The sequence below is a fragment of the Novosphingobium sp. TK71 genome (genome assembly GCF_055361505.1).
Window position 1 is genome coordinate 1,557,501 of the sequence record NZ_JBSZKA010000001.1, and the last position, 57,671, is coordinate 1,615,171.

General features: G+C 64.9%; 44 protein-coding genes, 1 pseudogene and 1 other annotated feature (2 of these 46 cut by a window edge). Of the genes and pseudogenes, 11 read left to right on the top strand and 34 right to left on the bottom strand.

Annotation, left to right across the window (positions count from 1 at the left end; all coding sequences use genetic code 11):
* Window positions 1-295, top strand: partial view of an ABC transporter ATP-binding protein gene (locus ACXJ16_RS22955; protein WP_463922202.1) — the 3' end only. The gene continues 500 nt to the left of window position 1, outside the view; only the last 295 of its 795 coding nucleotides appear in the window; the start codon falls outside the window, past its left edge; it ends in the stop codon at window positions 293-295.
* A 44-nt stretch (window positions 296-339) separates the two neighbouring features.
* Here the strand turns inward: ACXJ16_RS22955 and ACXJ16_RS22960 are convergent, their stop codons facing one another.
* The 7 genes from ACXJ16_RS22960 to ACXJ16_RS22990 all read right to left on the bottom strand — a co-directional run bounded on the left by ACXJ16_RS22960 (window position 340) and on the right by ACXJ16_RS22990 (window position 13,017).
* Window positions 340-1,338 (bottom strand): 4-hydroxyproline epimerase, encoded by a 999-nt coding sequence (locus ACXJ16_RS22960; protein WP_463922205.1) that lies wholly within the window; start codon window positions 1,336-1,338, stop codon window positions 340-342.
* A 10-nt stretch (window positions 1,339-1,348) separates the two neighbouring features.
* Window positions 1,349-2,263, bottom strand: coding sequence for a dihydrodipicolinate synthase family protein (locus tag ACXJ16_RS22965; protein WP_054434986.1), 915 nt, complete (start codon window positions 2,261-2,263; stop codon window positions 1,349-1,351).
* Window positions 2,264-2,454: 191 nt separating this feature from the next.
* Window positions 2,455-5,178: a TonB-dependent receptor gene (locus ACXJ16_RS22970; RefSeq protein WP_463922208.1), complete on the bottom strand. Its 2,724-nt coding sequence runs from the start codon at window positions 5,176-5,178 to the stop codon at window positions 2,455-2,457.
* Window positions 5,179-5,421: 243 nt separating this feature from the next.
* Window positions 5,422-7,005, bottom strand: a complete 1,584-nt coding sequence (locus ACXJ16_RS22975) for a family 43 glycosylhydrolase (RefSeq protein ID WP_463922211.1) — start codon at window positions 7,003-7,005, stop codon at window positions 5,422-5,424.
* Window positions 6,995-9,805, bottom strand: a complete 2,811-nt coding sequence (locus ACXJ16_RS22980) for a DUF885 family protein (RefSeq protein ID WP_463922214.1) — start codon at window positions 9,803-9,805, stop codon at window positions 6,995-6,997. The genes ACXJ16_RS22975 and ACXJ16_RS22980 overlap by 11 nt, the downstream gene beginning before the upstream one ends.
* A gap of 8 nt (window positions 9,806-9,813) precedes the next feature.
* On the bottom strand, window positions 9,814-12,174 hold the full coding sequence (locus ACXJ16_RS22985) for a beta-L-arabinofuranosidase domain-containing protein (protein WP_463922216.1): 2,361 nt from the start codon (window positions 12,172-12,174) through the stop codon (window positions 9,814-9,816).
* Window positions 12,175-12,279: 105 nt separating this feature from the next.
* On the bottom strand, window positions 12,280-13,017 hold the full coding sequence (locus ACXJ16_RS22990) for a FadR/GntR family transcriptional regulator (RefSeq protein WP_463922219.1): 738 nt from the start codon (window positions 13,015-13,017) through the stop codon (window positions 12,280-12,282).
* 158 nt (window positions 13,018-13,175) lie between these two features.
* Between ACXJ16_RS22990 and ACXJ16_RS22995 the strand changes: the two genes are divergently transcribed.
* The 3 genes from ACXJ16_RS22995 to ACXJ16_RS23005 are packed head-to-tail and all read left to right on the top strand — an operon-like array spanning window position 13,176 to window position 20,199.
* Complete coding sequence (locus ACXJ16_RS22995; protein ID WP_463922221.1) at window positions 13,176-15,551, top strand: S9 family peptidase; 2,376 nt, start codon at window positions 13,176-13,178, stop codon at window positions 15,549-15,551.
* An 18-nt stretch (window positions 15,552-15,569) separates the two neighbouring features.
* The gene (locus tag ACXJ16_RS23000; protein WP_463922223.1) at window positions 15,570-18,329 is read left to right on the top strand and encodes a DUF5695 domain-containing protein; all 2,760 of its coding nucleotides are present in this window, start codon (window positions 15,570-15,572) and stop codon (window positions 18,327-18,329) included.
* A 1-nt stretch (window position 18,330) separates the two neighbouring features.
* The gene (locus tag ACXJ16_RS23005) at window positions 18,331-20,199 is read left to right on the top strand and encodes an Svx/AvrXca family virulence/avirulence protein (protein WP_463922225.1); all 1,869 of its coding nucleotides are present in this window, start codon (window positions 18,331-18,333) and stop codon (window positions 20,197-20,199) included.
* 301 nt (window positions 20,200-20,500) lie between these two features.
* Here the strand turns inward: ACXJ16_RS23005 and ACXJ16_RS23010 are convergent, their stop codons facing one another.
* The 23 genes and pseudogenes from ACXJ16_RS23010 to ACXJ16_RS23120 form a co-directional block, all read right to left on the bottom strand.
* Window positions 20,501-22,462, bottom strand: coding sequence for an ATP-binding protein (locus tag ACXJ16_RS23010; protein WP_463922226.1), 1,962 nt, complete (start codon window positions 22,460-22,462; stop codon window positions 20,501-20,503).
* Window positions 22,455-23,093: a chemotaxis protein CheX gene (locus ACXJ16_RS23015; RefSeq protein ID WP_463922228.1), complete on the bottom strand. Its 639-nt coding sequence runs from the start codon at window positions 23,091-23,093 to the stop codon at window positions 22,455-22,457. Before ACXJ16_RS23015 ends, ACXJ16_RS23010 begins: the two co-directional genes overlap by 8 nt.
* Window positions 23,090-23,473, bottom strand: coding sequence for a response regulator (locus ACXJ16_RS23020; RefSeq protein WP_463922230.1), 384 nt, complete (start codon window positions 23,471-23,473; stop codon window positions 23,090-23,092). Before ACXJ16_RS23020 ends, ACXJ16_RS23015 begins: the two co-directional genes overlap by 4 nt.
* Window positions 23,474-23,521: 48 nt before the next feature.
* Window positions 23,522-23,785 (bottom strand): hypothetical protein, encoded by a 264-nt coding sequence (locus ACXJ16_RS23025; RefSeq protein ID WP_463922232.1) that lies wholly within the window; start codon window positions 23,783-23,785, stop codon window positions 23,522-23,524.
* Window positions 23,782-25,716: a chemotaxis protein CheA gene (locus ACXJ16_RS23030; RefSeq protein WP_463922235.1), complete on the bottom strand. Its 1,935-nt coding sequence runs from the start codon at window positions 25,714-25,716 to the stop codon at window positions 23,782-23,784. The genes ACXJ16_RS23025 and ACXJ16_RS23030 overlap by 4 nt, the downstream gene beginning before the upstream one ends.
* Window positions 25,716-26,561, bottom strand: a complete 846-nt coding sequence (locus ACXJ16_RS23035) for a CheR family methyltransferase (protein WP_463922237.1) — start codon at window positions 26,559-26,561, stop codon at window positions 25,716-25,718. The genes ACXJ16_RS23030 and ACXJ16_RS23035 overlap by 1 nt, the downstream gene beginning before the upstream one ends.
* On the bottom strand, window positions 26,558-27,640 hold the full coding sequence (gene cheB / locus ACXJ16_RS23040; RefSeq protein WP_463922238.1) for a chemotaxis-specific protein-glutamate methyltransferase CheB: 1,083 nt from the start codon (window positions 27,638-27,640) through the stop codon (window positions 26,558-26,560). Before cheB ends, ACXJ16_RS23035 begins: the two co-directional genes overlap by 4 nt.
* Entirely contained in the window at window positions 27,637-29,040 is a 1,404-nt protein-coding gene (locus ACXJ16_RS23045) for a chemotaxis protein CheW (protein WP_463922240.1), read from the bottom strand. Before ACXJ16_RS23045 ends, cheB begins: the two co-directional genes overlap by 4 nt.
* A gap of 4 nt (window positions 29,041-29,044) precedes the next feature.
* Complete coding sequence (locus tag ACXJ16_RS23050; RefSeq protein ID WP_463922241.1) at window positions 29,045-30,820, bottom strand: methyl-accepting chemotaxis protein; 1,776 nt, start codon at window positions 30,818-30,820, stop codon at window positions 29,045-29,047.
* Window positions 30,821-31,030: 210 nt separating this feature from the next.
* Window positions 31,031-31,288 carry a hypothetical protein gene (locus tag ACXJ16_RS23055; RefSeq protein ID WP_463922243.1) on the bottom strand — a complete coding sequence of 86 codons (258 nt, stop codon included), beginning with the start codon at window positions 31,286-31,288 and terminating at the stop codon, window positions 31,031-31,033.
* A 45-nt stretch (window positions 31,289-31,333) separates the two neighbouring features.
* On the bottom strand, window positions 31,334-31,897 hold the full coding sequence (locus ACXJ16_RS23060) for an ankyrin repeat domain-containing protein (protein ID WP_463922245.1): 564 nt from the start codon (window positions 31,895-31,897) through the stop codon (window positions 31,334-31,336).
* A gap of 43 nt (window positions 31,898-31,940) precedes the next feature.
* Window positions 31,941-32,228 (bottom strand): hypothetical protein, encoded by a 288-nt coding sequence (locus ACXJ16_RS23065; protein WP_463922246.1) that lies wholly within the window; start codon window positions 32,226-32,228, stop codon window positions 31,941-31,943.
* Window positions 32,229-32,289: 61 nt separating this feature from the next.
* On the bottom strand, window positions 32,290-33,072 hold the full coding sequence (locus ACXJ16_RS23070; protein ID WP_463922249.1) for an SDR family NAD(P)-dependent oxidoreductase: 783 nt from the start codon (window positions 33,070-33,072) through the stop codon (window positions 32,290-32,292).
* Window positions 33,073-33,082: 10 nt separating this feature from the next.
* Complete coding sequence (locus ACXJ16_RS23075) at window positions 33,083-34,282, bottom strand: zinc-dependent alcohol dehydrogenase (protein WP_463922251.1); 1,200 nt, start codon at window positions 34,280-34,282, stop codon at window positions 33,083-33,085.
* On the bottom strand, window positions 34,282-34,866 hold the full coding sequence (locus ACXJ16_RS23080; protein ID WP_463922253.1) for an SRPBCC family protein: 585 nt from the start codon (window positions 34,864-34,866) through the stop codon (window positions 34,282-34,284). Before ACXJ16_RS23080 ends, ACXJ16_RS23075 begins: the two co-directional genes overlap by 1 nt.
* 139 nt (window positions 34,867-35,005) lie before the next feature.
* Entirely contained in the window at window positions 35,006-38,122 is a 3,117-nt protein-coding gene (locus ACXJ16_RS23085; RefSeq protein WP_463922255.1) for a TRCF domain-containing protein, read from the bottom strand.
* 266 nt (window positions 38,123-38,388) lie between these two features.
* The gene (locus tag ACXJ16_RS23090; protein WP_463922256.1) at window positions 38,389-38,568 is read right to left on the bottom strand and encodes a hypothetical protein; all 180 of its coding nucleotides are present in this window, start codon (window positions 38,566-38,568) and stop codon (window positions 38,389-38,391) included.
* 125 nt (window positions 38,569-38,693) lie between these two features.
* Entirely contained in the window at window positions 38,694-38,990 is a 297-nt protein-coding gene (locus ACXJ16_RS23095) for a UvrB/UvrC motif-containing protein (protein ID WP_463922257.1), read from the bottom strand.
* Window positions 38,990-39,835, bottom strand: a complete 846-nt coding sequence (locus ACXJ16_RS23100; protein ID WP_008828975.1) for an oxygenase MpaB family protein — start codon at window positions 39,833-39,835, stop codon at window positions 38,990-38,992. Before ACXJ16_RS23100 ends, ACXJ16_RS23095 begins: the two co-directional genes overlap by 1 nt.
* Before the next feature lie 69 nt (window positions 39,836-39,904).
* Window positions 39,905-40,678, bottom strand: a pseudogene (locus ACXJ16_RS23105) (molybdopterin dinucleotide binding domain-containing protein); the annotation flags it as partial.
* Window positions 40,679-40,702: 24 nt separating this feature from the next.
* Window positions 40,703-41,215, bottom strand: a complete 513-nt coding sequence (locus ACXJ16_RS23110) for a DUF1543 domain-containing protein (RefSeq protein ID WP_463922260.1) — start codon at window positions 41,213-41,215, stop codon at window positions 40,703-40,705.
* A complete protein-coding gene (locus ACXJ16_RS23115; RefSeq protein WP_463922261.1) occupies window positions 41,212-42,894 on the bottom strand; it encodes an FAD/NAD(P)-binding protein in 1,683 nt (560 codons plus the stop codon). Before ACXJ16_RS23115 ends, ACXJ16_RS23110 begins: the two co-directional genes overlap by 4 nt.
* Window positions 42,895-43,284: 390 nt before the next feature.
* Window positions 43,285-44,208, bottom strand: coding sequence for a LysR family transcriptional regulator (locus ACXJ16_RS23120; RefSeq protein ID WP_054434420.1), 924 nt, complete (start codon window positions 44,206-44,208; stop codon window positions 43,285-43,287).
* 96 nt (window positions 44,209-44,304) lie between these two features.
* Window positions 44,305-44,360, top strand: a sequence feature (sul1 is cis-regulatory element that is thought to sense ions involved in sulfur or methionine metabolism; They are found in Alphaproteobacteria).
* 101 nt (window positions 44,361-44,461) lie between these two features.
* Here ACXJ16_RS23120 and ACXJ16_RS23125 point away from each other — a divergent pair.
* Window positions 44,462-45,943, top strand: coding sequence for a SulP family inorganic anion transporter (locus ACXJ16_RS23125; RefSeq protein WP_463922263.1), 1,482 nt, complete (start codon window positions 44,462-44,464; stop codon window positions 45,941-45,943).
* A 240-nt stretch (window positions 45,944-46,183) separates the two neighbouring features.
* Window positions 46,184-46,540 (top strand): hypothetical protein, encoded by a 357-nt coding sequence (locus ACXJ16_RS23130; RefSeq protein WP_463922265.1) that lies wholly within the window; start codon window positions 46,184-46,186, stop codon window positions 46,538-46,540.
* 387 nt (window positions 46,541-46,927) lie between these two features.
* Here ACXJ16_RS23130 and ACXJ16_RS23135 read toward each other — a convergent pair whose 3' ends face one another.
* Window positions 46,928-47,662, bottom strand: coding sequence for an SDR family oxidoreductase (locus ACXJ16_RS23135; protein ID WP_463922267.1), 735 nt, complete (start codon window positions 47,660-47,662; stop codon window positions 46,928-46,930).
* A 790-nt stretch (window positions 47,663-48,452) separates the two neighbouring features.
* Here ACXJ16_RS23135 and ACXJ16_RS23140 point away from each other — a divergent pair.
* The 5 genes from ACXJ16_RS23140 to ACXJ16_RS23160 all read left to right on the top strand — a co-directional run bounded on the left by ACXJ16_RS23140 (window position 48,453) and on the right by ACXJ16_RS23160 (window position 55,474).
* A complete protein-coding gene (locus ACXJ16_RS23140) occupies window positions 48,453-50,882 on the top strand; it encodes a TonB-dependent receptor (RefSeq protein WP_463922269.1) in 2,430 nt (809 codons plus the stop codon).
* A 24-nt stretch (window positions 50,883-50,906) separates the two neighbouring features.
* A complete protein-coding gene (locus ACXJ16_RS23145; RefSeq protein WP_463922270.1) occupies window positions 50,907-52,298 on the top strand; it encodes an MFS transporter in 1,392 nt (463 codons plus the stop codon).
* 52 nt (window positions 52,299-52,350) lie between these two features.
* A complete protein-coding gene (locus tag ACXJ16_RS23150; protein WP_054434423.1) occupies window positions 52,351-53,304 on the top strand; it encodes a TauD/TfdA dioxygenase family protein in 954 nt (317 codons plus the stop codon).
* A gap of 82 nt (window positions 53,305-53,386) precedes the next feature.
* Window positions 53,387-55,084: an arylsulfatase gene (locus tag ACXJ16_RS23155; RefSeq protein WP_185999056.1), complete on the top strand. Its 1,698-nt coding sequence runs from the start codon at window positions 53,387-53,389 to the stop codon at window positions 55,082-55,084.
* A 123-nt stretch (window positions 55,085-55,207) separates the two neighbouring features.
* A complete protein-coding gene (locus ACXJ16_RS23160) occupies window positions 55,208-55,474 on the top strand; it encodes a hypothetical protein (RefSeq protein WP_132470255.1) in 267 nt (88 codons plus the stop codon).
* Between the two features lie 262 nt (window positions 55,475-55,736).
* Here ACXJ16_RS23160 and urtE read toward each other — a convergent pair whose 3' ends face one another.
* The 3 genes in view from urtE to urtC are tightly spaced (each overlapping or abutting the next) and all read right to left on the bottom strand, a layout consistent with a single transcriptional unit that may run on beyond the window.
* Window positions 55,737-56,456, bottom strand: a complete 720-nt coding sequence (gene urtE / locus ACXJ16_RS23165; protein WP_463922272.1) for an urea ABC transporter ATP-binding subunit UrtE — start codon at window positions 56,454-56,456, stop codon at window positions 55,737-55,739.
* Entirely contained in the window at window positions 56,453-57,205 is a 753-nt protein-coding gene (locus ACXJ16_RS23170) for an ABC transporter ATP-binding protein (protein WP_185999058.1), read from the bottom strand. Before ACXJ16_RS23170 ends, urtE begins: the two co-directional genes overlap by 4 nt.
* A protein-coding gene (gene urtC, locus ACXJ16_RS23175; protein ID WP_185999059.1) for an urea ABC transporter permease subunit UrtC crosses the window boundary here: on the bottom strand, window positions 57,202-57,671 show its 3' end. It continues 574 nt past the right edge of the window; only the last 470 of its 1,044 coding nucleotides appear in the window; its start codon lies beyond the right edge, outside the window; its stop codon occupies window positions 57,202-57,204. Before urtC ends, ACXJ16_RS23170 begins: the two co-directional genes overlap by 4 nt.

Consider the following 57,671-nt stretch of genomic DNA (forward strand, 5'->3'; position numbering starts at 1 on the left):
CGCCTCGCTCGACCCCGGCCACCAGATCGACGTGATGGAACTGCTCCTCGGCGAAGCGCGGAACGGCAAGCTGGTCGTCGCCGTTCTTCACGACCTCACGATGGCGGCGCGCTATTGCGACCGGCTGCTGCTTGTCGACAAGGGAGAGCTGGTAGCCGAAGGAACACCGCGGGAGGTGCTCACGGCCGAGCGGCTACGCACCGTCTACGGGATAAGGAGCCAGGTCGACATGACCGGCCCCGCGCCGTTCGTCGTTCCGCTCGAACGCATACGCGAAAGCGGGGACTGGTCCTGAAACTGAAAAGGAGGGGAACGCGGGAAACGCTCCCCTCCTTTTCATCACTTTACCTGGAAACCGGCCCAGAAGGGATCGGCCTGGTCTATCCAGATCGTATTGAAGCCCGTGGCGATCGCCGAGCCCTCGATCGAGGGAATGATCGCAGGCTTGTCGCCAAGCGTGACTTCCTGCTCCACCCGGCCGATGAAACGGCTGCAGATGTAGCTCTCATGCACGAAGCGCTCGCCAACCTTGAGGCGGCCGGCTGCATGGAGATGCGCAAGGCGAGCCGAAGTGCCCGTGCCGCAGGGGCTGCGGTCTATAGCCTTGTCACCGTAGAACACGGCGTTGCGGCCATCGGCGCCTTCGTGCTTTGGCTTGTCGGCCCAGAGCACGTGGCTGACCCCGCGGATCGTGGGATCGAGCGGGTGGACCGGCTCGTACTTCTCGCGCACGGCTTCGCGGATGCGGCCCGAAAGCTCAACGATGCGCGAGGCGCCAAGATCGTCGAGACCGGTGTAGTTCCCCTGCGGCTCGACGATGGCATAGTAGTTGCCGCCGTAGGACACGTCGATGGTGAGCGGGCCGATGCCCTCCACGTCCACTTCGATGCCGCGCTCGGCGACATAGGCAGGGACGTTGGTGATCCGCACCGAAGTGACCTTCTGGCCTTCGGTTTCATAGGCAATCTCGATCACGCCTGCCGGAACCTCGACGCGCAGCTTGCCCGGCGTTGCGGGCTGGATCAGCCCATGTTCAAGGCCGAAAGTCACCATGCCGATAGTGCCATGGCCGCACATCGGCAGGCAGCCCGACGTCTCGATGAAAAGGATGCCGATGTCGTTGGCGGCATCGGTCGGCGGATAGAGGAAGCCGCCCGACATCATGTCGTGCCCGCGCGGTTCGAAGCACAGGCCGGTACGAATCCAGTCGAAGCGAGACAGGAAGTCCTGCCGCCGTTCGGACATGGAGGCGCCCTTCAACAGCGGAGCCCCGCCCGCCACGAGGCGAACGGGGTTACCGGCTGTGTGGCCGTCGATGCAGAAGAAAGTGTGCCGCATCGACGCTCCCTTATGCTGCTGCCGCGACGGTCAGGTCGGGGCGGGTTGCAGCGGCCTTTTCGACCATCGCGATCACCTGAGCGCGGCGTTCGCCCTCAAGGACGTAGCGCGGAGGCAGCACGCGCTCCGAACCGCGACCCATGACCTGCTCTGCCAGCTTGATCGACTGGACCAGATCGTGGTCGGCGTCGAGGTGGAGGAGCGGCATGAACCAGCGATAGATTTCCATGGCCTTGGCGTGATCGCCGCGCTCGAAAGCCTTGACCAGCTCGACCGATTCCTTCGGAAAAGCGTTGGTGAGGCCCGAAACCCAGCCCTGCGCGCCGAGGTAGAGACCTTCGAGAGCCACGTCATCGAGGCCCGCGAACAGCGTGTAGCGATCGCCGAAGATGTTCTTGAAATCGGTGAAGCGGCGGGTGTCCGGCGCCGATTCCTTGACCGCGACGATGTTCTTCACGTCGACCAGAGCGGCAAGGACGTCCTTGTCGATCACGGTGCGGTAAGCCGGAGGGTTGTTATAGAGCATGATCGGCAGGGCGGTCTGCTCGGCAACACCCTTGAAGTGCGCGACGAGTTCGTGCGCCTTGGGCACGTAGACCATCGGCGGCAGCAGCATGAGGCCATCGGCGCCGGCCTTTTCGGCGGCCTGAGCGTAACGCACGGCGCGGCGCGTATCGAATTCGGAAACGCCGGTGACGACGGGAACGCGGCCGTTCACCGCCTCGACGATGGCCGAAAGAACCTGGACCTTCTCGTCATACTCAAGCGAGTTGTTCTCACCCACGGTGCCGAGCGCGATCACACCGGTCACGCCGTCGTTGATGAGATCGTCGACGACGCGCTGGGTGTCGGCGAGGTCGATCGACAGGTCCTCACGGAGCTGCGTGGTGACCGCCGGGAACACGCCCTTCCAACCAATTGCCATGTAAGTTCTTCCTACTCTCTCTGAATTGAAATATCGTATACGATATTACGAAGCATGCGACAATTGCAAAATTCGCACCGTGGCGGATATTTTGCGCACGACCAACGGTTCCCTTTGAGGTCCAAAGAAAAGAGCCGCCCCGGTCGATCCGAGGCGGCTCTCTAGTCATGTCGCGCTTGATGCCCCCGGCATCAGAAGCGGAAGCGGACGCTTCCCTGCACTGTCCGCGCCAGCGTGCGCACGCCGAGCGGGAGAAGGTTTTCAGCACCATGGTATCGATAAACATCATTACCAAGGATATTCGAAGCTTCGAGCGAAAGCGTCATGAAGCTGACAGGCGTGTAATTGATAGCTGCATCAAGTTTGTAGGTATCATCCTGGTAGGGCGAGTATTCCGGATTGGTTGTCCAGATACCAATGCGATAGGATGAGCGATAGTTGTAGGCGATACGGGCACTGAATTTCGGCGTATCATAGAAGAGGGTAGCGTTTGCGGTCCACTTCGAAGTGTTCGGCGAATCAAACGCACCGGGAAAATCTTCCGGATAGGGATATTCGACCCGAGCCTTGAAAATATGGCTGGCATTCAGACTGGCACCGAAATTACTCAGGAGACCAGGCAGGAAATCGAAGAACGATTGTACCGTACCTTCCATGCCGATGAACGTGCCGTCACCGGCATTGCGCTGCTGTTCTACATAGCCGAAGGTCGCCCCGTAGTCGGCTACATTGACACCGTAAGCCTGCATCTCGGCTGCACTCACTTGCTGTCGGCTATAGTACAAGAAGCCAGTCGCTTTCTTGTAGTAGCCTGCCAGTGAAATCTGACCACCGCGCCCAAAGTAATATTCGGCGCTAACGTCATAGGAATGTTCGCGCTGCGCCTTCAGTTCGGGGTTGCCTGCATAGACAACGGGTTGAGCACCGCCAGTATCAACCGAGTAGAACGGGCGCATGTCCGCGAAAGTCGGCCGTTGCACATTGGTCGTATAAGACATGCGCAATTGCATCTTGGGCGTAAAATGAACGAGAGCCGTGAAGCTTGGAAGCAAGTCGGTATAGTTACCGCGACCAGGTGCCGTTTCAATGATCGTACCGTTGGCTCCCGGCCGGTAGCTGTAGCTTTCGGAGGTGCCCCAAGTGTTTGTATAGCGTAGACCGGCAATGCCTTCGATCGGAATGCTACCTACATCGAAGCCATAATTGATCTGGGCGTAGGCGGCGAAATTCTTTTCGTTCGAACGGAACGTCGATCCCCGATCACTCGGTGGATTGACGGTCGAAAAAATATCCGCGTTGGCCGGGTTGGTCTGCTGGATATATTCGCGAATGGCTGCGATGTTGTCCATCACGACGGCACCTGGAATACGATACCATTCGGCCGTAGATCCGCCAATATCTGGACCGACTATCGAGGCCGCATCATAACCCGGGAAAGTGCTGAGCGGCGCACGCGCCCCATTAACAGTGGGATAGCCATCACGGTAACCGTAGTAACGGCTGGTGCGGCGCTGGTTGTATCGCGCACCGATCTGGAGATTGCGCAACAGACCATCAGGCATGATGTCCAACGTCAGGTCAGCCTGGGTAGAGAATTCGTTGTTCTTGGAGCCGCCCTTATTATCCTGGAATCGATCAACCACGTATTTCGACAGATCGGAAAGGTCCACACCGTTGAACGCGATCGAAGGCGCGCCCTTGCCGTAAACGTCAGAGGCGAAATCGATGTCCGCCGAAGTCAATGTACCCGGACGCAAGACCGATTCGACGAAGTAATATCCTTCGTTGGACCAATTGTACTGCGCACCAAAATTCAGGTGCATAATGCCAGAATTATAATGACCCTCAAAATTCGTGGTATACAAATTCGAGTGCAGGCGATTGTATTGGCTGTCGATACCAGCAGCAATTCCGTTCGGATTGCTATACGTCGCAGACTTCACCGTCCGCCCGTCAGGCATTAGGACTATGTTGCTGAGTTCGCCAGCGAAGGGCAGATCCTGAACATAAAGTCGCTCCGCAGAACGACTTTCACGCGATCCGAGGTAGCTGCCTTCGAGCACGAAATCGAGCTTGTCGTTGGCGCGCCATTGCAGCACTCCATTAATCGACGGACGCTTCACGCTACCCTGTTCGATGCCGTAATAGGCGCGATAAGGAATGACGACCTGCGAACCGTCGTCGAGATCCATCTCGAAAGGAGATTCGCTCTCGATGTAGTTCTCGCGGTAATTGGTCTTGGTCCATGAAGCATTGACCAGGAAACCGATCTCACCGATCCCGGTATCAAAGCGGTTGGCGACGAGAAGGCTACCGTAAGGACTGACCTTTTCGGAAATGTCGTCGTAAGAGCCGCGTGCGCTGCCCGCGATCGTCCAGCCCTTTTTCATGTCGAAGGGACGACGCAGCTCGACGTTGACCGTACCGGCAATGCCGCCCTCGACCTGATCGGCGGTGCGCGTCTTGTAAACGTCGACCTGCTTGAGCAGTTCTGCCGGAATATCGGCCAGATTCAGCGAGCGGCCGTCGCCGAGGTTGGTGTTGTTGCCGTTAACCGTGGTCTGCACTTCAGCAAGACCGCGAATGGTCAGACTCTGGCCCTGCCCGCGCGCGCGGTCGATCTGCACGCCGGTCACACGCGCCAAAGCATCGACGACGTTGTTGTCCGGCAGCTTGCCGACGTCTTCCGCAACGACGGAATCGACGATCTGCTTCGAATTCTTCTTCTGCGTTGCAGCCGCCTCGACGCTGCCGCGGACGCCGGTCACGACGATGTCTGCTTTGGGCTCATCGCTCTGGTCGGACAATTGTGCCGCCGCGCCGGTCTGGTCCTGCGCAAAGGCAGGTGCGGCTACCGCAATCGCGATGACGGACGTCAGCGCTGTCGATCGCTTCAGGATTTTGAGTGACATCATTAGCAAACCCCCTGTTTTAATCCCCGGCACCGTGCACCGGCCCCTTTTACTTATATCGTATACGTCCTACGATATAGGAAATGAGTCAAGCCGTTTGTGACGGTTTGGAAACATTTTTGTCTGACTAATTGGCAGTCTGCGACATATCCGGAAAGCAAATGCATCAAGGGGCGCTGGTCGATGACCTGCGCCCCTCTTGGCATTGCATGTCCGCTCGCGCCTGATGGCGCGCAGGTTATGGGTCTATTGGCACGCCTCTGGCGCCGCCATGTCATCACGGATCGCGATCGGCTTACTTGCAGGCGCCAGCACTTCCCACTCCTGGACGGCAAGCGCGGCGTGGGTCTTGCCGTCGGTCGATGCGTCCATCACTGCCCGCAGACAGCGCGTCGTGACCTTGCGGAAAGAGACGTCCTGGAACGTGCCACTCCGGGTGCCGTATGCGCTGGCGCCGGGCACGGGCTTCCATCCGCCCTTCCCCGCCGGGTTCCAGTATTCGAGATGCCACTTCGTCGGCGGCGCGACACCGACGCCCGAACCTGCGGGCTGGTCGTTCCAGAACCAGATGCGCGAGCCGTCGATCGTCACCGGCTTGTCCCAGCGATACTCGATCCACTGGCGCGGCGGATTGTTCGGAGACCAGCTGCCCCACATGTCGGGCGGCAGCGGGGCCTCTTTCACCGCGCCGTTGTTGAGCGCCTTGATCCAGAACTGCACCGGCACCGGATCGTTCGAGGCGGTCGCCCAGGCCGAACGCGCGATGTTGCGGCTCGGTGCCAGCGGCGGTTGCGGGCGGAGCGTGGGCACGACGGTGCGGATGCGCGCCGGGGTGACGCTGTCGTCCCACTCCATCTTGTCCAGCGCGACACTGCGGCGGAAGTGCCCGCCGCCCCTGGCCTCCGCCGTGTGATAGGCAAGATACCACTGCCCCTTGAACTCGACCGCGCCCGGATGGGACGTGGTGGAGGAGACCGGCTTCAACGCCACGCCGCGGTAGGTCCAGGGCCCCATCGGCGAAGGCGCGCTGCCGTAAGCAATGCAGGCGTAGTAGACGGCGGGCGTGCAGTCCGAAGTCGGCCCCGCCTTGTTACCCGCATAGAGCATGTAATAGGTGCCCTTGCGCTTCATGATCCACGGCGCCTCGAAGAAGCCGGTGAGACCGGAAATGGCCTGCTCCGGCCCCTTGGGCGTAATCATGTCACGCGCCAGTTCCATGCCGCGAAGCTGGCCGAAAGTGCCCCAGTAGATATAGACCCGGCCATCGTCATCAATCAGGATCGTCGGGTCGATGTTCTGGATCTTGTTGGCGACAGGCACTCTCTGCGAGATGATCGGCCCAGAAGGGTGGGCATCGCGCCACGGCCCGAGCGGGCTGTCGGCAACCGCCACGCCGATCGCAAAGCGGTCCTCTGCGCTGCTGTTCTTCTCCAGCACCGGGGCGTAGAGGTAATAGCGCTTATCCGGGCCCTGGATGATCTGCCCGGCATAGGCCCGGGCCTCCTCGGCCCAGGCGAAGACGTTCTCCGGCTTGATGATCGCCGGATAATGGGTCCACTTGCCCGAGGCCGGATCGGCGGTCTTGAGCAGTTGCCATTCGGGCATGATGAAGTCGTTGACGTCGCTGGCCGCTTCATCGCGCCCGGCGAGAATCCAGAGCTGTCCATCGGCAACGAAAGGCGCAGGATCGGTGGAGTAATAGTCCCCATCCGCCAGGATCGGATTACCCGGAACCGTCAGTTCCCGCGCGATCGGCGCGGAGGTCTGCTGCGCCGAAACGGCCGACGCGAAAGCGCCGGCCGCAAGCACCCATGCGAGCTTATTCCTCATCGGGATAGGGGCCCTTGCCGCCGTCCTTGATGAGCTGATCGACGCGCTGGTCGATCAGCGGCAGCGGCACGCCGCCCAGTTCCAGCACCGCATCGTGGAAGGCGCGGATGTTGAACTTGGAACCCAGCGCCGTTTCCGCCTTCTTGCGCGCATCGACGAAGGCGAGCTGGCCCATGTAGTAGGACAGCGCCTGTCCCGGCCAGGAGATGTAGCGATCGACTTCGGTCTCGATCTCGTGATCGGACAGCGCGGTGTTGTCGCGCAGGTACTGCTGTGCCTGCTCGCGGCTCCAGCCCATGGCGTGGACACCGGTATCGACGACGAGGCGCGACGCGCGCCAGGCCTGATAGCTGAGCATGCCGAACCGGTCGTAGGGCGTCTCATACATGCCCATGTCCTCGCCCAGTGCCTCGCAGTAGAGCGCCCAGCCCTCTCCGTAGGCAGACAGGTAAGTGTCGCGCCGGAAGGCCGGCAGGTCCTTGTTCTCCATGGCCAGCGGCATCTGCATGGCATGGCCCGGCGCGGATTCGTGCAAGGTCAGCGCGACCTGCGAGTAGAACGGACGGCTCGGCAGATCGTAGGTGTTGACGAGATAGATGCCCGGACCGCCGCGACCGCCGGTGTAGAACGGCGCGATGTCGTCCGGCACCGGCTTGATGGCGAAGCGGCTGCGCGGCATGTGGCCGAAGAACTGGTCCGCCTTGCCGTCGAACTGCTTGGCGATCCAGGCCGCGCGGTAAAGCAACTCGTTCGGGGTCTTGGGATAGAACTGCGGATCGGTGCGCAGGAAGTGCAGGAAGGCCTTGAGGTCTCCCTTGAACTCGACCTGGCTCATCACCTCGGCCATCTGCGAGCGGATGCGGGCCATCTCGCTGAGGCCGATCTCGTGGATCTCCTCCGGCGTCTTGTCGAGCGTGACGAACTCGGCGATCTTCGACTGGTAATAGGCCTTGCCGTCCGGCAGGTCATAGGCCGCCAGCGACTTGCGCGCGCCGGTTTCGTATTCGCTGCGCATGAAGGTCAGCAGCTTGGCATGGGCCGGCACGACACCATCGGTGATGAGCTTGCGGGCTTCGGCGCGCAGCTTCTCCTGCTCGGCGGCGGGGATCGTCGAAGGCAGCTTGCGGAACGGCTCATAGAACGGCGAGGCTTCCGCCGTCTTGGCCTGAACGACCAGTTCGATGCCCTTGTCACGTCCGGCAAGCGTCACTTGCGGGCCGGTGAAGCCGCGCTTGAGGCCCGCGCGCATGTTGTCGATCTGCTGGTCGTAGTAGCGCGGAACCTCGCGCAGCATTTCGAGATAGTTGTCGGCCGCAGCCTTGTCCTTCAGCGGATTGCGCGCCCAGTCGGCCAGGTCGCCCCAGAAGCTGGTGTCGGCGTTGAAGGGCTTTTCGTAGTCGCGGAAGCGCTGCGAGGCGAGGAGCGCATCGATCTGGCCCTTGTAGACCGCGAAGTTCACGCGATTGGCGGGCGAGAGCTGCTTCTGGTCGATGGCAGCAAGCTGGCCTTCCACCTTGGTCCAGCAGGCGAGGCGATCTGCCTGCGCCTTGGGGCCGAGGTCGGGCAGGACGATCTTGCTGTCCTTCGGCGTATCCTCGCAAGGGCCGACCTGCTTCTGGCGCCATTCGTATTCGGCGGTGGTGATCGCCTCGAAAGCCTGATCGGCCGTCTGCTTCTTGGAAACTTGCGCAGCGGGAGCGGCGGCGGCCGAAACCGCAGGCGTGGCGACCAGTGCGGCGCCGGCCAGCATCATGGCGCGGCCAACCGAATTCTTCACGTCATTTCCCCTTTCGAGAACCTCGAGAATATCCTGGTGGAGCTTCGCCGGAATGCGCAGCCCCTCCTTGTCGGAGCGCGCCCGCGCGATCAGGCGGCGCGATCCCGGCAGGCGTGCGCCCTGCCCTTCGATCATGTCGAACATGGCTTCCGCGCGGCGCAGATGCTCTTCCACGCCCGCCCCGAGGAAGCCCGCCGGATCGATGGCGATGATGAACTCGCCGCCGATGGGCGAGCCGCCGCGATCCTGGTCGGCGGCCATCGATTCCGCGCTGGTCATGTCGCCGATCAGCGGCCCTGCCAGCAGTTCGACCATGGCGGCGAGTGCGGAACCCTTGTGTCCGCCGAATGTGCGCATCGCGCCGTCGAGGACGGCCTTGGCATCGCTCGACGGATTGCCATCGGCATCGTAGCCCCAGTCGAGCGGGATTTCCTTGCCTGCGCGGCGGTGCAGTTCGATCTCGCCGCGCGCGACCGCGCTGGTGGCGAAGTCGAACACGAACGGTGCGCGGCCAGGACGCGGCCAGCCGAAGGCGATCGGATTGGTCCCGAACACCGGCTTGGTGCCGCCCGCAGGCGCCACCCAGGAATGGCTTGGCGTGAAGGCGAAGGCGACAAGCCCCTGCTCTGCCAGCGCCTCGACCTCGGGCCAGAGCGCGGCGAAGTGCACCACGTTGTTCAGCGCCATCGCCGCGATGCCGAACTTGCGCGCTTTCTCGACCAGCAGCGGCATGCCGCGCTCGAAGGGAAGCTGGGCGAAGCCGCCTTTGCCGTCCACGCGCACCAGCGCCTGCGCCGGTTCACTCACTTCGGGCACCGCATCGGGCACCACCACCCCGCGCTCCACCGAATTGGCCGCAACGAGGAGGCGGTAGAGCCCGTGCGAGGTACAGCCGTCCCGCTCGCCCGACACCATGGTGTGGGCGACGGCGGCGGCATGGTCGGGCGCGAGGCCCCAGGCTTCGAGCACCGTGCGGGCGAGTTCGTCCGCTTCGGCAATCGTCAGGGCAACGTCTTCACTCAAGGCAATGCTCACTTCCTGGCGGTAAACAGACGCACGCCGAAGACCGGGCCGGCCGAAGTGCGATCATGCGGCACGAAGCGCACCTTCACGCTGCTCTTGCCCTTGGTAAGCGCCTCGGGCAGCGGATAATCGACGTCGAAGAACTTGCCGGGCGCGTCGTTGTCGAGCTTCTGGGTTGCCACCAGCACGTTGTCGACGAGGATGTCGAACACGCGCGAGCGCTCGCTGCCCCAGTAGCTGGCCTGCAGCAGCAGCGGACCGGACTTCACCTTCATCTTGAACTCGAAGTAACCGCCCGAGCGGGCATCGCGCCCGTTGCGGCCGCGATAGGAGACCGGATAGGAGATTTCCGAGGTCAGTTCATGGTCGCGCTCCGGCTGCATTTCGCCAAGGTGCATGACGTCGATCGAACGGGCTGCCAGGTCCTTCTGGCGGGCCTGTTCGGCAAGGAAGGCAGCTTCCTCGCTCTTCCAGCCGCTTTCCGTGAAGCGCTTGAAGTAGACGGCGCTGCGGCGGTCGTACTGGCTGTAGAACGGCGCGAACATGCGGTCGCCCGGACGGATGATGCCGGTGGTCTGATAGCGCGGGCGGTCAGAGACCATCGGCGCGAAGGCGGCCAGCGGGTTGTCGCCGACCATCGCCGGCTCGACGCCGGTGAACTCCATTTCGGCCGGGCCGAGATCGGCGGCCATGACCATCGGTCCACGCACCACGGCCACCACGTCCTGCGAGCCCTGTGCCGTTTCAAGGCGCAGTTCGAGCGGCAGGTTCAGCGCGATCACGTCGCCCTTCTTCCAGCGGCGGTCGATCACCACGTAGCCGCCGACCGGGGTCGAAGGCACCGGCGCGCCGTTGACGGCGACGGTCGCCTTGCCGTTGGACCAGCCGGGAATGCGCAGCGCCACCGCGAACTTGCCCTGTTTCACCGCGTCGAGCGTGATCTTCACGTCCGACTTGAACGGATACTCGGTGGCGATGGTGAAGGCAGCGCCCTTGGCCTTCCACTGCCCGGTCGAGGGGATGTAGAGGTTGACGAAGAACGTATCGCCGCCTTCCCAGAAGATGGAGTCGCCGTGCTTGGAATGACTTTCCATGCCCGAGCCGACGCAGCACCAGAAGGCTTCCTCTCCCGGACCGGAATAGCCGCGCGGGGCGCCGCTCATCATCGGAGTCATGTAAGTGAAGCCCCCGGTTTCCGGGTTCTGCGCCGACATGACGTGATTGAGGTGCGCACGCTCGTAATAGTCGAACAGCGCGCCGTCCGGCTGCCAAGAGTAGAGCTGACGGGTCAGCTTCAGCATGTTGTAGGTGTTGCAATGCTCACAGGTGGATTCCGTGAGGTGCAGCGCGATATTATCAGGCTCGAAGAAGTATTCGCGGTCGGCATTGCCGCCGATCACGTAGCTGTGATGCTGGGTCACGCGCTCCCAGAAGAAGCGGGCGGCACGGCCCGGTTCGTCCTTGCCGGTCAGCTCATGGATGCGCGCCAGGCCGATCAGCTTGGGCACCTGGGTATTGGCGTGGAAGTTGGAGAGCTTGTCCTCCTGCGCCACCAGCGGGTCGAGCACCTTCTTGTCATAGATGCGCTCCGCCACCTTGAGCCAGCGCAGATCGCCGGTCTGGGCGTAGAGATCGGCATAGCTCTCGTTCAGGCCGCCATATTCGCAGCCCAGCAGTTCCTGCATCTGCTTGTCGTCAAGCGCGGCGAAAACCTTCTCGAAGTAACCGCCGAGACCGATGACGACCTGAAGCGCCTTGGCATTGCCCCAGGCGGCATTGATGTCGAGCAGGCCCTGGAAGTACTTGTGCACGGTATAGAGCGGCGACCACGACCCGTTGAGGTCGAACCCGCCCGACTTGATCTCTCCGCGCATGACTTCGGGGAAGATTTCCTGCCCGTCGACGACCTTGCCGTCCTTGGTCTTGCGGCCGAGCGCTCCGATGTAGCCATCCGTGCGCTGCGCCTGACACTCTGCCAGTTCATCGACGATATAGTCGGCACGGCGGCGGCATTCGGGGTTGCCGGTCTGCTGCCAGGCCAGCACCAGCGCGGTCATGTAGTGGCCGAGGGTATGCCCGGCGATCGTATCGGATTCCCAGCCGCCGTAGATCGCGGCCTTCGGCTCCAGCCCTGCGTACTTGCGGAAGTTGTGCAGGAAGCGATCAGGGCTGAGCGACATCAGGTAATCGACATTGACTTCGACGGCCCGTGCATAGTCCGAAGGCGCAAGTCGCACATCGGTCAGCGGCAGCGGCTTCGCCTTGATCGGAAGCTTGGGTGCAATCACGGCTGCGAAGCCCTTGAGGGGGACAGAGCAAATGGCGAGCGCCGCCACGCCAGCCATCCATTCGCGCCGATTGGCCTGCATTCCAATAACTCCTATCGAATATCGTATACGGTATTGATAGAAGTCAGGCCCTCGAAGTCAATCCCCTGTTTGTAAGGCAGCCGCTTGCGGCATGGTCACCCGGCTTCAGCGGCGAAGCGCAACCTGCGTATCGGCATGGGCCAGTTCGATGAGAGTAATCATCGCCTTGCGCGCCTTGGCCGGATTTCGATCTGCGATCTGCGCATAGAGTGCATGATGCTCGGGCATCGGGTCACGCGGACTGTCCTGCTTGCCATGCTTGATCGCAGTGGTCGAAGCAATGGCCGTGGAGATCGAGTTGGAAAGCGCTAGCAGCATCTCGTTGTGCGTCGCCTCCATCAGGAGTTCGTGAAAACGGATATCCGCCGCCCGCCCCTTGGGGCTGGTGAGCGTATAATGCTCCATCGTGTCGAGCGCGTTGGCCATGTCGAGAAGCTGGCCGTCGTCGCGGCGCAGCGCGGCCATTTCCGCGGCCTGGGGTTCCACTACCATGCGCAGTTCGAACAGGTCACGCAGGAATTCGTCACTGGCGCCGCACTGAATCTGCCAGGCGAGCACATCAGGATCGAGAAGATTCCACTTGCGACGCTCGTTCACGCGCGTTCCCGCCTTCGGCCGGCTGCTTACCAGACCCTTGGCGGTGAGCATCCGGAACGCCTCGCGCAGCACCGATCTGGATACTCCGAGTATTTCCGCATGCTCGACCTCGGCCGGGAAGACATGGCCGGTCAGATACTCCCCGCTCACGATCTGAGTCGCCAGCCGCTGCGCCACTGCATGGTGCAAACGGCCGCTCATCAAGGGAAGCGCCTCGGAACCTTCACCCGAAACATTACCGGTCATTGTGCTCTCTTTCGTCATCGCGTCAGGTCTGTATTAAGAATAACGCTCTGGCTAGCCCAGAAAAGCGCAGATCATATATCGTATATTTTTCTTGACGCTTACGCCAGTGGGCGTCATGACGATGAGGTTCTCCCCGAAATAACCGATGGGCCGCAGCCGTGAGCGCTTCGCATTCCTCCGTGTCGAAATCCATCAGCCTGCTCGCCCTTGCCTGGGCCGTAACCGCAGCGGCGATACCGGCAGCCGCCGACGCGCGACAAGCGCCGACCCGCAGCGCGGCAGCGCAGCCCGGCATCGACCAGCGCTATGCCGCGGCCGACAGCTTCATGGGTTCCGCGCTCGGCGACCTGATCGACAATGCCGACGTTGCCCCGCGCTTTGTCGAAGGCGGGCTGTTCTATCGCACGGGCAACCGGCTCGACCAGCGTTACCAGTTCCTCGATCTGGCTTCGCAGCAGACCCGGCAGGTCACCACGACCGCGGCGCTGCTTGCCGCGCTGACCACAGCGAAGGGCGCTCCGGTAACAGCCGACGATGCGCGTATCGCCGAGGTGGACTTCGATCCCGCCCGGAACGAGGTCCGGTTCCACGCTTTCGACGGTGCGCTCTGGAGCATGGATGCCGCCGGCAGGGCAACCGAGGTCGAGAAGGCCGACCACAAGGTGTTCGATCTCCTCTCTCCCGACGGCAAGACGAAGATCGTCGCGCGCAGCTATAACCTCTACGCGGTCGATGTCGCCACGGGCCGCGAAGTGGCCCTCACCGCCGACGGCACGCGCGAGCAGCCCTATGGCCGTTCGATCCCGGAACTCTCGGATATCCTGCGCGAAGGCACCGAGGAGCCGGCCATGCCGGTTTCCGGCCAGTGGTCGCCGGATAGCCGTTACCTGCTGACATGGCGTCTCGACACGCGCGATGTGAAGAAGCTGTCGATCACCCAGCAGAACCCGCCGGGCAGCTTCTATCCGCGCAGCTTCTCCTACATCTACCCGCTCGCCGGCGCCGAGAAGCTGCCGCAGGCGGCGCGCCTGGTGATCGACGTCAGGGATGCGATGAAGAAGGGCAAGGCACGGATCGTGCCGATGCAGGTGCCTTCGGAATCCATCCTCTACCCGTCCCCGCCGGACATGGGCTGGCTGGACGGCAAGGTCCGCATGCTCTGGACCGAGCGCGGTTACAAGCAGCAGGCCGTCTACCTCGCCGATCCTGAGACCGGCGCCGCGAAGGTCATCGCGCATGAGGCGGTGAAGCCGGTCGTCACCGTCACCTCGAGCATGATCTTCCCCTCGCCCGAACTCGTCGGCGAACTCTCGATTTCCGAGCGGACGGGCTGGGCCCAGCTCTATCTCGTCACGCCCGATGCACCCGACGGCGGCAAGGCGCTGACCACCGGCGAATGGGAAGTCCTCACGGTGGACAACGTGGCCGAGAACAAGTCCTCGCTCATCGTCACCGGCGTCGGACGAGAGGCAGCACGCAATCCCTACTGGCGTGCGCTTTACCGCGTCCCCGCCAAAGGCGGCGCGCTCACCGAACTGACCCCGGAACCGCTTGACCACAACGCATCGGTCTCACCCGATGGCAAGTGGATCGTCGACCAGATGTCGAGCCCGACCTCACCCACCCGCGCAGTGCTGCGCGACGGTGCGAGCGGACGCATCGTCAAGGAACTGGCCAGGGCCGATGACAGCCGCCTGCTCGCCCGGGGCTACACCCCGCCCGAACCGTTCAAGGGACTGGCAGCGGACGGCAAGACGCCGATCTACGGCATGATCTACCGCCCCGCGCACTTCGATCCGAAGCGCAGCTATCCGGTGATCGACAACGTCTACACCGGCCCGACCACGACCGACGTTCCCGCGACATGGAGCGAAGCGCGCCGGGTTGCCGGCAACAGCGTGGCGCAGATCGGCGCGATCGTCGTCATGATCGACGGCACCGGCACATCGCGGCGCGGCCAGGCTTTCCGCCTGCCAGCCTTCCAGAACCTCGGCGAAGTCGGGCTGGACGATCACATTGCCCTGATCCGCCAGATGGCCGCGAGGTACCCCTACATGGACGTCACCCGTGTAGGCGTGTTCGGCGGTTCGGCGGGCGGCTACGACACCGCGCGCTTCGTGCTGCGCCGCCCGGACTTCTTCAAGGTCGGCGTCTCGTCCTCGGGCAACCATGATCTCCGTCTCGACAAGACCTGGTGGCCAGAAGTCTCGATGGGCTATGCCGACGAGGCGACCTGGGAGCGCAACTCCAACATGTCGGTGGCGGGGCAGCTCAAGGGTCATTTGCTGCTCGTTCACGGCGACATCGACGACAACGTTCCCGTCACGGAAAGCTATCGGCTTGCCAAGGCACTGATGGATGCCGGGCGCGATGTCGACCTGATCGTGATGCCCAATGCCACGCATAACGTCTACCGGCCCTTCTTCTGGAAGAAGCTGCGCGACTACTTCACCCAGTATCTGCTTGGCGAAACGCCGCCTGCCCTCGGTCCCGTGAAGGCGGCCGCTCCTGCTGCTCAAGCAGCCACCAAGTAATTCCTGCGAGGACCTGAAATGAAGCGTCTCCTGAAGCCCTTGCCGCTCGTCGCCCTGGTGCTCGGCACTCTCCCGGCCATGCTGCCGACGACCGTGGCCTATGCCGAAGAAGGCGAAGTTCAGAAGCCGAAGCCGGTCTATCCGCCGATCGGCAAGACCGAGATGCAGACCCCGGCCTTCGACCTTGCCCTGCGGGCCGACACGCAGACGCTCGCTCACCTCTCGCCCAAGGGCAATACCGCGTTCGACTTCGTACCCGCAGGCCGCGAGCCCGAGCGCGCGGGCGACGGCTACGTGCACATCGGCGACATCCACATCCGCCTGAAGACCGCCGGATCGGACTGGCAGGACTTCTCCTCCGCCCATGCCCGCAAGCAGATCGCCGCGCTCGCGGGCGGCAATGGCGTGCTTGCCGCCGCCGACATCACCGCCTCGATGGGAGCGGGCATTCCCCTGCGCGTCGAGCGCCGCTGGGTGAACGAGGCCGGCGTTCTGGCCATGCGCTTCACGCTCGTCAATACCAGCAGCGCCCCCGTCGAGATCGGCGGCCTCGGCATGCCCATGGTGTTCGACAACATCATCCTCGACCGCGATCTCGACCAGGCCCACGCCGAAGCGAGCTTCGTCGACCCCTATATCGGCCGGGATGCGGGCTATCTCCAGGTCACCCGCCTCAATGGTCAGGGCCCGACCCTGCTCGTCCTGCCGGAAAAGGGCACGCCGCTCGAAGCCTATCGCCCGATCATCGAAGCGCGCGCCGCCAAGGACGGCGACATCTTCACTGACAAGAGCCAGCGCAGCCAGGTCTCGGAAGGGTTCTACGACTGGACCGTCGCCAGCAAGGGCTTCGCCGAGAAGGAATGGGCCAAGGCGGGCCAGCAGTGGAACGAGCCGACCAGCATCACGCTTGCACCGGGCGAGAGCCGCACCATCGGCCTGCGCTTCGTGACCGCGCCCGATATCCGCAAGATCGAGGATACGCTGGTCGCGAACAAGCGCCCGGTGGCCGTGGGCATTCCCGGCTACGTGGTGCCCACCGACCAGACCGCCAGCCTCTTCCTCAAGACCCCGAGCAAGGTCGCGAAGATCGAATCCTTCCCCGCAGGCGCCCTTACCGCCACCTCCGAGAAGAGCGGAACCGGCTGGGCACGCTATCGGGTCAAGGCCTCGGGATGGGGTCAGGCCCGCCTGACGGTGACTTATGCGGACGGCCAGAAGCAGACCGTCAGCTACTACATCACCAAGCCGCTCGATCAGGTCATGGCCGATATCGGCCACTTCACCACGACGAACCAGTGGTTCGAAGGCAAGAATGACCCGTTCCATCGCAGCCCCGCGATCCTCTCCTACGACCGCGAGGACAACAAGATCCTCACGCAGGACGGCCGCGTCTGGGTGGCGGGCATGAGCGACGAAGGCGGCGCCGGTTCGTGGGTTGCGGCGATGATGAAGCAGCTCGACAATCCGAGCCCGGAAGAAGTCGCCAAGCTGGAGCGCCTCGTCAACGAAACCGTGCTCGGCACCCTTCAGGTCAAGGACGGCCCGCAGGCCGGCGCGGTCAAGAAGAGCATCTTCTATTACGATCCGGTCGAGTTCCCGAACTACTACGACCCCAAGATCAACTGGAAGAACTGGACCGCCTGGTCGAAGAAGGATTCGGACGATCTTGGCCGTTCCTACAACTACCCGCACGTCGCCATCGGCCACTGGGTGCTCTACCGCCTCGCGCGCGACAGCCAGGGGCTGGTCAAGCAGCACGACTGGAAGTTCTACCTCGATTGGGCCTACCGCACTTCCGTCGCGATGATGCGCGATGCGCCTTACTATGCGCAGTTCGGCCAGATGGAAGGCGATGTCTTCCTCGACATCCTCAAGGACCTGAAGCGTGAGGGCCTGACCGCCGAAGCCACCGAGATGGAGGGCCTGATGAAGGGCCGCGCCGATCACTGGCGCACGCTCAAGTTCCCGTTCGGCAGCGAGATGGCCTGGGATTCCACCGGCCAGCCCGAAGTCTACGCATGGATGCGCTACTTCGGCTACCAGCCGCAGGCGGACGAGACGCGCGAGGTCATCCTGGCCTATGACCCCACGATCCCGAGCTGGGGCTACAACGGCAATGCCCGCCGCTACTGGGACTTCCTCTACGGCGGCAAGGTCTCGCGTATCGAGCGGCAGATCCACCACTACGGCTCGGCGCTGAACGCGGTGCCGCTGTTCGACGCCTATCGCCAGAACCCCACCGACCTGCACCTGCTGCGCGTGGCCTACGGCGGCATGATGGGCGGGATCACCAATATCGACCAGCAGGGCTTCGGCTCGGCCGCGTTCCACTCCTGGCCCGACATGATGAAGTGGGACGCCATCACCGGCGACTACGGCATGGGCTTCTACGGCCACGCCATCACCTCGGCGACCTACATGGTCGATGACGCGCAGTTCGGGTGGCTGGGCTTCGGCGGCGACCTGACCGCGAAGGGCACCAGGGTCCATGTCGAACCGAAGGACGGCGCCCGCCGCCGGCTCTTCATCGCCCCCGCCGGCCTCTGGGTCACGCTGGAAGCGGGCCGCATCAAGAGCGCCGACTATGACGCCAGGACCGGCAAGGTCGTGCTCACGCTCGATCCCGCGACGGCGGAGACACCCGCAGCACGCCTGCTGTTCGAGACCACGACGGCAGGCGGCAAGCCTTACACCGCCGACACCGGCACCGCCGATCGCGGCGGTTACGCCATCCCGCTGGGCACGGGTTCCACCACCGTCACGCTCAGCCCGCGCTGACATGAGGGCCCTTTTTCAGGCACCGGTGCTGGCAGTCCTGCTTTCAGGAGCCGCCATTCCGTCAGCACCGGCGCTTGCCGCCCCGGCCGCCAGCCCCGCCCCGCGTGAGGCTTGCGTGGCCGGGGCCTGGGCCATCGCGGAAACCGACCCTTCGGACACGGTGAATTCCGCCCTCCCCCTGCAGATGCAGAGCGAGCATTTCGCCCTGCACTGGAAGCCCGGCACCGTGGCCCCGGCGGATGCGCAGGCGGCGGTGAAGCATCTCGAATATGTCTGGGACTACTTCATCGCAACGCTGCACTTCCCCGAGCCGCATTGCGGTTCGGCGGCCAAGTTCAAGGTCAACGCCTATATCGGCACCGACTACGGATTGACCGGCGGAGCGGACTCGCTCGGGCATATGGGCATGTGGATCGGCCCCGGCGCGCTAAGGGACCGTTTCGGCCTTGCCCATGAACTGACCCATGCCCTCCAGACCGCGACCGGGCATCTCATGGACTCGCCCTATACCGGCTGGATGTTCGAGAGCCACGCCAACTGGATGACCGTGCAACTCCCGGAATTCCGCGAGAATACGCATTGTTCCGTGCTGCTGAAACAGTACCCGCACCTTTACTACGGCTCGACCCGCAGCCGCTACTGCAACTGGCAGTTCCTCGAATTCCTCAAGGACACCCGCGGCTTCGACGCCGTGAACGACATCTGGCGCAAGGCCCCCGGCAAGGACGATCCGGCCCACCTGACGGCCGATCCCTTCACCGTTCTGCGTGACAACCAGAACTGGACACAAAGCCAGTTGAACGACACCTACGGCGACTGGGCGCTGCACAACGCCAACTGGGACTACACCAACCCGGACGGCAGCGATCAGGGCGCGGTCTTCCGCCGCAACTACGGTTCCTACGACCAGTCCACCGGCCCCGATATCCTCTCCGCCACCGTGCTGGACCCCATCGACCTCGAGCATCGCCGCTTCGCCGTGCCGGAGATGTGGGCACCCCAGCGCTGGGGCTACAACGTGGTCAAGCTGCATCCCGATGCCGGCCGCGACCATGTGACCGTGACCTTCCGGGGCGTAGTCCAGCAGGCCAGCGCCATCGCCTCGCTGCCCGGTCTTGCCGATGAGCCGGGGACGATCCCGCCGCCCGCATCCGACTGGCGCTGGGGCGTCGTCGCCGTCGGGGCGGATGGCAGGAGCCGCTACACCCCGCTTCAGCGCGGCGACAAGGCCGCAGCCTCGATCGCGGTCCGTCCCGGAGACACCGGCCTATACCTCGTGGTCATGGCCACCCCGTCGCAGATGCAGAAGATCCGCTGGGACCAGCCCTGGTATTCGATCTACCGCTATCCGTGGATGGTCCAGTTCGACGGCGCCATGCCCGACCGCTGGCAGGACGGCGCGCCCGAGCCGATCCCCGGCGGGCACCGCCACGGCAACGGCGGCGGCTGGGTCGGGCCGAAGGCCAGCGTGGCCGCAAGCGCCTATGTCGGCCCTTATGCGCGGGTGATCTCCGGCACCGTTTCCGGCAAGGCGCGGATCGAGGATCACGCCGTCGTGCTCGATAACGCGCAGGTCCTGGACGAGGCGGCGATCTCCGGCCTCACCGTACTGCGCGGCGACACCGTCCTGAAGGGCAAGGCCCGCGCCGCCACGTCCATGCTCGGCATAGGTGAGTACGAGAAAGGCATCGTTCTTTCGGGAACGGCGCAAAACATCGGCGACGTCGAACAGCGCGGCGGCTCCGCATCGACCGGCGTGTTCTACGGCTTCGTCGATGCGGACACCGTCAAGGACCCGGGCCACGGCGCCGAACTGACCGCCCCTGTTCCCGAAGTCACCGCAAAACCGGCCTATCGCTGGATACCCTAGGGGGGCGTGGACAAGTTCCACTGCCAGCCGTTCCGGTCGTCCGATCAAGTGCGGCGCTTTCAGCCCGTTACTGACGCCGGATCGAGCCGGAACGGCAACCTTGCGCCCATCCAAGCCATTCAACTGGGATTTTATGACGCCTCTGAGGTGACATTCTGCTTATGCCTGGCTCGGGCCTTTTCGGCCCATTCTCGAACCGAATGCGTGCGGCCGCTATTGTCGAAAACAGACACTTTGCTTTAGCCGCTTTTCGTCGCTTGATACCTCGACCAGAATAAGAAAAGCGATTGTCTGGCCTGAGTTAACGTAGTGAGAGTGAGCTCAAAGCCTCGATAAGAGCGTCTTCTAGCATAGTCTGGGTAAACGGCTTTCCCAACTTCACGATCCGTTGTTGCGCGCCCGGCGGGATATCGCCGTATCCGCTTGCGAGTACTATCGGCAAATCGCCGCGCAACGCCGTGGCGAGATCGGCAAGCTGCGTGCCAGTCATGTTTGGCATGGCCTGATCAGTGATGAGGACATCAATGTCCGCATGCGTACGCAAAAATTCGAGGGCCATCTTCCCGGAACTGGCTTCAAAGACCTCGTGGCCCAAATCCTCTAGCAAGGCCGAGGTGTTCATCAGGATCAACCCGTCGTCGTCGACCACCAGAATCTTGAGGGGACCTGAAATTGCTCGGGTCTCGCTTGAAGTGGGCTGCGGCGAAGGCACGTCCGCAGCGGACTGCGCGACGGGAAGCCACAGCGTCGCATGCGTCCCGAGACCTGGAGTGCTTCGCAAGGTGAAGCTCCCGCCTAGTTGCTTGGCGAGGCCGTGGATCATCGAGAGCCCGAGTCCGGTTCCTTTGCCCACGCCTTTGGTGGTGAAGAACGGCTCGGTTGCCCTGGCAAGCGTATCTTCGTCCATGCCTTCGCCGGTGTCGATCACCGAGAGCGCGATATAGGAGCCGCCCGCGAGGCCGCCGAAATCGCCGTCTTCGGCAGTGTATTGCATTGCTGTGACACGGATGATGCCGCCGCCGGGCATAGCATCGCGCGCGTTCACCGCGAGGTTCAGGATCGCCATTTCAAGTTGGTTGGCATCTGCCATGACAGGTGGCAGGCTATCCGAAAACTCAAGATCGAGTGACCAGGCAGGGCCGAGCGTCCGTTCCACCAAGTCAACCATGCCGGCGACAAGTTCAGGTACCATAACACGTTCGGAGCTGAGGTCCTGACGGCGCGCGAAAGCCAGCATGCGTTGCGTAAGCGCCGCGCCGCGATGGGCACCCTGCATGGCGTTGTCGATCAGCCGGTCGGTCGCCGCGTCTGGCGGCAAGCGCTTCTGCAAAAGCGTGAGGCTGCTCATGATCGCCATCAGCAGGTTGTTGAAATCGTGCGCGATACCACCGGTGAGCTGGCCCACCGCCTCCATCTTCTGCGCCTGGCGAAGAGCTTCCTCGGCCTTCTGGCGGATGGCGACTTCCTGCTCGACACGGGTTTCCAGCGTATCGTTCAGTTCGCGCAGCGCCGCTTCTTGCTGCTTGGTGGCGGTCACGTCGTAGATGACGCCGATCAGGCGATACCCGGCGCCTTCACGGATGATTTCGCCGCGCCGCGCGATCCAGCGGGTGCTGCCATCGTCCTGGCGAATGATGAGGAATTCCCCATCAAGGGTGGCAGGGACTTGCCCGTCGCGCGGTTCCGGGACCAGCAACGCCGCGCCGTCAGCAAGGACGCCGTTGATCGTCTGGACGGGAAGCACGGTGGCTGGATGCAGGCCCAGCACTCGGCAGAACTCTTCCGATACCGAGACCGTGGCGAACCCGTCGACATATTCAAACGTACCGACACCCCCGGCCGTCTGCGCAATGCGCAATCGCTCCTCGGCCCGTTTGCGCTCGGTCACGTCCACTAGGAGGCCGGTGAAACGTACGGGGTGGTCGTCGGCATTCAGGTGGCATTGCCCGCGCCCGTGCATCCACAAGGTGATGCCCGCTCGGGTGACGACGCGGAACTCCTTGGAGAACAGCTCGGCGCCCGCGAGGATGCCGGCGACGGCGATGCGGATTCGCGCCCGGTCTCCGGGATGGATCGCCTGGAAGAAGGTCCCGGTCGGAAGGCCATCCGCCGTAGCTTCGGGCGAAATTCCGTAGAGTTCGCCGAAGTGATCGTCGATGTAGAGGCGATCCGCGGCGATGTCCCAGTCCCAGGTTCCGCTTGCGCCCGCAGCGGCCAGGATCGGGCCGAGGCTGTCCGCCTGGATCACCGTGCGATCAGACATCGTCGCCGACGACGCGCGCTATGAATTCCTCGAGCAGTTCCTTGAGCGTTTCGAGCGAGGGAATGTCCATGATCATCGCGATGTATCCGCGAATGTCGCGGCTGCGCACGGCGAAGTCGATGTAGAGGAAAAGCACCAGACCGCCGCCTGAACTGGCTGGATCGACCTCGAACAGACTGGCGCTGGTCCCGCGCAGGATCTCGGGGATCGTCATCGTCAGCGAGCGCTGCAGCATATTTGCCATGGTTGCGAGGCACGCGTTCAGGATGACGTTGCCGGTCTCGCACAGCGCTTCGCCCTCCATCTCGAGAACTTCCTGCGCCGTCAGGTCTCCGCCAGTGACGGCGCGCACGAGTTCGAGGCTATTCGTTTCGGGGAAGATCAGCAGCGCACGGCCCGAAAACGGGCCAGCGAAGTCCTGCCGCACGGCGACGAGGTCGCTCACCTCGCGTTCGCTGATGAGGCGCGCCGCGCGCTTCTGGCTGACCACCTCGATCGAAGGGACCGATAGCAGAACCTGGTCGCCGATCATCTTGCGCAGGCTGGACGCGGCTCGGCTGACCCCGATATTGACGATCTCGGTCAGGGCATCGCGTTCGAGTTCGGCGAGAGTGATGCTGTCCAAGGTCACGCGCGCTGCGATCGCAGTCGCAGCGCCGCGCCCGACAGGAACGGTTCAAGCGCATCGGCCGTGACCGGCTTGGCGACGAAGGCGGCACCGACCTCGCGCGCGCGCGCGATGATCTCGTCCTGTATGTTCGCGGTGATGATGGCGACTGGCATTTCGGGGAGAAGAACGCGCAACTCGGCAGCAAGTTCTAGCCCGTCTTTCCCGGCCATGTTGAAATCGATCAGGGCGATATCCGGCGTCTGTTCGGTGATGACTTCCAGCGCCTGAGCGGCGCTGCCGGCCTCCAGCTTGCGCCACTCGGGCTGGAGCTGCGCAAGCGCCTTGCCTGCCACGATACGGGCGAGCTTGCTGTCATCTACGATCAGAACGGTAACGGACATTTAAAAACTCCGGCCGTCGCTGCTCGCGGCCTCCCTATCGAGATCGTGTTAGAAACTTTCGGTGCCGCTGTCGCTACCGGAAATGAGGCCGCCGAAGATATCATGGGAAAGCAGACCGGTCGTCGGACGACCAATCACCGGAGGGCGAAGCGCCAGCAGCACCTGGAGTACCGCCATGTGCAGCTTCACCACCCCGCCGATATCGACCCGGGCGGCCGGATCGTCCCCAAGGGCTACCAGCAGGTCTTCCGCATCGCTTGCGGGGCAGCGCCCCTCCAGCATGATGGTGCGACCCTCGACTCGCACGGTCATGCCGCCAGCTCCGGCAGATCGAGCACAAGCAGCACGCCGCCGTCGCCCAGTACGGCAGACCCGATCACGCCAGGTACGGCAGCGAGAATACCGCGCGGCGGGCGCAGCACAGTGTCGATACGCTCGCCGAAGCCGTCCACCCGCAAGGCGACGGGGCTGCCGTCGATGTGGATAACCACCAGCTTGGCATGGCGCCCCCGGGCGGGCGGGGCATCCAGAAGGGCAGCAAGGTCGAGCACCGGTACGGTCCTTTCGCGCAGTACGCAGGCGAGGCCGCGCCCGACCGGCATCAGCGCAGCCTCATCGATGCGTACCGTTTCGGCGACCTGTTCAAGCGAAACGCCGTAGCGTTCGCCTGCCACTTCGATGACCAGCAATCGGGTCGTCAGCGCGGTGATGGGCAGACGGATGCGAAAGCGTGTGCCCGCACCGGGGCGGCTATCGATCTCGACCGAACCGCGCAGCCGGGCGATTGCGGCTTGCACCGCGTCCATGCCCACCCCGCGGCCGGAAATCTCGGTGACGCTCGATGCCGTGGAGAAGCCTGCGTGGAATATCAGCCGGAGCGCTGCCGCATCGTCCAGTCCATCCGCCGCCTCCTGCGAGAGAAACCCAAGCTCGACGGCCGAAGCGCGAATGCGGGCGGGGTCGATCCCGTCGCCATCGTCGCTCACCGTGGCGGTGATCGCATCACCCTGGCGCTCAAACGCAAGCGTCACCTGCCCTCTCCCGACCTTGTCGGCCGCGCGCCGGGCTTCGGGCAGTTCGATGCCATGGTCGATGGCGTTGCGCACGAGGTGGAGCAGCGGTTCGAAGAGACCGTCGGCGACCTGCTTGTCCACCTCGATCGTTTCCCCCAAGAGCGTGAAATCGACTTCCTTGCCGAGTCCTTGCGCGATTTCGCGCGCGACGCGGGGCAGGCGGCGCAACGTCGTCTCAAGAGGGACGAGGCGGACGCGAGTAAGGTTGCGGCTGAGCTTCCCGGTGGCGCGTTCGATGCTGACTTGCGCAGCCCGCATTCTTGTGGCCAGAGCGCGGTCCATCGGCTCCACCTCGTCGGCCAATGGCGCCAGCCCATTGACAGCGACGATAAGGTCGCTGAGGCCATCCGCCAAGGCATCGACACGCGCGGCATCCACTCGCATGGTTACCTTGTCGCGTACGCCTTCGCTGCTGTCCTGTGGAACCGCAGGCGGCTGGACGGTGGCGATGGCGATCTGGCTGGGCTGAAGCCGGAACGCCGCACGCACTTCGGCTTCGGAGGCGGCACTCAAGCCCTCTATGATCGAGAAGCAGGCGAAGGGCTCCAGGTCTGCAATGGGCGGCCATCCGCCGTCTGCGGGCAGAACCGCGAGCACGACCAGCGCCGGGACGTGCTCGACGACCCCCAGCGGATCTTCGCCCCGGAAGAAACAGTCGGCGTCCGGCGTGTAGCGGAATGCGGTGAGCGGGGCAGTGGCCTGCGCGATCGCCACCGCCTCGCGCGCCGTTAGTGCGACGATCCAGTCTGCGTGCGAGGTCGCTTCGGTCACCACTTCTGCCGCAACGGAATGACCCGCCGCGGCCAGTAGCGCGATCGTGCGGTCGGCCATCTGCCCGGCGTCGGTCGGCAGCGTGCCGCTGCGTTCCACGTCGTCGATCCAGCGGTCGGTCTGGTCGAGGCAGGCGACTAGGCCCCCCACCGCCGCCGCACCGAGCAGGCTTCCCTGCCTGCGAGCGCGATCGAGCACGTCTTCCGCCGCGTGGAGCAGCTTTTCCGCCGGGGCGAGGGCGAAGACGGCGAACGAGCCCTTCAACGTGTGAACGGCGCGAAACGCACTGTCGAGCGCTTCGGCGGCCTGTGGGTCGCGGACAAGCGCCGCCAAATCCTTGGAGGCCTCGGCCACCAGTTCACGGCCCTCGATCAGGAATTGTTCGAGCAGTTCGTCCATCACGCCCGACGATAGACGATTGCGTCGGCAAGGCGAGCCAGCTCGAACCGATCGGTGATGCGTCCCATTGACTCGCTGTGGCCAAGGCAGACGTATCCGCCGGGGTTGAGGCAGTCGTAAAGCGTATTCGCCGCCGTCAGCCGCGCGGCGTCGTCGAAGTAGATGAGCAGATTGCGGCACAGGATGACGTCGAATTTTCCCATACCCACTATACTGGCCGGATCGACGATGTTTGCCGGCGTAAAGCGCACGGACTCGCGAAGGTCCTGGATGATGCGGCGGTGGTGGCCGTGCTCGCCCTCAAAATAGGCATTGCGCACAACGGATGGCAGGCGAGCGAGCGAGCGTTCGGTGAACTGCCCCTCCCGCGCGCGGTCAAGCGCGGCCGTATCGATGTCGGAGCCGACGATCTCGATGTTATAGGCATCGACCAGCGGCCAGTTCTCAAGCAGCCAGATCGCGATCGAATAGGCCTCTTCGCCAGTCGAGCAGGGCATCGACCAAATGCGCACTAGGTCGCCTGGACGGCGGTGGCGGATGATGTCCGGCAGCAGGTCGTTGGAGAGTGCCGCAAGCTGGTGCTCCTCCCGGTAGAAATACGTCTCGTTGATCGTAAAGGCGTTGATGAGCGCCTCTCGCTCTGCGACGTGGCTGCGCACGAAACCGAGATAGGCGGGCACCGTGACCATGCAGCAGCGCTTCATGCGCTCGGCGATGCGGCGTTCGATGTAATAGCGCTTGTTCTCGCCGAAGATCATGCCGGTCCAGCGGTAGAGCAATTCGCCGACGTCGGAAATCTCGGCGGCAGTGAGCGGAACGGGTGTGGGCGGTGGCCGGTCGCTCACGGTACAAGGAATTTCATGAGGTCTCCGGCGATGTCGGGCAGCGGGCTGACCATTGAAGCGCCGCCCCGGTCGACGAGGGCGCCGGGCATGCCCCAGACCACGGCGGTGCTCTTGGCCTCGGCAATCGTCAGGCCGCCGCGCTGCTTCAGTTTCGCCATTGCCGGTGCTCCATCCGTGCCCATTCCGGTCATCAACACCCCAACGAGCTTTTCGGGTGCAATTAGACGCATGGCACTGTCGACCATGCGATCGACGCTGGGATGCCAGAAATGGCCGGGATCGCTGGGGGCCGGCAATGCCACGATGCTGCCAGCCCGGCGAGACAGGATCAGGTCGGCATCGCCCCGTCCGATATAGGCATGGCCGGGCAGAAGCGGTGTGGCCCGATCCACCTCCTGCACGCTGAGCGCGCAAAGCCGGTCGAGACGCTGCGCGAGCGGGCCGGTGAAGCTCGCCGGCATGTGCTGTGCGATCAGTATCGGCCACGGGAAGTCGGCCGGAAGCTCTGCGAGCAAGGCATCGAGGGCAGGGGGACCGCCGGTCGAGCAGCCGACCAGGACGAGCCCGGTGCCGTCGATGGGTGTGAGCGTGTTGCCGGTGGACGAGGCGAGGCTGGTCCTCGGGTGCGTGCGCATCCCGGCGCTCGCTTCGCGCACGCGCTCGCGCAAGCGAGTGGAGCGCGGGATTCGGGCTCGCGAGGCCGAGCGGACCTTGTCCACAAGATCAGCGGCGATCCTATCGATCTCCAGCGAGACTGCCCCCTTGGGTTTGGGCACGAAGTCCACCGCGCCGAGCGCCATGGCCTCCAGGGTCTCTTCCGCGCCCTCTGCGGAAAGCGAGGAGACCATGACCACCGGGCACGGGCGCACGACCATTATGCGGTCGAGGCAAGCAAGCCCGTCCATCTCGGGCATGTGGATGTCGAGGGTGACGACGTCGGGCGCGAAGGCGGTCAACATGCCGAGAGCCTCGACCCCGTTGCGCGCCACCGCGACCTCGAAGTCCCCAGCCGCCGTGAAGATGTCCGTCAACAGGCGCCGCATCAGCGCGGAATCGTCGACAATCAGGAGTTTCGTCACGGCTTGCTGTTCGCCGTCCCCGTCTTACCGAGCGCCAGCAGGAGATCCCGCTCGGCCCGGTCCAGCAATTCCTGCGGGCTGACGATCAGCACTAGGGTATCTTCCCCGTCCAGCGTGGCGACACGATCGAACACGCGCGCGCCGTCGCTGCCAATGTCCGGGGCCGGGCGAAGCGCGTCGGCGGAAGGCTGGACGACCTGCGAAACCGCATCGACGGTGAAGCCGGCAGTCAGGTCGCCGATCCGCACGACGATCACCCGCGCCTTGGCACCGGCGACCGGAACGCCGTTGAAGCGGCGCGCCTGGTCGATCACCGGGATGACTTGGCCACGCACGTTCATCACCCCCTGCACGAAAGCAGGCGCCTTGGGCAGCGGGGTGAGGCGCGGCGGCAGGAATGCGACCTCCTGCACCGCGTCGATCGGCAGGCCGAAGCTCTCCTCGCCGATGCGAAACAACAGGAACCGTTCGTCCTGAACATCGGTGCTGCCCGCCATCTCGCCCTTGCCTCTCATGTCGCCCTGCAGCAGCCTGCCCGTGATGTCCTCGTCCACGAGCTGATCGGGCGCGAGCACGGATACAAGTCGTTTGCCACCGTCCAAGCGACAGATCGCCTGGATGCGCGCCTCGCCCCCGCCGCGATTGAGGACCTGTGGGACGGCGTCTATGTCATATTCTGGCACGTGCTCGATCGAGCGCATGAGATCCACTAACAGCCCCACGCGCTGCGCCCCGAGACGTACCACGACCACGCGCGATCGTCCGGTCATCCCTGCCATCGGCAGCGCCAGCAAGCCGGCCAGCGACAGCAGCGGCAGCACCGCGCCGCGCGACACCACGCTTCCCAGCGTGGCAGCGTCGGCATGGGGCATACGCGCTATCCCGGGCGGCAGGCGCAGCACTTCCTCGATGGATGCCAGCGGCAGGGCGAAGTCCTGTCCGGCCACTGCGAAAGCGACCAGCGCGACGGTTTCGGTGTCCGTGTCTATGGTTTGCGCGGATGCGGCGACGATCGTGCCGGTTGAGCGCCGCGCAAGCCGGTCTGGCACGGCGGCGGCGACCAGGCTGGCGATGTCAATGCGCGTCGCGGAGACGGCATCTTCGCGGTCCATTATCTGCGAAACGCCGGTCACCGCCAGCCCTACCGGGCCGCCGATCTCGGCCACGATGACGCGCTGGACGGACGATTGCGCCTGGCCCAGCAGGCTCGCCACCGACAGCACGGGCACGATGACGCCGCGTATCTGGGCAACGCCCATTAGCGCCGCAGGCGCGTGGGGCATCCGCGCGAGGCGAGGCAGCGGCACAATCTCCTGCACCAGCGACGCGGCCATGGCGAGCGTTTCTCCGCCCAGCCTGAAGGTCAGCGTCCGGGCATCGGTGACGGGCTCATCGGGCAAGGGATCAGGCTTCGGTCGAGACGAGGACAGCCGCGATCGATGCGATGTCCTCAATGGCAGCAGCCAGCGCTTCGGCACCCTGCGCCTGCTGGCGCGCGGCGGCACCCGCCTCGCGGGCCGCCGCGGCGGCCAGGTCGGCCGCCTCGGCGATCTGGTTGGTCCCGCTCTGCACTTCGCGCGCCGAGCGCAGCATGTCGTCGGCCCCGGCGACGATGTCGGCGTTGAGCGCCTGCGCTGCCTCAAGCTCCCTCGCGACGAGACCGAAGCGCTCAAGCATCGCCCGGTTGCGCGCGATTTCCGCCTCGGCGGCACCGACCACTTGGTCGAGGTCGCGGCGGATCATGGTTATCTGATCCTGGATCAGCCGCACCGTATCCTTGGCCTGTCCGGCGCCGTCGGCGGAATCGCGCGAAAGCTTGCGGATGTCGGCGGCCACGGTGGCAAACCCGCGCCCCGCATCCCCGGCGCGCGTGGCCTCCACCGCGCCGCTGACCGCGAGCATGTTGGTCTGCACCGAGATCAGCGTCAGATTGTCGGAGAGCTTCTCGATCCTGCGGCTGGTGTCGTTGAGTGCCGATAGCAGCGCGAGCACCCCGTTGACATCGGCAATGGCCGCCACGACGCCGGTGACGAGTTGGCCGATCCGTGCCTGGCTCTCGTTAACCGAGACGACGATAGCACCGATCCGGCCGCTGGCGGCTTGCGCGCGCGACTGGGCGATCTGCGCCGACTTCTCGATCTGGCCCATCGCGACGTTGGCCTGCACCGTCGCCGAGGCCTGGACCTGGGTGCCCCGGCTGATCTGCTCCAGCGCCACCAGGATCTGGCCCGATGCGCCGGACAATTCCTGCACCGTCGCCGAAAGCTGCTCGGCGGCGGCGGCGACCTGCTCGACGACTACGGCGGAGACCTGCGCGTCCTGCAACTGCTCGGTGAGTTCGCCTAGAGCCTCGGCGGTCTGCTGACTTTCCTCCAGAGACGCGACCTGCTGTTCGATCGCCAGCTGGGCCTCGGCTGCGGCGGCGGATTGTTCCTCCGCCGCACTGGCGACCTGCTCGGCGCCTTTCTCGGCCTCGCGCGTCGCCAGTTCGGCCTCTGCGGTGGTGTGGAGGATTTCCTGAGCGCCAAGGCTTAGCGCGGTGAGGTCCTCGCGGGCGGCCACGAGCCGGGCAACGACTTCGTTCCCTGCTTGCGCCTCGCTGGTCGCCCGCGCGGAAACGAGGCGAACCTTTTCTGCGATGTGCTGGATCTCCTGACCGATGGAGGCGGCCAACTGGCGGATCAAATCGGCGCCGCTTTCCGAACTTTCCGCAAGCATGCGCACTTCGTCGGCGACTACCGAAAAGCCGGCGCCGGTTTCGCCCGCACGCGCCGCCTCGATCGTGGCGTTGAGCGCCAGCAGACTGGTCTGGTCGGAAACATCGGCCACGTTGGCGCCGATCTCGTCGATGCGCCCCGCCGATTCTTCGAGGGCGGCGATGAGTTCGACCGACGCAAGCTGGCGCCGCGCGCTCAATTCGATGGCGGAAACCGAGACTTCGATCTGGGCGCCGATCTCGGCAAAACTGCTCGAAGTTGCTTCGGCTTGGCGACGCGAGTCCTCCGCGCGAAGCCGCGCCTCGCGGAAGTTCGCGCCGAGAGCAGCGATCAGGCCAAGAGATTCCTGGGCGGCCCCGGCAGCTTCCTCTGCACCACTGGATATCTGATCCATCGTGCGCTGAAGTTCCGTTGCGGCAGCGGACGCCTCGCCCATGCCGGCCGCAAGTTCCTGGGTCGCCACATCGATGCGCTTGATCGCGGAAGTCGGCTCGGCCGCTGGCGCCCTTTTGCGACGGGGTTGGGTCGGCGGAGATGCCGGGGATGGCGTCTCGTGCGCCTCGGGCAGTTTGGCGCGGGATTGGAGTGCGGATTTTTTGACCAGCGCCATCTGTTCTCTCGTCTGAAGTTGAACGACGCTTACGTGAGCCGCGCAGCCAGCGCTAGAGGTTCGCTATTCCCGCCCTGCGTTGCGCCTCCCGGAGATCAGGTTCGCAGCCCCGTCAGCGGCAGACCCGTTTTCATCATCCCTGGATTCGGACGGTATGGAGTTCGCGTCTTTGGTCGGGGGCCGATTGGCAAAGGGCTTAGCTTCCGCGCCGGCAAAGCCACGGTCGATTTCGCGATCGGTCTCGGCTTGCGCGTCTACGCCCTCTTGCACGGATGCCTTTTTGTTCGAGTCCGGGCCCGGGCCTATCGAAACATCGCTCATGAATATCGCTCCTGTCGCTAGAGGTTTGGGCCCATGCCCGTAGTGTTATGCTGCAATGTGCCCTTCCCGGCGCTCGGTGAGCCATCGGGCAAGGCTTTCGTTGCCCTGCATTCGCGCGAGGCTGGCCGCGTCATTACCTGCCGCATCCACCGCGTCGATATCGGCGCCCGCGCCTAGAAGGAGTTCGATGACCTCGCGCCGGTCAAACAGGGCGCTCATCATGATCGCGGTCTGTCCTGCGGCGTTGCGCAGGTTCGGGTCCGCACCGGCGGCGAGCAGACGGTCGGCGATGGCCAGATGTCCTTTGAAGGCGACCCCCATCAACGGGCTGCCACTCGCCGTCGTGCCGTTCGGGGCGGCGCCGCGATCCAGCAGCAGGGCGGCGGTTGTCTCGAAACCATGATAGGTCGCGAGGACCAAGGCGGTGTGCCCCTTCGCATCGACCCCCTCGATATCGGCCCCCGCCTCCAGCAAGACTGGTATCATGTCGTCGCGCCCCAACCTGGCAGCGTCGAACAGCAGTTCCTGCACGCGCTCGGGCGAAGGGAGCGGCGGCAGTTGGCGCGGCGTCGATGGTGTTCGATTTTCCGGCTCGTTCAGCGGGCGCATGATCGTCGTTCCTTGAATGGTCCCAAATGGACGCGGAAGCCTCCTAGCCCGCGGAGATTTCTTCGAACACGCGAGTCACGATGGCCGCCCGCGCGTCGTCGTTGACGTCCACCGAGACGGATATCGGCTCGCAAAGCGGCGCGTCGTGGCGCTCCGGCTCCAGATGGGTCGCGGTATCCCCGCCGCTGGGCGTATCGCCCGCGCTGTTTTGATCGCCGGACGACGATACGAACACGTCGGTTCGCTCGAAGCCGTATTCCTGTACCAGTCGCTCGATTGCCAGTTCGGCGTCGCGGCGACTGTTGAATGTGCGCTCTATCGTGGTGTTCATGTCGCTATCCTTTGGTTCGCAGTGCCTGAGGTCAGCGCCTCTTTATCGAGGCACGCCATGGTCATTCGGCGGAGCCGGGCTGCGCCATCTTGCGATGCTGCTCGGCCAGGATCGTCGCAGGAGTGACATGCGCCACCGCCGCCTGGATCTTGTTCTTCCATCCCGAGACGATGTGGGCATCGCCGTTCATCACCGCGTTCCACCCGTCGCGGGCGACGTCGGCCGGATCGCTCTTGGCTTCTGACGCGCCCACGCTGGTGTCGAGCATGTCGGCGCGATCGAAGAACTCGGTCTCGACTGGTCCGGGCATGAGTGTCGTGACAGTCACGCCCTTTGCCTCCTTGATCTCGTTGCGCAGCGCGTCGGCGAAGCTGTCCACGAAAGCCTTGGTGCCGTTGTAGACCGCCTGAAAGCTGCCCGGAATGAAGCCTGCGATGGACCCGGTAATCAGTACTTTGCCATCGTCGCGTGCCACCATTCCCTTGAGCACCTGTTGCAACAGATAAAGGGTGCCGGTGATGTTGGTATCGACCACCCGGCGCCAGTCAGCGACATCCTGCTCGAGGAAACCGTGGCCCAGCCCCCGGCCCGCATTAGCGCAGAGAAGATCAATGCGGCGGCCGGCAGTGGCGGCCAGCAAGGTATCGACGCCTTCCAGGGTCGACAGGTCGGCTTGCACCGCGTCTACTGAAACGCCGTGCAGCCGAAAGTCCTGCGCGGCCGCCTGGATCAGTCCTTCATCTGCGACGACGAGCAGGTCGTAGCCGTTTTCGGCGGCGATGCTCGCCAGTTCGAAGCCGATGCCGGTGGAGGCGCCGGTGACGATCGCGAATTTGTCAGCCATGATGCGTGTCCTATTCTGCCGCGACGGCGGTTTCGGTGAAGCCTGGCTTGAGCACGACCTTGGTGACTTCGTCCTGGTTGTCGTGGAACATCTTGTAGCCCTTGGGCGCGTCCTCCAGGCTCATGCGGTGCGAGATCAGGAAGGTCGTGTCGATCTTGCCCTCGACGATCGCGTTGAGCAGCCCCGGCATGTAGTGCTGCACGCTGGTCTGCCCGGTCTTGAGCGTCAGGCCCTTTTCCATGAAGGCGCCGAGCGGGAACTTGTCGACGATGCCGCCGTAGACGGCGGGCATCGAGACGCGGCCACCCTTGCGGCAGGCGACGATGGCCTGGCGGATCGAGTGGATGCGATCGGTGCCAAGCATCAGCGAGGCCTTGATCTGATCGAACACATTATCGACGAAGAAACCATGCGCTTCCAGGCCCACCGCGTCGATGACTGCATCGGGGCCGATGCCACCGGTCATCTCCATCAGCGCCTCGTAAGTCTTCGATTCCTCGAAGTTGATGGTCTCGGCTCCGAACTTGCGCGCCAATTCCAGCCGGTGGGGGAAGTGGTCGATGGCGATCACCCGCGCCGCGCCCATCAGGAAGGCGGACTGCACCGCGAACAGGCCGACAGGGCCGCAGCCCCACACCGCGACGGTGTCGCCCGGCTCGATGTCGGCGTTCTCGGCCGCCTGCCAGCCGGTGGGCAGGATGTCGGACAGGAACAGCACCTCGTCGTCGTCGAGCCCATCTGGCACCACGATCGGGCCGATGTCGGAGAAGGGCACGCGCACGTATTCCGCCTGGCCCCCGGCATAGCCGCCGGTCAGGTGGCTGTAGCCGAACAGGCCCGACATCGGCTGACCGTAAAGCTCCATGCCGATGTCCTGGTTGTCGGCCGGGTTGCCGTTGTCGCAGGCGGAGTACTGGTGCTTGCCACAGTGGTAGCAGCTGCCGCAGGCGATGGTGAAGGGAACGACGACGCGCTGCCCCTTGACGAGCGTCGATCCCGGCCCGGTCTCGACGACTTCGCCCATGAACTCGTGGCCGAGGATGTCGCCCGACTTCATGGTGGGGATGTACCCGTCGTACAGGTGAAGGTCCGATCCGCAGATCGCGGTCGAGGTGATCTTGATTATGGCGTCGCGCGGGTTGAGGATTTCGGGATCGTCGACCGTATCGACGCGGACGTCATGCTTGCCGTGCCAGGTGAGCGCGCGCATCAGGCTGTCTCCTCGTGAAGCTGCGCGCGGGTGCGCGACGACGTGGCGACTTCGCCGGTTTCCATGAGTTGCTTGAAGCGCCGCAGATCGCGCCGCGCCTGGATCGCCGGTTCGCGCTGGAACATCTTTGCGATGAGCCTGCCTACCACGCCAGCGGGCGGGTCGTAGACGATCGTGGCGGTGACGATGGTGCCGCGATCGCCTGCGTCGCGAAATTCGATGCGGCCGCCGTTGGGCACGTCGGCATCTTCGGTGGAGGCCCAGGCGATCAGTTCTCCCTCCTTCTCCTCCGTGACGAGCGCGTCCCATTCGACCGTCCTTCCGCCTGGGGCCTTGACGACCCAGTGCGAGCGGGTCGGCGACAGCACGTCGACCCGTTCGACGTTGTCCATGAACGTGGGCAGCCGTGCAAAGTCGCGCCAGTAGGCATAGAGTTCCGCGCGGGGCCGGTTGATCGTCACGGTCCGACCGATCAAGGTGTCACCCCGCGTTTCTGTGAGGGTCTGCATTGCGGCCTCGCGGGTCTCGCGGGTCTCGCGGGATTTTGAGGTGGTAGGCGGCGCGTCGTCGTTCACGGTTGCCATTCCTGCTCTCCATGTTTTCGGATGTGCTGGTGGTCCGGTCGGACCTGACCACTGTTGCAAATGAAACGATCGCCGCGCTCATAAAGACCCGGCACGACCGAAAGATAATCCCGCGGCAGGCACGGCTGGGCCCGACAGGTCAGCATTCGAACTCGTCGAGCAGGCTTTCGACGCGCACGATACGATCGGCTTCGCTCGACAGTGCCTCGGCAAGGATCCACCGTCCCTTGCTTTGCGCCAGGCCCGTGGCGGCGAAGTCGATCGGGCAATCGCGGCGCGGAGTGAGTGCAATCGCGGCCGGGCCCGCGTCTATGCGCGCGATCCGCAAAGCCCGCGCGGTCAGGCGGATGCGGGCATGGGCCAGCAGCATGGCCGCTTCGGCGGGCAGCGTTCCGAAGCGATCCAGAAGTTCATCATCGAATGCGTCGAGCGCCTCTTCGGTCTCGATGCGCGCGAGCCGCAGGTAAAGGGACAGCCGCAGGTCCGCCTCCGGGATCCAGCTCTCGGGCAGCATGCCGCTCATGCCCAGGCAGAGTTCGGGACTCCAGCGCTCGGCGTCCTCGCCGCGCGCGGCCATCAGCGCGACACGGAGAAGATGCTGGTAGAGATCGACGCCGATCAGCTTCATGTGCCCGGCCTGATCATCGCCGACGAGGTCGCCCGCGCCGCGCATGTCGAGGTCCTGGCCGCTGATCGCGAAACCCGCGCCCAGCCGGTCGAAAGTCGCGAGCGTGCGCAGCCGCTTGAGCGTGCGCGCGGCGATAGCATCCTCGCTTTCGATCAGCAGGATCACCTGCCCGCGCCGGTTGCCGCGCCCGACGCGGCCACGCAGCTGGTGCAGCTGTGCCAGGCCGAAGCGATCGGCACGCCAGACGACCATGGTGTTCGCGCGCGGCACGTCGAGGCCCGCTTCGATGATGTTGGTCGCCAGCAGGATATCCCCCCGGCCAGCGCCAAAGCCGACCATGACGTCGTCGATTTCGGCTGCCGACATCTTTCCGTGTGCTTCGACCAACGCCAGATCGGGGGCTAAGCATCGTATCTTCGCGGCGACTTTCGTCATGTCCTCAATACGCGGCACGACCACGAAGCTCTGGCCTCCCCGCGCCTTTTCGCGAGTGAGCGCGGTACGGACGAGCACATCGTCATACTGCCCGATGCTGGTGCGGATAGGCTGGCGCCGGGCGGGAGGCGTGGCGATGACGGACATCTGCTGCAGGCCCACCAGCGCGGCCTGCAGGGTGCGCGGGATCGGCGTGGCGCTCAGGCTCAGGACATGGACGGAGCCCAAGCCGCGCAAACGGGCCTTGTCGGCAGCGCCGAAGCGCTGCTCTTCGTCGATGACGACCAGCCCCAGCCTGGCGTAGTACACGCCCTTCGCCATCACCGCGCCGGTGCCAACGACGATATCGACCGAACCATCGGCAAGCCCCGCTTTCACAGACTTCCGTTCTGCCGCACTGCTCAGCCGTGACAGGCCAGCGACCTCGATTTTCGTTCCCTCGAAGCGGCGGCGGAACGTCTCCAGGTGCTGCCGCACGAGGACGGTGGTCGGCGCGGCGACCACGACCTGGAAGCCGGCCAGCGCCGCCAGAGCTGCGGCCCGCAGCGCGACCTCGGTCTTGCCATAGCCGACGTCGCCGATGACCAGCCGGTCCATTGGCCGGCCGCTCGCCAGATCGTCGCGGACGGCTGCGATGGCTCCCGCCTGGCCGGCCGTTTCGTTGAAGGGGAAGCGGCCCGCGAAGCGTTCGTAGGCGGCAGGATCGGTCTCCATGACCGGCGCTGTCAGCGTCTCGCGCTCGCGCGCCAGAAGCGTCAGGGCCTTCGCGCTCTCGTCGATCGCGGCGTTGATCGCCGCGCGGCGCTTGTCCCAGGATGAGCCATCCAGCTTGTCCAGGCTCACCGCGTCGCCGTCAGCGCCGTATCGCCAGATCCGGTCGGCCTCATCGACAGGGGCCAGCCGCCGAGCACCGCCCGCATACTCGAGCACGATCGTGTCGATCGGGGACTGGTTATCGCCCGCGCCGACCGGCGAGGCCTCAAGCCCCCGAACGCGCCCGACGCCATGGTCCTCGTGGACCACCACGTCGCCGCTGCACACTTCGATGCCGACGTGCCACGGGTTCGCGCCGGTTGGGCCACCAGCGCCGATCAATGCGCGACTGCCCATCAGGTCTGCCGCCGCGACGAGAACGATGCGCTCGTCGACGTATCCTGCATTGATCGGCACCGTCAGGCTGCCGCCGCAGCCTGACGGCAGGTCATCCAGTGCCGTCCATGCGTCCAGTTCCACGATTTCCATCGACAGGCGCCGGACGACCTTGCCCCTCAGGAAGCGCAGGTCTCGCGCACTGCCCGCCAGCACGAACTTGCGTCCCGCAGCGAGCAGCGGTTTCACGAAGCGCACCAGGGCGGTAAGCGGCGAACGCTCGTTGGCGAACCGCGGCACCGGCGTGAAGTCCGCGTCAAACGGAGCCGCCCTCCAGTCCTTGCAGGCCTTCTTCCAGGCGATGTCGTCAATTGCATCCAGGCGATGGGGCGCACCGCCCATAGCGTCGTGGGCAAGCTGGATGAAGCGCCTGCGGCGATGGTCGGCTTTATCGGAAAGAGCGAGTATACCCGGCGTCAGGTGGGCAAGGATGGACGTCGGCTGGTCAATCGGCGGTTCGGCGGCGCGGCCGATCTCCAGACGCTCCAGATCGCCAACCGTGCGCTGCGTGCCGGGATCGTACGAGCGGATCGCGGCGATCCTGCCCGCTGCTAGCTCGATGCGGGCCGGGCCGCCTGCGTCGGCGGGAAAGATATCGATGACCTCACCGCGCACCGCCATTTCGCCCGGCTCGTCGACGCGGTCGTCGGTGACATACCCCAGCTCTTCGAGGCGTATCGCGAACGATCGGGTGTCCGCCTCGTCACCGGGGTGCAGCGTGGGCGGGGCGCTGTCGAACGCATCAGGCGCAGGATAGCGCCGCGCTGCGGCTTCTCCGCTCAGGATGCACGCTACGGAAGTGCCTTGCACCAGGCGAAGGGCCCGCAGAGCCGACGCGCGGCGGCCCGCGTTCGCCGGCGTCGCGGGAGCCGCCTCGCCCGGAAGTGCGTCGCTAGAGGGCACGTGGACGACATGCCCCCGCGGCGCCAGCGCCCGGACGGCTTCGGCCAGGGCCTCGGCCTGCTGCTCGTCGTCCGCCAGGAAGGCGATAGACTCGTCGGCAAGGGTTTGCGCGATGCGGACCGCGGTGAACGCCAGGTTCACGCCGCACCTGAAACGCAGGCGCGCCGTTGGGTTGCGGGGCGTATTGCCCAGTTACGGAGCTCAAGCCGCATGGTCATGTCAGTCAGATTGCGCTCCTTGCCTGTGAAGCTGATCGCCTGCGAGGTGCGGCGACTATCCTGGCTCCACAACGCACAGAGAAAGCGAAAGAAAAGGGGCCCGCCGGCTAAATTTGATTGATCTGTGTTGATGGCGGCATCGCGCCGCACCGGCGTCACCGGGCGACTGTGCTGGGTTACGCCGCTTCGTCAGGCTCCCTTGGTGCGCTGGTCTTCGGGATAGTCTTCGGGCGTGACGGTGCCTTCCGAAGGTCGGTCCTTCAGTTTCTGAGGCTTCTGGCCGCTTTCATTCTGCTTGTGCGGATCGAATGAGTCCGGGCGCGCATCGCCCATCGGGCCGCGCGGAGTTTCCGGATCGCTTTTGGACATGTTCATTTCCTTCGGTTCGGGGCGTGGATAGGGCCGCCGCCCGGTATCGAGGAAGAAAGCCTCCGGCAGGCCCGCGCGTTCCCGGAAGACGCACAGAAGTTGTCCTTCGTACGACCCGGCGCAGATCAGTCCGGGCCCTTGCGCCCCCTTCGGCGGCCCTTCGTCATCGGGTCCGGTTTCTTCGGCGGTGTCCATCCCGGAGGTGGCTTTACGTGCCCATGGCTCGTGCCCAGCCCCATCGCTCCCGGTTGTTGACGAACGAGACCGGAGGGATCGATGTCCTGTGCCAGAGTATCGGCAGGAATGCCGCGCAATAGGCTGATCCGGTCGCGCAGTTGCGCCGCCTGCTCGAAGTCTCCCTGCGCCGCGGCGTCGTGCATCGCGCGCTGCAGTTCCCGTAGCTGCTCGTCCTGGCGGCCCATCACCTGAACGCCCAACGCAGCGCCTGCGCGACGCCCAGCGTGCCCGCGCGCACCAGCGGCGTTCGAAGCGGCGAGGGAGACAGGCCATGGAGCGAGCGAGCCCAGCGTGGCAGCAGATCGACGCCGGCCTGACCGGCAAGCCTGCCAGGCATTGCGGCGAGCCGGTTCGCTGCGACCGGATGCAGGATCAGCCTCGCGACTTCGGCCGTTCGCGCATCCGCCCTCAGCGCCGGACGCATCCCAGTTATCAGGCGGTTCGCCTCGGCCCGCGTGCGCGGCAGGGGTTCTGCCCCCAGCGCCCCGCCGATCAAGGCCATCTCGGCAAAGTAGCGATCCTGATCCGCACGCGACATCCAGGGCTCACCGTAGCGAATCCAGGCGTCGAGGAAGCTATGGGTCTCTGTGACATGCACCCACGCCAGAAGCGCGGGGTCGTTCGCTTGATACGCCGTGCCGTCCGGCAGATGCCCCTTGACGCCATCATGGACGGACCGGACCCGCCTGATCATAGCCTCGGCTGCGGACCGATCGGCATAGGTGGTTGTGGCGATGAAGCGGGCGGTACGCCGCAGTCTGCCGTGCATGTCGGCACGAAAATTGGAATGGTCCCACACCCCTGCCAGAACGCCGGGATGCAGCATCTGCAGCAAAAGACTGGCGATGCCGCCCGCCATCATAGAGGCGACGTCACCATGGACCCGCCAGGCGACCGATGTCGGCGCGAACAGCGCGTTTCGGCTCCTCACCACCGGTGCCTCGCCTTGCTCGCGGTCGTTGAACATGCCGACGACCTGTTGCCGGATGGCCCGCTTGACCGGGTTGGACGTGCGATTGCTTTCGCTCATACCAGTCCAACGTCTCGCCGTCGCAATCGCTCCTGGGACTGCGGGCGCGTCAGCGTGCGCCAGAGGCGTTCAGGTCGTTCGTGGGTTTGCAACAAGCCGCACGGGTACGCCCTTTGAGCCAGGCGTTCGCGATTGCTCGTCATGATACCATACCGGGATAAGCGGGTTCATCTCGGGATCGTATGCGCCGATGCAGCCGCGCGGGAGCAGGAAGGGGGTGACGGTCAACCCGCTTACCTCCCGGTGGACCCCGTCGCCGGCATCGCCGACCAGCCCGATGACCTGACCTTGCACCAGTCCGGCCTCGGCGATGTCGTCCGGGTTCATGAGCACGACGTCCCGCGTGCCCTCGATACCGCGCAGACGGTCGGAATAGCCGTAGATCGTGGTGTTGAACTGATCGTTCGACCGCAAGGTCATCAGGCGGAAACGACCGGGCGCGTCCTCAAAGCCGATCGAGCGCATGGCGGTGGGCACGCTGAATTGCGCCCTGCCGCTTTCGGTCTTCCATATCCGGTCACGCGCCGGATTGCCGCGATGAAACCCGCCCGGCGTGAAGACGCGCCGGTTAAAGTCGTGGAACTGCTCGGGATAGGTCTTCTCGATGCAATCGCGGATCTTGGCGTAGTCTCCTGTCCATTCGTCCCAGCGCACGTTGGAATTAGCTGGAAGGGTCGCCTTGGCGATGCCTGCGACGATCGCTGTTTCCGAGCGGAGATGTTCGGAGGCCGGTGTGTTCTTGCCGAGCGAGCCGTGGATGCACGAAAGCGAATCTTCCATCGTCACGGCCTGCGCACCGGTGGCCTGGACATCCTCCTCGGACCGGCCCAGGCAGGGCAGCAGGTTCCCACTGCACGACCGGACGGCTCAACTGCTTTTCCGGATGGGTATATACTGGCAGATAAAGGTGGGTTCGATGCCGGGAGAAGCCGGCGTCAAATGCACGTAAAGTCGATCGCCCACGGGCTGGTCCGTCAGGCAGAAAGCTTGTTCCGCTTCATACAGGTCGTCCTTGTGCGGATCGGCCCAGTGCCTGACCGACTTCATCGCGCGCGACTTGGCCTTGCCCTCGCTTTCAGCCACGACGAAGACATTGCGGTGTCGTTCCGCGAACTCCCCGGGCTCGTAGCCGCCGAGATTGACGAAATAGAGTTTCTCGGGCCCGGTGAACGGCTCGGAGCGCAGGGACACGTCATGGCCATCGGCATGAGTGATCTGTGCCCAGCAATCGATGTGCAGACTTCGGGGCAAGCCCCACCAGTCCCGGCGCAATGCCGCGTAGGTCTCCTCGATCGCGTTGGCGACCACGAACCGCACGTCGTGGACTTCGATGTTGGCGCCAGGAAATTCGCCGCCTATGTAGATTGCGAACAACTTCATGAAAGAGCCATGCCCTTTGCGTCGCTGGCCTGTTCGACCGCTACCGCGCTTTCCCGGGCAAGGGCGGCGGCCAGTTCCGCGCCCACGACCTCGCCGATTTCGCAAGAACTGGTGATGCCCTGGATGAAGGGATGCCTGCCCATGATGAAAGGCAGGCTCAGACAGAAGAGCTGGTCGGCCGGGAGGTCGGGCGATATGGGATGAAACTCGTCGTCGACGACGATGCCCCGCACAGGACCGCGTTCCTGGCCGGCTGCCACGTCGCGCACGATGCCCTGATCGCGCAGCGAGGCGAAAGGGAAGTCCTTGGCCGCCAGAGCACGCTGGCCGGTAGCCTCGATGAAAACCGGGAAATGGGCCGCTTCACCGTCGAGGTGCAGAACGGCGCCGCTTTCCGCCCGGTGACTGTCGATCCTGTAGTTCTTCCCCACTCGTAAGACGTCTAGCTTGCCGGCGTTGTGAAGCGCCAACATGCGCTTGATCGATTCGTGCGGAACCGTAGCGTAATCGTCGACGAACACGGGTTTGAAGAAGCGAGAGAAGCGCTGGAAATCTGCATCGTCGAGATGCGGTATGATGCTTTGAATGACTTCGTGCATCCGCAGGATCGCGTAGCGCCATGCCAAGGTGCGGCGTGCCTCGTAATCCGCCTGCGCTTCCGCCAGGTTCCGTTCCGCCCATACAAATGGGTCAGCCGCCATACGCTCGGCAAAGTAGCCGTCGCAGAACTCTTCCATATCGAGCCGGTCGAGCCCGACCTGCTCTGCATAAGCGCCATCGGCTTCGGCCAGTTCCTGCTTGAACAGCGCAAACGCTCGATCGAGAAGGTCGTCCTTCTGCCCGGCGATCAGGGCTTCGATGGCTTCGTCGTTGCAGATGGCGAGCGGCTCATAGGGAATGGGGAAATAGAAGTCCGCCTCGGGCAGCAGCCCCTTGCGCGACAGCATGGTCATATGGAAGTCGTGGGTATCCCCGCGAGGCGCGTAGACCAGCCCACCCTCGCCATCGTCGACGAACTCGCCATGGCTTACCGCCAGCGCCACGGCTGCATCGATCGCGGTCAGCGACGACCCGCGAATGCCGATCCGGCACGCGCGAATCTTTTCGATCTCGGAGGCAGGCCAAGGGCTGAGGAAATAGCCCGGCCGCACTTCCGGTTGGGCTGGCCATTGATGACCGGTTGCAAGCACGACATGGTCGAAGAGGGTCTCGAAAACAACTCCCCGCTCCGGCCGCACCACCAGGGTCATTCCATCGTTTCCGCTCGTCGCATCAATGACTTCGCACCGCGTACGCACGTTCACCTTCACACCGGCGCACGTGGCCCGCCCGAGCATCGCCTGAAGCTGATCGTAGAAGTATTCGCCGAGCAGCACGCGCGGGTAGAATGCGCGATCATCGATCTGCTCGCGAACGATGTGCAATTCTGCAAGTCGATCGTCGCTCTGCCGGTCGAGCCAATCGACCAGTGTCTCCTCCAGCGGCGGAATCTCCACGCTGGCGATGTTGGACAGCATTGCCGGATCGTTCCAGCCGGGCCGATAGGGGGTGCCCCGTCCAGCGCTCGCCTGCTTTTCGAACAGAGTGAGTTCGAATGGCGGCGCCTCCTGTTGCAGCAAGGCGTGCAGCGTGTAGATGGTGGTCGGGCCGGCACCGACGAACGCGACAGATCGGGTCATTTCCGCAAAATGCGCAGGATATGGGATCGGCTCCCGCAAAACGGTTTGATCCATGTTAATGGCTGCGAACCTTGCGACCGGCTCCAGGCGATGAGGTCGTAAACCGCCTTAACAGTCCTTGGTTCGAAAGCTTGGCGTTTCGCGCCCGCCGACTTTGCTGATCCCGGACGTTCGTGCTGGCAGATTGAAATGAGTAAATGGCGCATTTCTGGATTTAGCAGCTATTCAAGAGTAATTAACCCAACGTAATAGTTTAGTCGGCAGCCGGCTTCGCGTGAATGTCAGCTATCCTCGCTACTCGGCTCAGAACCGGACAGTCGCCTATCGGCCCAATCGTGATCACCGCCCATGGGAGCATGTCCGCTTCCCCCGACGATCTGCACACACTGCCTAGCGCAGCCGCTCGCTCAGGAAATCCACGAAAACCCTGACCCGGGCCGGCATGTTCGGTCCGCCCACGAATACCGCGTGGACCAGTTCGACGTCGCCGGGGTTGTAGTCCTCCAGCAAGGGCACCAGCCGGCCTGAGGCAATCTCCTCCACCACGCTGAACCGGCCGACACGGGTGATCCCCACACCGTCCGCCGCGAGCTGGCCCAGGGTCTCGCCGTTGTTCGCCTCGATGCTGCCGCGCACGCTCAGCGCATGGTCCTGCCCGTCCCGGCGAAACGGCCAGACCGGCTCGGCCCGGCGGAAGTTGAAGTTCAGGCAGTTATGGTGGAGCAGGTCCTCGGGAACGCGCGGCGTCCCCCGCCGTGCGAGATATTCCGGCGAGGCGACGATTACCCGGCGGTTCTCCCCCAGCTTGCGCGCGGTCAGCGGACTGTCGGCAAGCGGGCCGAAACGGATCGCCACGTCGGCATCACCCGCCGCGACATCGACCAGCCGGTCGCTCAGGCTGATATCGACCAGAATGTGCGGATAGAGCCGCGCGAATTCGCCCAGCAGGGGAACGATGGTCAGCCGTCCGTGCGCATGGGCAGCGCTGATCCGCAGCCGCCCGCGCGGCGTGCCGCGATCGGCGATGGCCTGCTCGGCATCGTCGAGATCGGCGAGAATCCGGCGCGCCGCACCAAGATAGGCCTGCCCTTCCGCCGTCAGCGACAGGGCCCGCGTGGTCCGCAGCAACAGCCGCACGCCAAGCCGCGCCTCGATGCGATCCACCGTGCGGCTCACCGCCGAAGGCGTGAGGCCAAGCACGCGCCCGGCAGCGGAAAAACTGCCTTCGGCCGCCACCGTCGCAAAGACCTCAAGCGCCCGCGCCCTGTCCGCGCCCAGCGGCGCCTTTGCATCCGGTTCAAAAATCTTGCGCATACCCACAGCCTAGGCGGTAAGCCCGTGAACGTCCATTTTTGCGTCGCAGCCCGATATTGCGCCCGCCCCGGCTTGAGGCTAGGCGAACGTCACTCACCTGGACCCGGTGCAATCCCGGGTGGCTATTCCGGCCGCCGATCCGCCGGACAACGCAATTCGCAATCCCTGCCCCGCCCGTCAGACCCCCGGCCAGACCCATGGCCAGCCCACCGGGCGAACGGCGCCGATGCGATTCCTGCGGAAACCCCTATCGATGAATACCCTGTCCCTTGCCCGATATCGCAGCGAATGGTTCAGCGGCGGCGCCGATGCCCGGCGGGACATCCTGGCCGGCATGGTCGGCACTTTCGCGCTGATCCCCGAAGTGATCGCCTTTTCCTTCGTGGCCGGCATCGACCCCGAAGTCGGCCTGTTCGCCTCGTTCGTGATCGGGATCGTAATCGCTTTCGCCGGTGGCCGGCCGGCGATGATCTCCGGCGCGGCCGGCTCGGTCGCCCTGGTTGCGGCGGCGCTGGTGAGCAGCCACGGGCTGTCCTATCTCCTCGTCGCCACCATCATGGCCGGACTGCTGCAGATCGTCTTCGGGCTGGTGAAGCTCGACGTGCTGCTGCGGTTCGTCTCGCGGTCGGTCCGCACCGGCTTCGTGAACGCGCTGGCGATCCTGATCTTCTCGGCGCAGGTGCCCCAGATGCTCGGCGTGACCTGGCACACTTATGCCCTGATCGCCGGGGGCCTTGCGATCATCTACCTGCTTCCCCGGATCACCACCGCCATTCCCTCTCCGCTGATCTGCATCGTCGTGCTGACCGGGATCTGCGCGGTGGTCCCGATGCCGGTGCGAACGGTGGCCGATCTCGGCCGCCTGCCTTCCTCGCTGCCTTCCTTCGGCCTGCCCGCCGTTCCGCTGGACTGGGACACGCTGCGCATCGTCGCGCCCTATGCCCTTGCCATGGCCGCCGTGGGGCTGCTGGAATCGATGATGACCGCCAGCGTGGTGGACGACCTGACCGAGACCACCAGCTCGAAGGCACGGGAATGCACCGGCCTCGGCCTTGCCAACGTGGCGGCCGGGCTGTTCGGCGGCATCGCTGGCTGCGGCATGATCGGGCAGACGGTGGGCAACGTGCGCTACGGCGGACGCGGGCGGCTCTCCACGCTGGTCGCCGGCGTGTTCCTGCTCGTCGTCATGGTGCCGCTGCGGCCATGGGTGGCGCAAGTGCCGGTCGCCGCGCTGGTGGCGATCATGATCATGGTCTCGATCAGCACGTTTTCGTGGAAGTCGCTCCGCGATCTGGGCCGCCACCCCAAGGTCTCCGGCGTCGTCATGCTGGCGACCGTCGCGGTCACCGTCGCCACGCACGACCTTTCCGCCGGGGTCGCCGTGGGCGTGCTGCTCAGCGGGGTGTTCTTCGCCTTCAAGGTCACGCGGATGATGGACATCCGCGTCGATCACGATCCCGCCACCGACACCCGGACCTACACCGTCTCCGGGCAGGTCTTCTTCGCCAGCGCCGATATCTTCGCCGACCGGTTCGACTTGCGCGATACCGCCCGCCATGTGCGGATAGACCTGACGGCGGCGCACCTCTGGGATGTCACGGCAGTGGGCGCCCTGGAAGAAGTGGTGGCGAAAATGCAGCGCCACGGCATCGCGGTGGACGTGATCGGCCTCAACCGTGCCAGCGCGATCCTGGTGGACCGCTTCGCCCCGCAGGCCAGCGAGGCCGCCGCCTGAGGCCGGCCGGACGGCGCAAAAAACCGGCCAGAAACCGCCGTCCGGCCGCGAATACGAAAAAAAATGATGAATCTCGGCGGCGCCGAACGTCATAGTATTATGCAGATGACAATCACTAGCAGAAATATCGTGACGAGCGCCCCGGAGACACGGCCGGCATCGGCGAAACCACCGGCCCGTGTGCCGATACCTGCCTCCTCCGTTCCGCCTGCCGATCCCGCCATGCGCTGAGGCACGACGATGGCCTACAGCAACCGCTCCCTGCGCCGCCGCCCCCGCGTCGAGCGGCGCGTCCTGTCGCTCCTGCGCGGGGAGGAGACGCTCGCCGATCATGCGGCCTGCTTCGTTCGCCTGCGAACACTGGCGACACGCCGGGCGCTGACGGTCCTGCAACCCGGAACGCTGTACCTCGGCGATGACGAACTGACACTGCTGGGCTGGATCGCCGCCGCGCAGCGCCAGGTATCGAGGCGCTTCAGGCCGGATGACAGGTGCCTTGCCGCCAGCATCGAACGGTGCGCGGGCATCCTCGACGAGGCGGGGCTGCACCTTCACCCGCTCACGCTCTACGAACACTGGCTGCGCGGGCTGGAGTAGGCCAAAAAAAAGGCCGGTCGCGATGACCGGCCTTGGAAAGTTTTTGGGAGAGGATGCCTGAAAGGCCCGTTCCGAATGATCCAAACCGAGAGATTCGGCAAATGAGGAAAATCGAGCGGTAGTTGCATATCACGCAATCATCACGAAAATCCGGTACCTCCGCTGCGATTGCAGGTGCGCGAAGCTCGATCGCAGGTGCAAGTCTTGCAATCGCAACACAGGTACGTCAACTCACGCGGAATCCCCGAAATAACTCATTATTTTTCATATGATTACATGATTTTCAAAGCTGCAGACAGACCTGCTCAAGATGCTTTGACACCGTTGCCCCGCCGTTACGCGCGGTGAAAAACACCCGCATGATTTGCAAGCGGAGCGGCCGCATCGTCAGAAATGCGCGAGATAACCGCCATCCACCCCGATGACCTGCCCGGTCACATAACTCGCCGCCGCCGATGCCAGGAAAACGACAGGCCCGGCGATCTCCTCCGGCCTGCCCCAGCGCCCCAGCGATGTCCGCCGCGCGAGATGATCCGCGATTTCGGGATCGGCAACCATCGCCGCATTCGCTTCGGTGGCGAAATAGCCCGGAGCCACCGCATTCACCGTGATCCCCCGCGGCCCCAGTTCCGCCGCCAGGGCGCGCGTCAGGGCATCGAGGCCGCCTTTCGACATGGTATAGGCGGCATCCCCGGCCCGCGCGATCTGCCCCGCGATCGAAGTCACGTTGATGATGCGGCCGCCCTGCTCCATGCCGGGCGCGATCGCACGGGCCAGATCGAACGGCGCAACCAGGTTCACTTCCAGCATCCGCCGCACCGCCTCGCGGTCCAGCGCATCCATCGTCCGCCGGTCGCGATGGCCGGCATTGTTGACGAGGATATCGATGCGCCCCACTTGCGCCAGCGCGGCAGGCAAGGCGGCTCCGTCCTCAAGGTCGAAGGCGGCGATCGCCGTTTCGCCGCCCAATGCCTCGATCTCCAGCGCCAGAGCGCCAAGCTGACCGGCCCGGCGGCCATGAAGAACCACCCGCGCGCCTTCCCGTGCGAGGCCGAGCGCGATCTCACGGCCGAATCCGCCGGAAGCCCCCGTGACCAGCGCCGTCCTGCCTTCCAAGATCATGAGAATCCGCCTTTTTCGGCATTGTACGGCGAGCGATGCACCCTTGCGAGCGCGGGAAAACCGGAAAAGCGCGTGTCCATCCACTTGCGTTACAACGCCCTCTCTTTAGGGAAAAGTCCCCTACCAAGGGATTATCCGGGCTTGTGCCCATCCCGAAAAAATCGCGCGATTTCCTTTGGTTAAAGGGTCGCATGGCGCCACTTTTCAACCGATCCCAAAATCCCAGCCATTGGCCGCAATAGAAAACCTTGCGCTTGACGCTCAATTCTCAACCAAATAGGTAGACAAGCACACCGCACGGCATGGTTGACCAGGCCCTCCGTGCATTTCCAAGGTTTCCTGGTCCGCGGCATTTGATCGGGAAGCAGCTTGCTCCGCGTTACCAACCGCTAAAGCGCGCGATGCTCAGGCGACAGCGCCAGGCATCGTGTTCCCCTCACGCCAATGATGAGGTGATACGATGCAGACGACCATCCAGCGCGACTGACGCGCCCAACGGGCTGAACCGCAGGACCTGAACCGCCAGCCGACCACGGCGGCGGGACGGAAAACTGCGCCCTCCGTCACAGATTTCGCCTGTCTCCCGCCGAAACCGCAAGTTTCGCGTCTGGAGCCGTGCGTCCGCCGGACCTTGCCGGGCCTGATCGCAGGTCCCGCGGCGACGGCTTGCGCCCTGAAGGCACACGGGGCGCCCGAAAAGCCGCGCCCGGCACCCTAACACATTCGAAATACCGAATTTCATGCCCGACGATCGATCGGGCGAGCACATCGAAAACAGGGATCGACCTTAATGCTTCTCAAGTTCGCCATCGCTACCAGTCCACTCGCGCTCGCAGCGACGCTTCTTGCCGCCGCGCCCGCGCTCGCCGCCGAGGAAAACGGGGTTCCCGGCGCCGCGCCCGAAGCCGCCGCCGAAAGCTCAGCCCTTGCAGACACCCTGGCGGACAGCGGCAGCGGCGAGGCCATCGTCGTCACCGCCTCGCGCCGCCGCGATGAAAACGTGCAGGACGTGCCGGTCGCCATCAGCGTGATCAGCGCCGCCAGCCTCGAAAAGCGCGGGGACTATACGCTGGGCTCGATCCAGCAGCAGGTGCCCAGCCTCCAGGTCATCACCTTCAACCCGCGCAACACCAACATCAACATCCGCGGCCTCGGCTCCAACGTCTCGCTCACCAATGACGGGCTGGAGAACGGCGTCGGCTTCTATATCGACAACGTCTACTACGGCCGCGTCGGCCTTGCCCAGTTCGACCTCGTGGACCTTCAGGGCATCGAAGTGCTGCGCGGACCGCAGGGCACGCTGTTCGGCAAGAACACCACTTCGGGCGTCATCAACGTCACCTCGAAAAAGCCCACCTTCGATCCCGAGCTTTCGGCCGAGGCCAGCATCGGCAACTACGGCTACTACCAGGTCCGCGCCTCGGGCTCGGCCGGTATCTTCAAGGACCTGCTGGCAGTGCGCCTGTCCGGCGCGATCAGCGAAAACGACGGGTTCCTCTGGAACAAGACCACCAACCGCCGCGCGCAGGACTACCTGAACAAGAGCATCCGCGGCCAGATCCTCCTCACGCCCGATCCGGACTTCGAGGTCCGCATCATCGGCGACTATGCGCGCCAGAAGCAGAACCACGTCCTCAACGTCTTCGCCGGCCTCCACACCACTTATGCCGACGGCACCACGATCGCCGGCAACTTCGCCCAGCGCGCCGCCCGTTTCCCGGGATACACGCTGCCCAGCTTCGACGCCTTTGACCGCGTGGGCGAGGCGGACAGCCACTACCAGTCCTACATGGCGGGTTACGGCGTCTCGGGCGAGGTCAACTGGAACCTCGGCGGGCCGACGCTGACCTCGATCACCGCCTATCGCTGGTGGGACTGGGACCCGGCCAACGACGGTGACAGCACCTCGCTTCCGGTCGTGGTCAAGGCCCAGCAGGCCAACCGCCAGCGCCAGTTCAGCCAGGAACTGCGCCTCGCCTCGAAAAGCGGCGGCAGCTTCGACTACGTGATCGGCGGCTATTACTTCTGGCAGACGGTTCGCGGCTACGGCGCCACCGGCTACGGTTCGGCCGCGCCGCTGTGGTTCCTCGGCGCCTCCAACGCGGTGACCGACGCCGCGCTGAACGGCTACGAGGTGAACTCCTATTCCGAGCCGCAGACCAAGACGCTCGCCGCGTTCGGGCAGACGGACTGGCACATCACGCCCTCCCTCACCCTCACCACCGGCCTTCGCTTCACGCATGAGGAGAAGAAGGGCGTCTACCAGCAGTGGGTGGCGCAGGCGGCCGACATCTCGGGCTATTCGGACGCCGTCCAGGCGCAGATCCTCGCCATCCGCGCCAATTTCAACAAGGTGGTGCCGCTCTACAGCACCAGCTTCAGCGACAACAGCCTCTCGGGCCTGATCTCGCTAAGCTGGAAGGTGGCGCCGGACGTGCTCCTCTACGGCAGCTATTCGCGCGGCAACAAGTCGGGCGGGCTCAACCTCACGCAGCTTCCCGCCAGCGTGACCGATCCGACGGTGAAGCCCGAGAAGGTGGACGCCTTCGAAGTGGGCGTGAAATCCCAGTTCCTCGACCGCCGCGCCACCTTCAACGCCGCCGGTTTCTGGACCGAGATCAGCGATTACCAGACCGCCATCACCGACTTCGACCCGGCCAACCCGCTGGTCAGCCGCCAGTACATCGCCAACATTCCCAAGGTCCGCTCGCGCGGGATCGAGGCCGAATTCAACATCGCGCCGACGGACAACCTGAGCTTCAACGCCTCGGGCACCTGGACCGACGCGCAATACGTCAGCTACACCAATGCCCCGCAGGCGATCGAACGGCTGAACCTCGGCGCGGTGCAGGACCTTTCGGGCGAGCGCCTGCCCGGCGTGCCCAAGTTCGCCTGGAACGTGGGCGCGGACTTCAGCCAGCCGCTCGGCACGCTGGGCGATCGCGACCTCGGCCTCTACGCCCACGCGGACTACGCCTACCGTTCGAACTTCAACACGTCGGCCTCCAATTCGGCCTGGGCCAGAGTGCCCGGCTTCGGCCTCGTCAACGGCCGCATCGGCGTGAAGACCGACGACGGGCTCTGGGACTTCTCGATCTGGGCCAAGAACCTGTTCGACAAGGACTACTTCGTGAGCCTGGGCGCCGCCAACACCGGCGTCGTCACCGCCCAGCTCGGCGAACCGCGCACCTTCGGCGCGACCCTTCGTACCAAGTTCTGACCCTCCAGACCGGAAGCGCCAGCCATGACTTACGAGACATATCCTTCATCTTCGCCGGGACAGGAACGGCTCGATGGCTGGCGCCTCCTGCGCTTCACCGCCCTGGCGGTGCCGGTCTACGCGGCGGCCCAGCCGGTGATGGCCTTCGTACCGGCGATCCTGTCGCGCCACTACGCCATCCCGCTGGCCGGGCTGGGGCTGGTCTACCTGATCGGCCAGGTGGTGAATTCGCTGCTGGACCCGGTGATCGGTTCGCTGAGCGACCGTACCGTCAGCCGCTTCGGCCGGCGCCGCCCGTGGATCGCGGCAGGCGGCCTGCTGTTCATCATCGGCAGCGCCATGCTGTTCTTCCCGCCCGAAGGCGTGGGGCTCACCTGGGTCGGCATCGGCGTCCTGTGCTACTACACCGGCGCCTCCGCCACCCAGACCACGCTGCTGGCCTGGTCGGGCGAGATCAGCGGAGACTACGACCAGCGCACGCGGATCGCCTCGCAGTTCACCCTGCTGTCGTCCGCCGCGCTGGTGCTCACCCTGCTGCTGCCCACGCTGGCGGACCAGCTTCGCCCTGACGACGGCCCGCTGCGCCTGACCCTGTTCGGCACGCTGGTGCTGTTCACCGCCGTCCCCGGCCTGCTGCTGACGCTGACCGCCGTTCCCGATCGCAGCGCGCCGGTGGGCGGGGAACCGTTCGCGCTGGGCAGGACGCTGAAGGCCGTGTTCGGCAATCCGCTGCTGCTGCGCGTGCTGGCCGCCGACGCCGCCGTCACCGCCGGGCAGGGCGTGCGCACCGCGCTGCTGCTGTTCATCGTCACGATCTACTTCCAGCGCCCCGAATGGGCGGCCGGGTTCTTCCTGCTGCAATATTCGTTCGGCGTGCTGGCCGGGCCGATCTGGCGGCGCATCGGACTGCGTCTCGGCAAGGGCCGGGCCGCCGTCGCCGCCGAACTCACCCAGGCCGCGATCAACCTCGGGCTCGTCTTCCTCACCCCCGACCGGTTCGGCCTGATGATGGCGCTGGCGGTGGCGCAGGGCCTCTCGCAAGGGTCGGGCAACCTCATGCTGCGCTCGATGGTCGCCGACGTGGCCGACCTTCACCGCGCCGAGACCGGCGAGGACCGTGTCGGCCTCTACTATTCGGTCTTCAGCGTCTCGATGAAGCTCGGCGGCGCCCTCGCCTTCGGCATTGCCCTGCCGCTCGTCACCGCCTTCGGCTTCGACCCCAAGGCCGCCACCAACACGCCCGACGCGCTTCACGCGCTGCTGCTGGTCTTCGCCATCGGCCCCGCGCTGGCGCACACGCTGGCCGCCGCGCTGGTGGCCGGGTTCCCTCTCGACGCCGCGCGCCACGCAGAGGTCCGCCGCCAGCTCAAGGCCCGCGACGATGTCTACGCCGCCGCGCTCGTGCCCGCCGAATGACCTTGAACACCGAACGTCCCCGTTTCCAGACCAAGCAGAAGGAATGAATGCCATGACTTCGATTGCCACTTACGCCAACGCCAAGGACCCTGCATCGCCGCTTGACGTGGCCCCGATCACCGGCACCATCGGCGCCGAGATTCGCGGCGTAACCCTTTCGGGAGAGCTCGACGGGGGCACCGTGCAGGCCATCAAGGATGCACTCGTACGCCACAAGGTGATCTTCTTCCGCGGCCAGCACGAACTGGACGACCAGCGCCACGAAGCCTTCGCCTCGCTGTTCGGCGATCCCGTCGCTCACCCGACCGTGCCGGTGGCCGAAGGTTCGCGCTACCTGCTCGAACTGGACAGCAAGGAAGGCTACGCCGCATCGAGCTGGCATACCGACGTGACCTTCACGGACGCCTATCCGGCCGGCTCGATCCTGCGCGCCATCACCATTCCCGAAGCGGGCGGCGACACCGTCTGGGCCAATGGCGAAACCGCTTACGAAGGGCTGCCGGAAAGCCTGCGCCAGTTGGTGAACAACCTCTGGGCCGTCCACTCGAACGATTACGACTACGCCCAGGTTCTCGCCAATGCGCCCAAGGCCGACGACGCCGCCGAGGATCGGGTCAAGTTCCACAAGAGCGTCTTTGCCTCCACCGTCTACGAGACCGAGCATCCGCTCGTCCGCATCCACCCGGTCTCGGGCCAGCGCAGCCTGCTGCTCGGCCACTTCGTGAAGCGGATCGTCGGCCTGAACCAGGCGGATTCGGCGCGGCTCTTCTCGATCCTTCAGGAACACATCACCCGCCCCGAAAACGTCGTGCGCTGGCGCTGGCAGCCGGGCGACGTGGCGTTCTGGGACAACCAGGCCACCCAGCACCGCGCCGTGGCGGACTTCGGCCTCCAGCGCCGCACCCTGCGCCGCGCGACGATCGCCGGATCGGTGCCTGTCTCGATCGACGGCCGCCACAGCCGCACCATCCGCAAGGAAAAGGCGACCACCTACGAACCGGCCTGATCCCTCATACCTGCATAGGCCGTCACTTCCCGCGCCGCGTCTCCAGTCGCGGCGCGGGACTTTTTCTACCAAGGACCACCTGATGAAAACCACGCGTTTCGCGTTTGCCGCCGCTTTCGGCGCGGCCCTGCTTGCCTCTACCGCCGCCCCGGCCGCTGCGCGGGCGCCTGCTCCCGCCGGTGCGCCGTCCGAAACCCCTGCCCGGCAGGCCCGCCCGAACTTCCTCGTCATCATCGCCGACGACCTTGGCTTTTCCGATGTCGGGGCCTTCGGCAGCGAGATCGCCACGCCCAATCTCGACCGGCTGGCCCTGAACGGGCTGCGGCTGACCGGCTTCCACACCGCGCCCACCTGCTCGCCCACGCGCTCCATGCTGCTTTCCGGCACGGACAATCACCGCGCCGGACTGGGCAGCATGGCGGAACTCACCGCGCCCAACCAGAAAGGCCAGCCCGGCTACGAGGGCTATCTGAGCCGCGACGTGGCCAGCCTTGCCGAACGCCTTGCCGCCGGGGGCTATCGCACGCTGCTTTCGGGCAAGTGGCACCTCGGGCTGACGCCCGACCTCGACCCCCATGCGCGCGGCTTCCAGCATAGCTTCGCGCTGCTGCAGGGCGGCGGCAATCACTACGGCCGCGATCAGGGACCGGACCCGGTCAAGAACACCACCTATACGCGCGACGGCAAAGTGCTCGCCTCGCTCGACAAGGATTTCTATTCGTCGGACGCCTATGCGACCAACCTCATCGCCGAGCTGAAGCAGAGCCGCCAGGAAAGCCCGGACAAGCCGTTCTTCGCCTACCTTGCCTTCACCGCGCCGCACTGGCCGCTGCAGGCGCCGCAGGAAGATGTCGCCCGCCAGAGCGGCAGGTACGACGTCGGCTTCGACGAGATCCGCCGCCGCCGCATCGCCCGGCAGGAGCAGCTCGGGATCGTGCCCAGGGGCACCGTGGCCCACAGCGTGCGCGCGCCGCGCGGCGGCTGGGACTCGCTCTCCGTGGCCGACAAGCGCGAAGCCGCCCGCGACATGGAGATCTACGCCGCGATGGTGGAGCGGATGGACAGCAATGTCGGGCGGGTGATCGATGAACTGCGCGCCAGCGGCGAACTGGACAACACGGTGATCGTGTTCCTGGCAGACAACGGCGCCGAAGGGCTGGATTACCGGACCACCGGCGCCAAGATGCTCGGCAGCCGCGTGGCCGAAGCGGACAATTCCTTCGGCAACCGGGGCAAGCCCAACTCCTATATCACTTACGGCCCCGAATGGGCGCAGGCCGGCACGGCGCCGTCCTGGCTGACCAAGGCCTACGCCTCCGAGGGCGGCACCCGCACCGTCGCCTTCGTCAGCGGCAAGGGGCTCGCCCATCCCAGAAGCGTGAACAATGCCTACGTCAGCGTGGCCGACATCGCGCCCACCCTGCTGGACTACGCGGGCGTTCCCGCGACCGGCACCACATTCCAGGGCCGCACCGTCCTGCCGATCACGGGCAAGAGCGCGCGTTCGTGGCTGGAAGGCAAGGCGGCCTTCGTCCACGCCGCGGACGAACCGCTCGGCACCGAGCTGTTCGGCTCCCGGGCGCTGCGCAAGGGGGACTGGAAGGTCACCGATATCGGCGACGGCCAGTGGCGCCTGTTCAACATCGCCAAGGACCCCGGCGAGACTGACGACCTTTCGGCCGCCAACCCGGAGAAGCTGCGCGAACTCACCGCCGACTGGCAGGACTACGCCAAGGCCAATGGCGTGGTGCTGCCCACCGAAGCGCCTTACCGGCCGTAAGGAAACGCACCCGCGCCGGGGCGGCCGATCCGATTGCCGGATCAGCCGCCCCGGCAATCCCGGTCACGCGCATTTTCCAATCAGGTGATTCCACCGGATGGGAAAACGTTCTAGGTGCGCTCCATGGCCAGGAAAAAGCGATACCTGACGGCCCGGATGCCGGACGGCTATGTGAAGACGATCGGGCCGACCGCCGATCCCTTCACCCATTACTGGCGCATCGTCGCCGTGCAGGAAAACGGCAAGACCGAGGTGTTCTGGGGCCACACGCGCTCGCTCGCCGAAGCGAAGAAGCGCAAGGCCGCAACGCAGGACGCGGTGCGGATACGCGGCTGGAAAAGCTACGTCTTCGAGATCGCCGAACTGGAGGAAAGCGCGGAGGCGCCTTAGGGTCAGGACCCATTAATCACGCCTGCGAGGCACCGGAATGGCGAACATATCGGGCCAAAGCGGCTGCCGGGCGGGCTGGTTGCCCGTCCAAAGCCGCTTTGGCCCGAGATGGAAGCCATTCCGGTGTCCCGGAGGGATTTGATCAAAATGGCCCAGTGCAGCGTCAGAAAGGCTTGAAATATAGACATATTACCACGCCTTCCTTCCTCGCTCTGAGCCATTTTAATTCAAACCTCACAGGCGTGATTAATGGGTCCTGACCCTAGATCTGCACGAGGTGCGCCACGTCCTGCGCGCTCTGTTCGGCCACGTTGCCGCGGTGCGTGATGCGCCCGCCCTGCATCGCGGCGTAGCGATCCGCAAAGCGCCAGACGAAATCGAGGTACTGTTCCACCACCAGGATCGTCATGCCCAGTTCGTCCCGCACATGGGCCAGCGCGGCTTCGATCTGCTGGACGACATTGGGCTGGATGCCCTCGGTCGGCTCATCGAGCAGGAGCAGAGACGGCCGCCCCGCCAGCGCCCGGCCGATGGCAAGCTGCTGCTGCTCCCCGCCCGACAGGAAGCCGCCCGCGCGGGCCCGGATATCGTAGAGCTTGGGGAACAGGTCGAAGATGTGCTGCGGCACCTTGCCCCCGTCCTGCGCCGCACGCAGCCCGGCGGCGCAGAGCCCGGTTTCGAGGTTCTCCATCACCGTGAGGTGCGGGAAGATATGGCGGCCCTGCGGCACGAAACCGATCCCCGCCCGCGCCCGGTGATGCGAAGGGCTGGCCGTCACCTCCGCGCCGTCGAAAGTCAGCGCGCCGCCGGTGACCGGGCGCGTGCCCATGATCGCGTGGAGCAGCGTGGTCTTGCCCACGCCGTTGCGCCCGATCAGCGCCATGACCTCGCCGCGCCGCAGTTCCAGATCTAGGTCCCAGAGAACCTGGCTCTGGTCGTAGCCGGCGCAAAGGCCCTTGATGGTCAGCAGGTCCTCGCTCATGCCGCGTGTCCCAGATAGACCGCCGCGACTTGCGGATCGGCGCGGACTTCGGCGATCGAGCCCTGTTTCAGGAACTTGCCCTGGTGCATGACGGTAACGGGCGCTCCCAGTTGTTCGACGAAGCTCATGTCGTGGTCGATGACGAGGACGGACTTTTCCCCGCCCAGGCTCAGGATCAGTTCGGCGGTGCGCGCGGTTTCGGCAGGCCCCATGCCGGCGGTGGGTTCGTCCAGCAGCAGAAGCTGCGCTCCGGTGGCCAGCACCATGCCGATCTCCAGCCACTGCTTCTCGCCGTGGGCAAGCTGGCCGCCGGGTACTTCGGCCCGGCCGATCAGGCCGACGCGTTCCAGCGTGTCCTCGATCACCGCGCGGTCGGCGGCGGGAATGCCCAGTCCGAAGCTCTTCCACCAGCGCCGGTCCTGCCGCGCGGCCAGCGCCATGTTCTCCCGCACCGTCAGCATCGGCAGCACGCCGGGCGCCTGGAACTTGCGGCATATCCCGCGCCCAACGATGGCCTGTTCGGGCAGGCGGCTGATGTCTTCCCCCCTGAACACTACCCGGCCTTCGGTGGGGCGGACACGGCCGATGATCGTATCGCACAAGGTGGACTTGCCCGCGCCGTTGGGGCCGATCACCACGCGGGTCTCGCCCTTGTTCAGCGTCATGCTGAACCCGTCGAGCGCCTTGAAGCCGCTGTAGTCCACGGTCACACCGTCGATGGCGAGCAGAAGGTCGGCAACCGCGCTCATGCCTTGCGCTCCTTGACGAGGCCGACCCTGACCAGTCCGGCGAAACCGTTGGGCAGCAGGGTGACGACGAGAATGAACAGCGCGCCCATGCAGTAGAGCCAGATTTCCGGGAAAGCGCTCGACACCGCATCACGCGCAAGGTTCACCGCCAGCGCGCCGACGATGGCGCCCGCCAGCGAGTAGCGACCGCCCACCGCGACCCAGATCACCATCTCGATCGAAGGCACCACGCCGATCAGCGCGGGCGAGACGACGCCGGCGTGAAGCGTGAACAGTGCCCCCGCCACGCCCGCCAGCAGCGCGGCCAGCGCGAAGGCCACGGTCTTGAACGGGGTGGTGGCATAGCCGAGGAAGCGCACGCGGTTCTCCCCGTCGCGCACGGCGCGCAGCAGGATGCCGAAGCGCGAGGCAAGCAGGAAGCGCAGGCCCGCATAGACCGCGCAGAGGATCGCCAGCGTCAGCCAGT

What these genes read in the sequence shown, in the direction of transcription:
- ACXJ16_RS23020 (WP_463922230.1), bottom strand. Translation starts at nt 23,473, where the DNA reads ATGTCCGTTACCGTTCTGATCGTAGATGACAGCAAGCTCGCCCGTATC.
- ACXJ16_RS23080 (WP_463922253.1), bottom strand. Translation starts at nt 34,866, where the DNA reads ATGGCAACCGTGAACGACGACGCGCCGCCTACCACCTCAAAATCCCGC.
- ACXJ16_RS23150 (WP_054434423.1), top strand. Translation starts at nt 52,351, where the DNA reads ATGACTTCGATTGCCACTTACGCCAACGCCAAGGACCCTGCATCGCCG.
- ACXJ16_RS22965 (WP_054434986.1), bottom strand. Translation starts at nt 2,263, where the DNA reads ATGGCAATTGGTTGGAAGGGCGTGTTCCCGGCGGTCACCACGCAGCTC.
- ACXJ16_RS23005 (WP_463922225.1), top strand. Translation starts at nt 18,331, where the DNA reads ATGAGGGCCCTTTTTCAGGCACCGGTGCTGGCAGTCCTGCTTTCAGGA.
- ACXJ16_RS23010 (WP_463922226.1), bottom strand. Translation starts at nt 22,462, where the DNA reads ATGTCTGATCGCACGGTGATCCAGGCGGACAGCCTCGGCCCGATCCTG.
- ACXJ16_RS23140 (WP_463922269.1), top strand. Translation starts at nt 48,453, where the DNA reads ATGCTTCTCAAGTTCGCCATCGCTACCAGTCCACTCGCGCTCGCAGCG.
- ACXJ16_RS23095 (WP_463922257.1), bottom strand. Translation starts at nt 38,990, where the DNA reads ATGGGCCGCCAGGACGAGCAGCTACGGGAACTGCAGCGCGCGATGCAC.
- ACXJ16_RS23060 (WP_463922245.1), bottom strand. Translation starts at nt 31,897, where the DNA reads ATGCGCCCGCTGAACGAGCCGGAAAATCGAACACCATCGACGCCGCGC.
- ACXJ16_RS23070 (WP_463922249.1), bottom strand. Translation starts at nt 33,072, where the DNA reads ATGGCTGACAAATTCGCGATCGTCACCGGCGCCTCCACCGGCATCGGC.
- ACXJ16_RS22990 (WP_463922219.1), bottom strand. Translation starts at nt 13,017, where the DNA reads ATGACCGGTAATGTTTCGGGTGAAGGTTCCGAGGCGCTTCCCTTGATG.
- ACXJ16_RS23100 (WP_008828975.1), bottom strand. Translation starts at nt 39,835, where the DNA reads ATGAGCGAAAGCAATCGCACGTCCAACCCGGTCAAGCGGGCCATCCGG.
- ACXJ16_RS23170 (WP_185999058.1), bottom strand. Translation starts at nt 57,205, where the DNA reads ATGAGCGCGGTTGCCGACCTTCTGCTCGCCATCGACGGTGTGACCGTG.
- ACXJ16_RS23000 (WP_463922223.1), top strand. Translation starts at nt 15,570, where the DNA reads ATGAAGCGTCTCCTGAAGCCCTTGCCGCTCGTCGCCCTGGTGCTCGGC.
- ACXJ16_RS23125 (WP_463922263.1), top strand. Translation starts at nt 44,462, where the DNA reads ATGAATACCCTGTCCCTTGCCCGATATCGCAGCGAATGGTTCAGCGGC.
- ACXJ16_RS23120 (WP_054434420.1), bottom strand. Translation starts at nt 44,208, where the DNA reads ATGCGCAAGATTTTTGAACCGGATGCAAAGGCGCCGCTGGGCGCGGAC.
- ACXJ16_RS23075 (WP_463922251.1), bottom strand. Translation starts at nt 34,282, where the DNA reads ATGCGCGCGCTCACCTGGCACGGCAAGCATGACGTCCGCGTCGATACG.
- ACXJ16_RS22970 (WP_463922208.1), bottom strand. Translation starts at nt 5,178, where the DNA reads ATGATGTCACTCAAAATCCTGAAGCGATCGACAGCGCTGACGTCCGTC.
- ACXJ16_RS23145 (WP_463922270.1), top strand. Translation starts at nt 50,907, where the DNA reads ATGACTTACGAGACATATCCTTCATCTTCGCCGGGACAGGAACGGCTC.
- ACXJ16_RS22960 (WP_463922205.1), bottom strand. Translation starts at nt 1,338, where the DNA reads ATGCGGCACACTTTCTTCTGCATCGACGGCCACACAGCCGGTAACCCC.
- ACXJ16_RS23160 (WP_132470255.1), top strand. Translation starts at nt 55,208, where the DNA reads ATGGCCAGGAAAAAGCGATACCTGACGGCCCGGATGCCGGACGGCTAT.
- ACXJ16_RS23155 (WP_185999056.1), top strand. Translation starts at nt 53,387, where the DNA reads ATGAAAACCACGCGTTTCGCGTTTGCCGCCGCTTTCGGCGCGGCCCTG.
- ACXJ16_RS23130 (WP_463922265.1), top strand. Translation starts at nt 46,184, where the DNA reads ATGGCCTACAGCAACCGCTCCCTGCGCCGCCGCCCCCGCGTCGAGCGG.
- ACXJ16_RS23065 (WP_463922246.1), bottom strand. Translation starts at nt 32,228, where the DNA reads ATGAACACCACGATAGAGCGCACATTCAACAGTCGCCGCGACGCCGAA.
- ACXJ16_RS23055 (WP_463922243.1), bottom strand. Translation starts at nt 31,288, where the DNA reads ATGAGCGATGTTTCGATAGGCCCGGGCCCGGACTCGAACAAAAAGGCA.
- ACXJ16_RS23110 (WP_463922260.1), bottom strand. Translation starts at nt 41,215, where the DNA reads ATGAAGTTGTTCGCAATCTACATAGGCGGCGAATTTCCTGGCGCCAAC.
- ACXJ16_RS22975 (WP_463922211.1), bottom strand. Translation starts at nt 7,005, where the DNA reads ATGAGGAATAAGCTCGCATGGGTGCTTGCGGCCGGCGCTTTCGCGTCG.
- urtE (WP_463922272.1), bottom strand. Translation starts at nt 56,456, where the DNA reads ATGAGCGAGGACCTGCTGACCATCAAGGGCCTTTGCGCCGGCTACGAC.
- ACXJ16_RS22985 (WP_463922216.1), bottom strand. Translation starts at nt 12,174, where the DNA reads ATGCAGGCCAATCGGCGCGAATGGATGGCTGGCGTGGCGGCGCTCGCC.
- ACXJ16_RS23030 (WP_463922235.1), bottom strand. Translation starts at nt 25,716, where the DNA reads ATGGACGAACTGCTCGAACAATTCCTGATCGAGGGCCGTGAACTGGTG.
- ACXJ16_RS23115 (WP_463922261.1), bottom strand. Translation starts at nt 42,894, where the DNA reads ATGACCCGATCTGTCGCGTTCGTCGGTGCCGGCCCGACCACCATCTAC.
- ACXJ16_RS23135 (WP_463922267.1), bottom strand. Translation starts at nt 47,662, where the DNA reads ATGATCTTGGAAGGCAGGACGGCGCTGGTCACGGGGGCTTCCGGCGGA.
- ACXJ16_RS23090 (WP_463922256.1), bottom strand. Translation starts at nt 38,568, where the DNA reads ATGTCCAAAAGCGATCCGGAAACTCCGCGCGGCCCGATGGGCGATGCG.
- ACXJ16_RS23025 (WP_463922232.1), bottom strand. Translation starts at nt 23,785, where the DNA reads ATGACCGTGCGAGTCGAGGGTCGCACCATCATGCTGGAGGGGCGCTGC.